The 56,136-nt window shown below is 73.0% G+C and carries 50 protein-coding genes and 1 pseudogene (1 of these 51 only partly in view); 26 read left to right on the top strand and 25 right to left on the bottom strand.

Translation table 11 applies throughout. The features are described 5' to 3' along the window. Positions 1-138, bottom strand: partial view of a metalloregulator ArsR/SmtB family transcription factor gene (locus ACFYUV_RS39820; RefSeq protein ID WP_352327141.1) — the 5' portion only. The gene continues 204 nt to the left of window position 1, outside the view; only the first 138 of its 342 coding nucleotides appear in the window; its start codon is at positions 136-138; the stop codon falls past the left edge of the window. Beyond that, positions 138-353: a hypothetical protein gene (locus ACFYUV_RS39815; RefSeq protein ID WP_387678482.1), complete on the bottom strand. Its 216-nt coding sequence runs from the start codon at positions 351-353 to the stop codon at positions 138-140. Before ACFYUV_RS39815 ends, ACFYUV_RS39820 begins: the two co-directional genes overlap by 1 nt. 97 nt (positions 354-450) lie before the next feature. On the opposite strand from ACFYUV_RS39815, the pseudogene ACFYUV_RS39810 reads away from it, so the two are divergent. Continuing rightward, positions 451-699, top strand: a pseudogene (locus tag ACFYUV_RS39810) (SDR family oxidoreductase); the annotation flags it as partial. A 54-nt stretch (positions 700-753) separates the two neighbouring features. Here the strand turns inward: ACFYUV_RS39810 and ACFYUV_RS39805 are convergent. The 5 genes from ACFYUV_RS39805 to ACFYUV_RS39785 form a co-directional block, all read right to left on the bottom strand. Next, the gene (locus tag ACFYUV_RS39805; protein WP_387678480.1) at positions 754-2,085 is read right to left on the bottom strand and encodes an amino acid permease; all 1,332 of its coding nucleotides are present in this window, start codon (positions 2,083-2,085) and stop codon (positions 754-756) included. A 192-nt stretch (positions 2,086-2,277) separates the two neighbouring features. Then, on the bottom strand, positions 2,278-3,066 hold the full coding sequence (locus ACFYUV_RS39800; RefSeq protein ID WP_387678477.1) for an enoyl-CoA hydratase/isomerase family protein: 789 nt from the start codon (positions 3,064-3,066) through the stop codon (positions 2,278-2,280). Then, positions 3,063-4,685: an AMP-binding protein gene (locus ACFYUV_RS39795; protein ID WP_387678474.1), complete on the bottom strand. Its 1,623-nt coding sequence runs from the start codon at positions 4,683-4,685 to the stop codon at positions 3,063-3,065. The genes ACFYUV_RS39800 and ACFYUV_RS39795 overlap by 4 nt, the downstream gene beginning before the upstream one ends. After that, positions 4,682-5,311 (bottom strand): TetR/AcrR family transcriptional regulator, encoded by a 630-nt coding sequence (locus tag ACFYUV_RS39790; protein ID WP_387678471.1) that lies wholly within the window; start codon positions 5,309-5,311, stop codon positions 4,682-4,684. Before ACFYUV_RS39790 ends, ACFYUV_RS39795 begins: the two co-directional genes overlap by 4 nt. Positions 5,312-5,354: 43 nt before the next feature. Next, the gene (locus tag ACFYUV_RS39785) at positions 5,355-5,642 is read right to left on the bottom strand and encodes a response regulator transcription factor (RefSeq protein ID WP_387678468.1); all 288 of its coding nucleotides are present in this window, start codon (positions 5,640-5,642) and stop codon (positions 5,355-5,357) included. 122 nt (positions 5,643-5,764) lie between these two features. On the opposite strand from ACFYUV_RS39785, the gene ACFYUV_RS39780 reads away from it, so the two are divergent. Further along, positions 5,765-6,958, top strand: a complete 1,194-nt coding sequence (locus ACFYUV_RS39780) for a serine hydrolase domain-containing protein (RefSeq protein WP_387678465.1) — start codon at positions 5,765-5,767, stop codon at positions 6,956-6,958. A 1-nt stretch (position 6,959) separates the two neighbouring features. Here ACFYUV_RS39780 and ACFYUV_RS39775 read toward each other — a convergent pair whose 3' ends face one another. Together ACFYUV_RS39775 and ACFYUV_RS39770 are read right to left on the bottom strand one after the other, a co-directional pair. Continuing rightward, a complete protein-coding gene (locus tag ACFYUV_RS39775) occupies positions 6,960-8,399 on the bottom strand; it encodes an LCP family protein (RefSeq protein ID WP_387678463.1) in 1,440 nt (479 codons plus the stop codon). Between the two features lie 102 nt (positions 8,400-8,501). Continuing rightward, complete coding sequence (locus ACFYUV_RS39770) at positions 8,502-8,753, bottom strand: hypothetical protein (protein WP_387678462.1); 252 nt, start codon at positions 8,751-8,753, stop codon at positions 8,502-8,504. A gap of 366 nt (positions 8,754-9,119) precedes the next feature. On the opposite strand from ACFYUV_RS39770, the gene ACFYUV_RS39765 reads away from it, so the two are divergent. The 10 genes from ACFYUV_RS39765 (at position 9,120) to ACFYUV_RS39720 (ending at position 15,361) form a co-directional block, all read left to right on the top strand. Beyond that, positions 9,120-9,884 carry an ATP-binding cassette domain-containing protein gene (locus ACFYUV_RS39765; RefSeq protein WP_358301232.1) on the top strand — a complete coding sequence of 255 codons (765 nt, stop codon included), beginning with the start codon at positions 9,120-9,122 and terminating at the stop codon, positions 9,882-9,884. Positions 9,885-9,895: 11 nt separating this feature from the next. Then, complete coding sequence (locus ACFYUV_RS39760; protein WP_364336704.1) at positions 9,896-10,657, top strand: ABC transporter permease; 762 nt, start codon at positions 9,896-9,898, stop codon at positions 10,655-10,657. 10 nt (positions 10,658-10,667) lie between these two features. After that, positions 10,668-11,876, top strand: a complete 1,209-nt coding sequence (locus ACFYUV_RS39755) for a cytochrome P450 (protein WP_387678458.1) — start codon at positions 10,668-10,670, stop codon at positions 11,874-11,876. A gap of 47 nt (positions 11,877-11,923) precedes the next feature. Then, the gene (locus ACFYUV_RS39750) at positions 11,924-12,535 is read left to right on the top strand and encodes a DUF1707 domain-containing protein (protein WP_387678455.1); all 612 of its coding nucleotides are present in this window, start codon (positions 11,924-11,926) and stop codon (positions 12,533-12,535) included. A 103-nt stretch (positions 12,536-12,638) separates the two neighbouring features. Continuing rightward, positions 12,639-12,956, top strand: a complete 318-nt coding sequence (locus tag ACFYUV_RS39745; protein ID WP_387678452.1) for a hypothetical protein — start codon at positions 12,639-12,641, stop codon at positions 12,954-12,956. Then, positions 12,953-13,825: a hypothetical protein gene (locus ACFYUV_RS39740; protein ID WP_387678449.1), complete on the top strand. Its 873-nt coding sequence runs from the start codon at positions 12,953-12,955 to the stop codon at positions 13,823-13,825. The genes ACFYUV_RS39745 and ACFYUV_RS39740 overlap by 4 nt, the downstream gene beginning before the upstream one ends. Positions 13,826-13,830: 5 nt before the next feature. Beyond that, positions 13,831-14,259 carry a YbaB/EbfC family nucleoid-associated protein gene (locus ACFYUV_RS39735; protein ID WP_387678446.1) on the top strand — a complete coding sequence of 143 codons (429 nt, stop codon included), beginning with the start codon at positions 13,831-13,833 and terminating at the stop codon, positions 14,257-14,259. An 82-nt stretch (positions 14,260-14,341) separates the two neighbouring features. Then, on the top strand, positions 14,342-14,668 hold the full coding sequence (locus ACFYUV_RS39730) for a PadR family transcriptional regulator (RefSeq protein WP_387678443.1): 327 nt from the start codon (positions 14,342-14,344) through the stop codon (positions 14,666-14,668). Next, complete coding sequence (locus ACFYUV_RS39725; protein ID WP_387678440.1) at positions 14,665-15,021, top strand: DUF1048 domain-containing protein; 357 nt, start codon at positions 14,665-14,667, stop codon at positions 15,019-15,021. Before ACFYUV_RS39730 ends, ACFYUV_RS39725 begins: the two co-directional genes overlap by 4 nt. Position 15,022: 1 nt before the next feature. Then, complete coding sequence (locus ACFYUV_RS39720; protein ID WP_387678437.1) at positions 15,023-15,361, top strand: DUF1048 domain-containing protein; 339 nt, start codon at positions 15,023-15,025, stop codon at positions 15,359-15,361. Here ACFYUV_RS39720 and ACFYUV_RS39715 read toward each other — a convergent pair. Both ACFYUV_RS39715 and ACFYUV_RS39710 read right to left on the bottom strand, forming a co-directional pair. Further along, positions 15,349-16,107 carry an ABC transporter permease gene (locus ACFYUV_RS39715; protein ID WP_387678434.1) on the bottom strand — a complete coding sequence of 253 codons (759 nt, stop codon included), beginning with the start codon at positions 16,105-16,107 and terminating at the stop codon, positions 15,349-15,351. The two genes, ACFYUV_RS39720 and ACFYUV_RS39715, sit on opposite strands and share 13 nt — an antisense overlap. Then, complete coding sequence (locus ACFYUV_RS39710) at positions 16,104-17,054, bottom strand: ATP-binding cassette domain-containing protein (protein WP_387678432.1); 951 nt, start codon at positions 17,052-17,054, stop codon at positions 16,104-16,106. Before ACFYUV_RS39710 ends, ACFYUV_RS39715 begins: the two co-directional genes overlap by 4 nt. 149 nt (positions 17,055-17,203) lie before the next feature. Here ACFYUV_RS39710 and ACFYUV_RS39705 point away from each other — a divergent pair, with 149 nt between their 5' ends. The 6 genes from ACFYUV_RS39705 to ACFYUV_RS39680 all read left to right on the top strand — a co-directional run bounded on the left by ACFYUV_RS39705 (position 17,204) and on the right by ACFYUV_RS39680 (position 25,372). Next, on the top strand, positions 17,204-17,881 hold the full coding sequence (locus tag ACFYUV_RS39705) for a helix-turn-helix domain-containing protein (RefSeq protein WP_387678429.1): 678 nt from the start codon (positions 17,204-17,206) through the stop codon (positions 17,879-17,881). A 262-nt stretch (positions 17,882-18,143) separates the two neighbouring features. After that, complete coding sequence (gene kdpF, locus ACFYUV_RS39700) at positions 18,144-18,233, top strand: K(+)-transporting ATPase subunit F (protein WP_352356118.1); 90 nt, start codon at positions 18,144-18,146, stop codon at positions 18,231-18,233. Then, entirely contained in the window at positions 18,233-19,894 is a 1,662-nt protein-coding gene (kdpA, locus tag ACFYUV_RS39695) for a potassium-transporting ATPase subunit KdpA (protein WP_387678425.1), read from the top strand. Before kdpF ends, kdpA begins: the two co-directional genes overlap by 1 nt. A 1-nt stretch (position 19,895) precedes the next feature. Beyond that, entirely contained in the window at positions 19,896-22,001 is a 2,106-nt protein-coding gene (gene kdpB / locus ACFYUV_RS39690) for a potassium-transporting ATPase subunit KdpB (RefSeq protein ID WP_387678422.1), read from the top strand. After that, positions 22,002-22,835, top strand: coding sequence for a potassium-transporting ATPase subunit C (locus tag ACFYUV_RS39685; RefSeq protein ID WP_387678419.1), 834 nt, complete (start codon positions 22,002-22,004; stop codon positions 22,833-22,835). It begins immediately after the preceding gene. Further along, positions 22,832-25,372, top strand: a complete 2,541-nt coding sequence (locus tag ACFYUV_RS39680) for an ATP-binding protein (protein ID WP_387678416.1) — start codon at positions 22,832-22,834, stop codon at positions 25,370-25,372. The genes ACFYUV_RS39685 and ACFYUV_RS39680 overlap by 4 nt, the downstream gene beginning before the upstream one ends. Before the next feature lie 98 nt (positions 25,373-25,470). Here ACFYUV_RS39680 and ACFYUV_RS39675 read toward each other — a convergent pair whose 3' ends face one another. From ACFYUV_RS39675 to ACFYUV_RS39665, 3 genes are all read right to left on the bottom strand, one after another. After that, a complete protein-coding gene (locus ACFYUV_RS39675; RefSeq protein WP_387678413.1) occupies positions 25,471-26,085 on the bottom strand; it encodes a hypothetical protein in 615 nt (204 codons plus the stop codon). Between the two features lie 132 nt (positions 26,086-26,217). After that, a complete protein-coding gene (locus tag ACFYUV_RS39670; RefSeq protein ID WP_387678410.1) occupies positions 26,218-26,856 on the bottom strand; it encodes a response regulator in 639 nt (212 codons plus the stop codon). Further along, positions 26,853-27,902, bottom strand: a complete 1,050-nt coding sequence (locus ACFYUV_RS39665) for a sensor histidine kinase (RefSeq protein ID WP_387678407.1) — start codon at positions 27,900-27,902, stop codon at positions 26,853-26,855. The genes ACFYUV_RS39670 and ACFYUV_RS39665 overlap by 4 nt, the downstream gene beginning before the upstream one ends. An 87-nt stretch (positions 27,903-27,989) precedes the next feature. On the opposite strand from ACFYUV_RS39665, the gene ACFYUV_RS39660 reads away from it, so the two are divergent. Continuing rightward, positions 27,990-28,634 (top strand): hypothetical protein, encoded by a 645-nt coding sequence (locus ACFYUV_RS39660; RefSeq protein WP_387678404.1) that lies wholly within the window; start codon positions 27,990-27,992, stop codon positions 28,632-28,634. On the opposite strand, the gene ACFYUV_RS39655 is transcribed toward ACFYUV_RS39660, so the two are convergent. Further along, entirely contained in the window at positions 28,612-29,736 is a 1,125-nt protein-coding gene (locus tag ACFYUV_RS39655) for an FAD-dependent oxidoreductase (protein WP_387678402.1), read from the bottom strand. The genes ACFYUV_RS39660 and ACFYUV_RS39655 overlap by 23 nt on opposite strands. Before the next feature lie 63 nt (positions 29,737-29,799). Between ACFYUV_RS39655 and ACFYUV_RS39650 the strand changes: the two genes are divergently transcribed. Then, entirely contained in the window at positions 29,800-30,252 is a 453-nt protein-coding gene (locus tag ACFYUV_RS39650) for a MarR family transcriptional regulator (RefSeq protein ID WP_358301292.1), read from the top strand. Between the two features lie 19 nt (positions 30,253-30,271). Here the strand turns inward: ACFYUV_RS39650 and ACFYUV_RS39645 are convergent, their stop codons facing one another. Beyond that, positions 30,272-31,246, bottom strand: a complete 975-nt coding sequence (locus ACFYUV_RS39645; RefSeq protein ID WP_387678399.1) for an alpha/beta fold hydrolase — start codon at positions 31,244-31,246, stop codon at positions 30,272-30,274. An 85-nt stretch (positions 31,247-31,331) separates the two neighbouring features. On the opposite strand from ACFYUV_RS39645, the gene ACFYUV_RS39640 reads away from it, so the two are divergent. Beyond that, positions 31,332-31,919: a TetR/AcrR family transcriptional regulator gene (locus ACFYUV_RS39640; RefSeq protein WP_387678396.1), complete on the top strand. Its 588-nt coding sequence runs from the start codon at positions 31,332-31,334 to the stop codon at positions 31,917-31,919. 54 nt (positions 31,920-31,973) lie between these two features. Here the strand turns inward: ACFYUV_RS39640 and ACFYUV_RS39635 are convergent, their stop codons facing one another. The 5 genes from ACFYUV_RS39635 to ACFYUV_RS39615 all read right to left on the bottom strand — a co-directional run bounded on the left by ACFYUV_RS39635 (position 31,974) and on the right by ACFYUV_RS39615 (position 39,805). After that, positions 31,974-35,762, bottom strand: coding sequence for a type I polyketide synthase (locus ACFYUV_RS39635; protein ID WP_387678393.1), 3,789 nt, complete (start codon positions 35,760-35,762; stop codon positions 31,974-31,976). Positions 35,763-35,811: 49 nt separating this feature from the next. Then, positions 35,812-36,855 carry a ketoacyl-ACP synthase III family protein gene (locus ACFYUV_RS39630; protein WP_364336749.1) on the bottom strand — a complete coding sequence of 348 codons (1,044 nt, stop codon included), beginning with the start codon at positions 36,853-36,855 and terminating at the stop codon, positions 35,812-35,814. A 20-nt stretch (positions 36,856-36,875) separates the two neighbouring features. Continuing rightward, complete coding sequence (locus ACFYUV_RS39625) at positions 36,876-37,130, bottom strand: phosphopantetheine-binding protein (RefSeq protein ID WP_358301306.1); 255 nt, start codon at positions 37,128-37,130, stop codon at positions 36,876-36,878. Continuing rightward, on the bottom strand, positions 37,127-38,137 hold the full coding sequence (locus ACFYUV_RS39620) for a ketoacyl-ACP synthase III family protein (RefSeq protein ID WP_387678389.1): 1,011 nt from the start codon (positions 38,135-38,137) through the stop codon (positions 37,127-37,129). The genes ACFYUV_RS39625 and ACFYUV_RS39620 overlap by 4 nt, the downstream gene beginning before the upstream one ends. 348 nt (positions 38,138-38,485) lie before the next feature. Beyond that, positions 38,486-39,805, bottom strand: coding sequence for a cellulose binding domain-containing protein (locus tag ACFYUV_RS39615; protein ID WP_387678386.1), 1,320 nt, complete (start codon positions 39,803-39,805; stop codon positions 38,486-38,488). 432 nt (positions 39,806-40,237) lie between these two features. Here ACFYUV_RS39615 and ACFYUV_RS39610 point away from each other — a divergent pair, with 432 nt between their 5' ends. Further along, entirely contained in the window at positions 40,238-40,456 is a 219-nt protein-coding gene (locus ACFYUV_RS39610) for a hypothetical protein (protein WP_352356146.1), read from the top strand. Positions 40,457-40,535: 79 nt separating this feature from the next. Here the strand turns inward: ACFYUV_RS39610 and ACFYUV_RS39605 are convergent, their stop codons facing one another. The 3 genes from ACFYUV_RS39605 to ACFYUV_RS39595 are packed head-to-tail and all read right to left on the bottom strand — an operon-like array spanning position 40,536 to position 44,237. After that, entirely contained in the window at positions 40,536-41,750 is a 1,215-nt protein-coding gene (locus ACFYUV_RS39605) for an ROK family protein (protein WP_387678382.1), read from the bottom strand. Between the two features lie 31 nt (positions 41,751-41,781). Next, positions 41,782-43,557 carry a sensor histidine kinase gene (locus ACFYUV_RS39600; RefSeq protein ID WP_387678379.1) on the bottom strand — a complete coding sequence of 592 codons (1,776 nt, stop codon included), beginning with the start codon at positions 43,555-43,557 and terminating at the stop codon, positions 41,782-41,784. Then, the gene (locus tag ACFYUV_RS39595; RefSeq protein WP_358301322.1) at positions 43,554-44,237 is read right to left on the bottom strand and encodes a response regulator transcription factor; all 684 of its coding nucleotides are present in this window, start codon (positions 44,235-44,237) and stop codon (positions 43,554-43,556) included. The genes ACFYUV_RS39600 and ACFYUV_RS39595 overlap by 4 nt, the downstream gene beginning before the upstream one ends. A 90-nt stretch (positions 44,238-44,327) precedes the next feature. Between ACFYUV_RS39595 and ACFYUV_RS39590 the strand changes: the two genes are divergently transcribed. Together ACFYUV_RS39590 and ACFYUV_RS39585 are read left to right on the top strand one after the other, a co-directional pair. Then, entirely contained in the window at positions 44,328-45,107 is a 780-nt protein-coding gene (locus ACFYUV_RS39590) for a L,D-transpeptidase (protein ID WP_387678376.1), read from the top strand. A gap of 29 nt (positions 45,108-45,136) precedes the next feature. After that, positions 45,137-45,388, top strand: a complete 252-nt coding sequence (locus ACFYUV_RS39585; RefSeq protein WP_387678373.1) for a hypothetical protein — start codon at positions 45,137-45,139, stop codon at positions 45,386-45,388. Here ACFYUV_RS39585 and ACFYUV_RS39580 read toward each other — a convergent pair whose 3' ends face one another. Beyond that, positions 45,389-45,559: a hypothetical protein gene (locus ACFYUV_RS39580; RefSeq protein ID WP_387678370.1), complete on the bottom strand. Its 171-nt coding sequence runs from the start codon at positions 45,557-45,559 to the stop codon at positions 45,389-45,391. 751 nt (positions 45,560-46,310) lie between these two features. Here ACFYUV_RS39580 and ACFYUV_RS39575 point away from each other — a divergent pair. Together ACFYUV_RS39575 and ACFYUV_RS39570 are read left to right on the top strand one after the other, a co-directional pair. Beyond that, complete coding sequence (locus ACFYUV_RS39575; protein WP_387678367.1) at positions 46,311-51,056, top strand: amino acid adenylation domain-containing protein; 4,746 nt, start codon at positions 46,311-46,313, stop codon at positions 51,054-51,056. Next, positions 51,053-56,136 (top strand): amino acid adenylation domain-containing protein (locus tag ACFYUV_RS39570; protein WP_387678364.1); only part of this gene is annotated, 5,084 nt, incomplete at its 3' end. The genes ACFYUV_RS39575 and ACFYUV_RS39570, both read left to right, overlap by 4 nt.

The following is a 56,136-nucleotide window of genomic DNA, read 5'->3' as shown; positions in this document are numbered from 1 at the left end:
CGGCTCCACCTCGATCTCGGCCAGCAGGTCGCGCACCGGCATCGGGCCGTCCTGGAGCAGCTCCAGCACGCGGATCCGCACCGGATGTCCGAGCAGCCGGAACAGCTCGGCCTTGGCCTCGTACAGGGGGACGGACATCAGCGCGCCTCCTCTCCCCCGCGGGCCGGGCCGGGGTCCGCGCCGGGGCTCTCGTCGGTGTTCACGCCGTGCGCGCGGGCCATCCGCAGCACCTCGTCCAGCCCGCCGGCGGCGGCCAGCGCGGCGTCGGGGTCGCCGTCCTGTTCGGCCGCGCGCAGCGCGCCGGCCGCCTCATCCACCCGGCGCCGGATCGCCGCAGCGAACGCCTCGCTCACACTGTCCCCTGCCTTCATGCCTGCCTTGACGAGATAAGTGTTAAACGAATTGCGAAAATTCGCAACTCCGATACACCTGTGACGAGGCTCGTCTGTTTGTTGTCCGGCTGCCGGGGCGGACCCGTCCGCCGGCGGCCCGGCCGGCGCCTACGGGATCGCCAAGCGCGCGTTGAACCGCTGGGTGCGCAGAGCCGCCCCCACGCCGGAGTGGGCGGGCGCCGGCATCGCGCTCAACGCCGTCGCCTCCGGCGTCGTGGACACGCCGGCGGCCGCCTGGATCTTCGCAAGCGAGGAGGCGCGGGCCGCGGTGGAGGCGGCGCTGGTCGGCGACCTCCATTGGCGCTGACGGCGCTGAGGGCCGCCGACCGGCCACCGCTCAGGCCACCGCTCAGGCCGTCGTTCAGGCGACCGCGTCGGCGGGCTGTTTGCGGCGGGATCTGATCTCGTAGGCGAGCAGCGTGCCGCCGACGGCCACGGCGACCGCCCCGACCACGGGAAGCGCCTCGGCGGACGAGGCCACGGCGACGAACGCCAGCACAAGCAGCGCCACCACCACCCGGCTCAGCCAGGGGAAACCCCACATGCGCAGCCGCAGCAGCTCGGGCGACTCGGCCTCCATACGCCGGCGCAGCCGGAGCTGGCTGAGCGCCACGAAGACGTAGAGCAGCAGCACCAGCAGCCCGACGGTGTTGATCAGCAGGTCGAAGGCGTCGTCGCCGACCGCGAACGCGCCGGCCATCAGGGCCAGCGCGAGCGCGCCGCCGCCGAGCAGCGCGGGCGCGGGCACCCCGGACGCCCGCACCCGCGCCGCCGCGGCGGGGGCGTCGCCGCGGGCGGCCATCGCGCACAGGACGCGCGAGGCGGCGTACAGCGCGGCGTTCATCACCGACACGACCGCGACCAGGATCACCCAGGTCATCAGGGTCGCCGCGCCGGGGACGCCGAGCTCGGCGATGGCGGCCGCGAACGGGCTGTCCGCGCCGCCCGCCGGGACGCGGTTCCACGGCACGACCGCCACGATGACCAGCACCGAGCCGACGTAGAAGATCAGCACCCGCCAGACCACCCGTAGGGTGGCTCGCGCGACCTCCTTGGCGGGTTCGGCCGACTCGGCGGCCGCGATGGTGACGATCTCCGCCCCGAAGTAGGAGAACAGCACGGTGACGAGCGCGGTGAGGACCGCTCCCCAGCCCTTGGGGGCGAACCCGCCGTGTCCGGTCAGCGCGCTGAGACCGGCGCCGCCGCCGGACGGCCACAGCCCCAGGACGTACAGCGCCCCGGCGGCGAGGAAGGCCACGATCACCACGACCTTGACCGAGGCCAGCCAGAACTCGGTCTCGCCGAACAGCCGTACCGAGACCAGGTTGGCCGCGGTGAGCGCCGCCAGCAGCGCGACGGCCGTCGGCAGCACGGGGACGGCGCCGGACAGGGAGTGCAGCAGCTTGGCCCCCGCCACACCCTCGAACGCGACCGCGACGATCGCGAACAGCCAGTAGCACCAGCCCACCAGGAACCCGGCGCGCGGCCCGAGGGCGGCACGGGCGTAGTCGGCGAACGAGCCCGCAGAGGGCCGGGCGGCGGCCATCTCGCCGAGCATCCGCATCACCAGGACGACGATCAGGCCGCCCAGGGCGTAGGCGACCAGCGCCGCCGGGCCGGTGTCGGCGATCACCTTGCCGCTGCTGACGAACAGGCCGGCGCTGATGACGCCGCCGAGCCCGATCATGGTCATGTGGCGTCGTTTGAGTCCGCGGTGGAGCGATCCCCCGCTGTCGTGCCCGGTCATGGCGTTCGGCTCCCTGCTGTTCTCGGATAGGGGAGATCGGACCCCGGCCCATGGCCGGGCCGGGTCTGGTTGATCGCGGGGGCGGTACGGACGGCGCGGTCAGTGGCCGCAGTCAGTGGTAGCGGTCAGTGGTAGCGGTCAGTGGCCGCGGTAGACGGCGGGGCGCCGTTCGACGAAGGAGCGGACGCCTTCGCGCACGTCCTGGCCGCGCAGGCAGGCCAGCAGCCCTTCGGCCTCCAGGTCGAGCACCTCTTCCAGGTCCAGCTCCCAGACCTGCCGCATGGCCTGCTTGATCAGGCGTACCGGGGTGGGCGCCGCGGCGGCGACGCGTTCGGCCAGCTCCAGCGCCGTGTCGAGCAGGTCGGCGTCGGGGACCAGCCTGCTGACCAGCCCGGCGCGGTACGCCTCGGCGGCGCCGACGGTCTCCCCCGTCAGCAGCAGGTCCACCGCGCGGCCGTGGCCGACCAGGCGGGGCAGCGAGTACAGCACGCCGTTGCTCGGGAACAGGCCGCGGTGCACCTCCTTGAAGGCGAACGAGGCGGCGTGGCCGGCCAGCCGCAGGTCGCTGGCGATGGCCAGCTCCACGCCGACGCCGACCGCGATCCCGTTGACCGCCGAGATGATCACCTTGGGGTGGGTGGTGAAGCGGCGGGTGAGGTCCTGGAGCGCGGCGGTCCGTTCGACCAGGTCGGCGTCGGACCCGGCGGCGAGCTGCGCGCCGGCCTCCTTCAGGTCGGTCCCGGCCGAGAAGGCGCGGCCGGTGCCGGTGAGCACCAGCGCGCCCACCGCGTCGTCGCGGGCGGCCTCGTCCAGGACGGCGACCAGCTCGCCGTAGGTGCGCTGCCGGAAGGCGTTCAGCACCTCGGGCCGGTCGAAGGCGACCACCAGGGCCGAGCCGGCGCGGCGCACCCGCAGATCGGTGCTCATCGGTTTGCCTCCCGGGCGTCGTAGGCGCCGTCCCGTCCGGGCGGCAGCAGGTGTTTGGCGATGCGTTCGGACGGCGTCATCGGGAACGCCTCGACGAACTCCACGAACCGCGGCGTCTTGAAGTCGGCCAGCCGGGCCCGGACGTAGTCGACCAGCTCGTGCGGCTCGACGGGCTCGGCGACCTGCACGAACGCCTTGACCTCCTCGCCGAACAGCTCGTCGGGCACCGGGATCACGGCGGCGGCGCGCACGGCCGGATGGCCGGTCAGCACCGCCTCCACCTCGGCGGCGGCGACGTTCTCGCTGCCGCGCCGGATCATCTCCTTGAGCCGTCCGACCAGGTGGTAGTGGCCGCGGGCGTCCCGGCTGCCGAGGTCGCCCATGGGGTACCAGCCGTCGCGCAGCAGCGGCTCGTCCCGGTTCCAGTAGCCGGTCAGCATCGGCCGGCCGCGGACCATGATCTCGCCGACCTCGCCGTCCGGGGCGTCGGATCCGTCCGGTAAGACGATCTTGACCTCCTTGCCGGGGACGGGCCGGCCCATGGCGCCGGTGCCGACGCACGCGGTGTCCTCCGGCCGGACGGCCAGCACGACCCCGGCCTCGGTGCTGCCGTACGCCTCCCGCCAGGGCGCGCCCCAGCGCTCCTCGATCGCGGCGTGCAGAGCGGGCGCGATGCCCGAGCACAGGACGAGCCGGACGCGGTGGGCCCGGTCCCGTTCGGGGTCGGGCGGCTGCTTGAGCAGCAGCAGCGGCATCGTGCCGAGGACGTAGAAGAAGGTGGCGCCGTGCTCACGCACCGAGGGCCAGAAGCCGGAGGCGGAGAAGCGCGGCAGGATCACCAGCGGGATGCCGGTCAGCAGGCACAGCACCGTGTTCCACTGCGGGTCCATGTAGTAGAACGGCTGGGCGGTGAGGTCCACGTCGTCCGGGGTGACGGCGGCGACGTCGGCCGCCAGCTCGGCCAGGTGCAGCCAGTAGCGGTGGGTGAGCATGCAGCCCTTGGGGAACCCGGTGGTGCCCGAGGTGTACTGGAGGTTGAGCAGGTCGTCCCAGCCGACGTCGGGCAGGTCGGGGGCGCCGGGCGCGGCGGCGCTCTCGGCCCCCGCGTCGAAGGCGCCCGGGGGGACGGGCTCGGGCGCGGGCCCTGCGTCGGCGGCGTCGAGCAGCCCGACCTCGCCCAGGCCCAGCGCCAGCAGCGCACCGGCCACGGCGGCCGAGCCGGCCAGGGCCAGCACCGGCGCGGAGTCCTTGACGACGTGGGCCAGGTCGGCGCTGCGATAACCGGGGTTCAGCGGGACGATCACCGCGCCCAGCTTGGCGATCGCCAGCCAGGCGACCGGGAAGCCGACGCCGTTGGCGAGCATCACCGCGACCCGGTCGCCGCGGCGGACGCCGTGCCCGGCCAGCACGCCCGCCAGCCGGTCGGTCCGCCGCTCCACCTGCGCGACGGTGGTCTCGACGCCGCCGAAGCGGAACAGCACCCGGTCGCCGTGCGCGGCGGCCCGGTCCCTGAGCAACCCGCCGAGGCCCCCGGCGATCCGCCGGGCCGCTTCCCCGCCGAGGCCGTCCGCGATCGGCCCGGCCGCTCCCCCGCCGTACGACGGCGGTGCGGCCGTCACGCCCGCCGCCGGGTGGCCATGTCGAACATCGTCGTCAGCTCGGCGGCGCAGTCGGCCAGGTCGACGGCCTCCTCGTCGAAGACCCACTGGAGCATGACGCCGTCGATCGCGCCCTGGACGGTGGCGGCCAGCGTGCGCGGCGAGAAGTCGCGGAAGTCGCCGCTGTCCTGGCCGCGCCGCAGGATGCCCTCCAGGTGGTGGCGGCACGGGTCGTACATGTCGGCGTTGAACCGGCGCTTGGCCTCGGGCGATCCGAAGCTGCCCCAGATGTCCACCAGCGCGACGAAGTTGGCGCGGTTGGCCGCCATGAACTCGAAGCTCGCCTCGATGAAGGCGCGCAGCCGGTGCGGGGCGTCCGGCGCCCGGTCCACCCGAGCCTTGATGAACCGGTTGCTCTCGGTGAACAGGGCGTTGACGACCTGCTGGATCAGTTCGTCCCGGCCGGCGAAGTGGTAGGAGATCACGCCCCTGCTGACGCCGACGTCCTGGGCGATCCGGGCCAGCGACGCCTGGGGCAGCCCGGCGCTGGCGATGGTGGAGATGGCTCCCTCCACGATCTGCCGCCGCCGGGCCTCCTCGATGAACGAGGCCTTCTTCTGGCCGTCCTGATCGATTTTTGACCGCATGGCCAGGATTCAAGCCCGGCGGACGGCGTCCGGCAAGCCCCGCTCACCGACTGTGCGGTTTCCCCCACCCCTCGCCCGGCCGTTCCCCGGGCCGCCTCCCGGGCCGGCCGGTCGCCGCGAGGTAGTGCAGCACCGCCAGCACCCGGCGGTTGCCGGCCGCCGACGCGGGCAGGCCGAGTTTGGCGAACACCGCGGTGACGTGCTTCTCCACCGCGCTCAGCGACAGGTACAGCTGGTCGGCGATGCCGGTGTTGGACCAGCCCTCGGCCATCAGGGCGAGCACCTCGCGCTCCCGGGGCAGCAGGGACTCGTCCCAGCCGGGGTCGGGCATGGCGGCACCTCCTCGGTGCGGGAAACCGCAAGATCCGGGCGAACCTCTTGTCTCACTCATACCATCTGGATTAAATCCTGGCCATGCGGTCAAAAAATCATCATCATGCCCAGAAAACCTGCGTGCTCGGCGCCGTCCTGGCCGGCGTGGTGCTCGGCGGCGGCCTCGCCGTCCCGGCCCACGCCCGGACGGCGCACGTCCCCGCCGCCGCGGCCCGGAGCGCCACGGACGCCACCGCCACCGACGCCACCGACGCCACCGACGCCACCGACGCCACCGACGAGCAGCTCCGCTGCCTGCTGGACGACGTCGTCAAGCCGCCCGTGCCCGGCGCGATCCTCACCGTGACCGGCCCCGGCCGGGCCTTCGACTTCGCGGCCGGCGTGTACGAGCTGGGCGGACGCGCCCTGCGCAGCTCCGACGCCTTCCGCACGGCCAGCGTCACGAAGACGATGACCGCGGCCGTCGCGCTCCGCCTGGCCGAACGCGGCGACCTGCGCCTGGACGCTCCCATCAGCGCATACCTGGACCGAAAGCTGGTCGCGCGCATCCCGTACGGGTCGCGGATCACCGTCCGGCAGCTCCTCGACCACACCGCCGGCCTGTACGACTACGTGGGCGACGAGAAGTGGTTCCAGTACGTGCTCGACCACCCGGACAAGACCTGGAAGCCGCTGGAGCTGGTCGACTGGGCGCTTCGGTCGGGCAAGCCCTACTTCGCCCCCGCCAAGGGCTACCACTACTCCGACACGGGCTACGTCCTGGCCGGGATGGTCATCGAGAGGGCCGGCCGCGAGCCGCTGCACCGGCTGTACCGGTCGTTGCTGCTGGAGCCGCTGAAGATGGACCGCACGTACCTGGAGTGGTGGGAGCCGCACCGCGGCTCGCGCGCCCACAACTACCTCGGCGAGCGCGACACCTACGACCACAACCCGACGTTCGACACCTTCGGCGGCGGCGGCCTGGTCTCCACCGGGGCCGACCTCAACCGGTTCATGCGCGGCCTGTTCGAGGGCAAGGTCTTCAAGCACCCGGCGACGCTGCGGGCGATGTTGCGCAGCACTCCGCAGAGCGTCAAGGCCGGGTCGCCGTACGGGCTGGGCATCGCCCGGCTGACCGCGACGGGCGATGCCGCCTACGGGCACAGCGGCTTCTTCGGCGCGTTCCAGATCTACGTGCCGAAGCAGCGGCTCGCGATGACCGGCACCCTCACCCAGGCGGAGACCGTGTCCAAGAAGCAGAGCAGCGCGTTCATCGAGAACGCCCTGCGGGTGAGCCTCGGCAAGCCGCCCACCGGTCCCTGCGCGCGCCCGTAGCTCAGGCCACGCAGGAGTCGGCCAGCTTCCCCGACGACGCCATCGCCGTCCTGGTGGGCGTGCCCGACGGCCGGGCGGACGGTGTGCTCGACGGTGTGCCCGACGGCGTGCCCGCGGCGACGGTGGCGGGCGCGCGGTGCGAGCGGAGAATGGCCCTGCGGACGTCGGCCCGGATGCGTGGGAAGTCCGGGTAGGCCGGGTTGTAGCGCGGCGGGACGATCGACAACGTCCCCACCCGGGCGCCCTTGACCTTGTCGGCCAGCGGCACCAGGTCCTGCAGCAGCCCGCGCGGGATGTCGGTCCGGAACGTCTGCCGGGCCGCGCCGGCCAGCTGCTTGAACTTCAGCAGCACGTTGGCCGGGTCGAGCTGGTCGAGCATGGCGGAGATGACGCAGTGCTGGCGGCGCATCCGGGTGTGGTTGTCGCCTCCGGCGCAGCTGGAGCCGTCGTGGTCGCGGGCCCTGCCGTACCAGAGCGCGTCGTTGCCGTTCAGCCGGCGGGTGCCCGCCTTGATCACGCCGCCGTCGCTGCGGCCCACGCCGTAGCAGATGTCCTGCTCGACGTGGATGCGCACGCCGCCGAGGGCGTCGATCAGCCGGGCCACGCCCCACATGTTGACCAGCACGTAGTAGTCGATCTTGAGGCCGAGGATCTCGCCGACCGCGCCCTTGACGGCGTCCGGGGCCCGGGTGGGCGAGTTGCGGAACAGCGCGGGATGGGTGTCGGCGTAGGCCCAGACGCCGTTCAGCAGGTCCTCCGACTCCCGCCCGGCCCCGGCGATGTAGAAGCCCTTGGGCGGCGGGAACAGCCGGCCCATCACGCTCCCCTTGGGGAAGGGCGCGTTCTCCATCTCCCTGGGCAGCGCGAACAGCACGGTGTCGCCGGTCCTGACGTCGATGCTGGCGACGTTGACGCTGTCGGTGCGGATGCTCGTCCCGTTGCGGCCGCGCGCGCCGTCGCCGCCGAGCAGCAGGATGTTCACCCTCGTCCGGCCGGCCCACGGGTCGGCGTGGTTGATGGGCGTGGGCTCGGGGGCGTTGAACACGTCGGTCAGCGTGGCGTCGAACTGCGACACCGTCTGCGAGGCCACCACGAACGGCGACACGACGGCCGCGACCAGCAGCAGCGCCACGCCGTCCGACCAGACCAGCCGCCGCCGCGGCCGCAGCACGGTGTAGGAGGCGACCACCAGCAGCCCCCACGCGACGCCGACGCCGATGGCGCCACCGGTGATCGCCGAGGCCCAGGCGGCCTGGGTCGCCATGGCCCACCCGCCCGCCGAGGCCACGACGAGGGCCACCGCCACGCCCGCGGCCAGGAACAGCCCCAGCAGGCCGAACCCGAGCAGGCGGTACCCGGCCCGCAGATGGGCCGCGCCCGGAATGACGATCGACAGCGCTGCCCAGCCGATGGCTGCCCCCGCGCCCCGTTTGGTGCCCATCCGCCCTCATGATCTCTATGTGGTACGTCCCCCGAGATCATAGGTTCGGGGCTGATTGCCCATGTACGCAACTTATCCAGCGGAATATGCGGAAGAACGGCGTCAGTCCACGTACGCCCACAGGTCGTAGGTGGTGGAGCCCGGGTAGCTCTGCGGATAGTGCGTGCTGCACCACCAGGTCTGCCAGCGCCCGTTCTGCCGGCCCGACTGGCCGAAGGAGACGCAGATGTCGTACGGCAGGCCGGTGTAGACGACCTGGAGCGTGGACGTGGCGTCCGCCGGCGTGCTCATGGCCAGGACGGGCGCCAGGGTGGTGACCGCGGCAAGCGCCAGGGCGGTGATTGCGCGACGCATCGGCTCTCCCCTCGTCAAGGGTCGGATTGTGTGAGAAGCGATCACCGTGAATTGCACGACAGAGCTCGTCCCCACCGCAGGATCGGCCCTCGCGCGGCCCCGGCGACCAGCGCGAACGTCCCGCGGGCGATGAAAGGTTCATCCCGCCGCCCCTGACGGCGTCAGGACGGGGTCGTGCCGTGTCAGCACGGCGTCGGCGCGGTGTCAGCGCGGCCCGCGAAGGTGAACGCCATGAACACCTCGGCGATCACGGCTATTCGGTGTTGCTAGGTACCAGTACTTCGTGCCACTATATAGCCGGTAGTCAGCACCACTAAGTAGCCGCGCCGACGGCGAGACCCCCGGAAGAGAAGACAGGGCCAAGTGATGACGACACGACAAGCTCCGGCGATCCAGGTGCACGGCCTGGAGAAGTCGTACAAGGAACTGCACGTGCTGCGCGGCGTGGACTTCGAGGTGGCGCGGGGCAGCATCTTCGCCCTGCTCGGCTCGAACGGCGCGGGCAAGACCACGCTGGTGAAGATCCTGGCCACGCTGCTCAAGGCCGACGCCGGCACGGCCAGGGTCAACGGCCTCGACGTCGCCGGGCAGGCCGCCCAGGTGCGCGAGTCCATCAGCCTCACCGGCCAGTTCGCCGCCGTGGACGAGATCCTCAGCGGGCGCGAGAACCTCGTGCTGGTCGCCCGGCTGCGGCACCTGAAGAACCCCGGCAAGATCGCCGACGACCTGCTCGAACGCTTCTCGCTGACCGAGGCGGGCGGCCGGAAGGCGGCGACGTACTCGGGCGGCATGCGCCGCCGCCTCGACATCGCGATGAGCCTCATCGGCGACCCGCCGGTCATCTTCCTCGACGAGCCGACCACCGGCCTCGACCCCCAGGCGCGCATCGAGGTGTGGCAGGCCGTCAAGGAGCTCGCCGCCCAGGGCACCACCGTGCTGCTCACCACCCAGTACCTGGACGAGGCCGAGCAGCTCGCGGACCGGATCGCGATCCTGCACGAGGGCCGGATCATCGTCAACGGCACCCTCGCCGAGCTCAAGCAACTCCTCCCGCCCGCCAAGGTCGAGTACGTCGAGAAGCAGCCGACCCTGGAGGACGTCTTCCTCACCCTCGTCGGCACGAAAGCCTAAGGACCCCCACCATGAGCAAGCACTTCTTCGGTGACACCACCGTCCTGCTGGGACGGTCCCTTCGCCACATCTCCCGCAGCCCGGACACCATCGTCACGACCGCGATCATGCCGATCGCCATGATGCTGATGTTCGTCTACGTGTTCGGCGGCGCGATCAGGACGGGGTCGGACTCGTATGTGAACTACATGCTGCCCGGCATCCTGCTCATCACGGTCGCCTCCGGCATCGCCTACACCGCCTACCGGCTGTTCATGGACATGAAGGGCGGCATCTTCGAACGGTTCCAGTCCATGCCGACCGCGCGCTCGTCGGTGTTGTGGGCGCACGTGCTGACCTCGCTGGTCGCCAACCTGGTCTCGCTGGTGGTCGTGATGCTCGTCGCCCTGCTCATGGGCTTCCGCTCAAGCGCGGGCCTGTCGGCCTGGCTGTCGGTCGCGGGCATCCTGATCCTGTTCACCCTGGCGCTGACCTGGATCGCCGTCATCCCCGGCCTGTCGGCCAAGACCATGGAAGGCGCGAGCGCGTTCTCCTACCCGCTCATCTTCCTGCCGTTCCTCAGCTCGGCGTTCGTGCCCACCGACACCATGCCCACCGTGGTGCGCGTCTTCGCCGAGAACCAGCCGGTGACCTCCATCGTCAACGCCGTCCGCGCCCTGTTCGCCGAGCAGCCCGTCGGCAACGACATCTGGATCGCCCTCGCCTGGTGCGTCGGCATCCTGGTCGTCGCCTACGTCTTCGCCATGAACACCTACCGCCGCAAGATCTCCTGAAAGGACGATCATGACCGACTCCGTGCACACCGTCACGCCGATGCCCGCCGAGCGCCGTCCCGGCTGCCCGTTCGACCCGCCGAAGGAACTCGTCGAGGCCCGCGAGCACGGCCCCATCAGCCGCTTCCCCTTCGCCGACGGGCACCAGGGCTGGCTGGTCACCGGCTACGACCTGGCCCGCTCGATCCTGGCCGACCCCCGCTTCAGCTCCCGCAAGGAGCTCATGAGCCACCACCCGACCATCGACTACGGCGACATCGAGGTGCCCCCGGCCCCGCCCGGCGAGTTCCTGCTCATGGACGACCCGCAGCACAGCCGCTACCGCAAGCCGCTCGTCGGCAAGTTCACCGTCCGCCGGATGCGGCTGCTGACCGAGCGCGTCGAGCAGATCACCGCCGAACACCTGGACGCCATGGAGCAGGCCGGCCCCACCGCCGACCTGGTGACCGCGTTCGCCAAGCCCATCCCCGCCATCGTCATCTGCGAGCTGCTGGGCGTGCCGTACGAGGACCGGGACCGCTTCCAGGAGAACATCGACAAGTTCCTCGGCGGCGAGGCCAGTGACGAGGAACTGATCGCCGCCTACCTCGCCACCCAGCAGTACCTGGCCGAACTCGTGGCCGCCAAGCGCGCCCACCCGACCGACGACGTGCTCAGCGACCTGCTCGACAGCGACCTGACCGACGAGGAGCTGCAGGGCATGGCCCTGATCCTGCTGTCGGCCGGGTTCGACACCACCGCCAACATGCTGGCCCTCGGCACCTTCGCCCTGCTGCAGAACCCGGACCAGCTCGCCGCGCTGCGCGCCGACCCCACGCTCGCCGACCAGGCCGTCGAAGAACTGTTGCGCTACCTGTCCGTCGCCAAGCAGTTCTACCGGGTCGCCCTGGAGGACGTCGAGCTGGCCGGCCAGACCGTCAAGGCCGGCACGATGGTCCTGCTGTCGCTCAACACCGCCAACCGCGACCCCGAACGTTTCCCCGACCCCCACACCCTCGACCTGCGCCGGAAGGACGGCGGCCACCTGGCCTTCAGCCACGGCATCCACCAGTGCCTGGGCCAGCAGCTCGCCCGCGTCGAGATGCGCGTCGCCTTCCCCGCGCTGCTCGGCCGCTTCCCCACCCTGCGCCTGGCCGTACCGGCCGACCAGGTCGCCCTGCGCCCGGAGCTCGCCGACATCTACGGCGTCAAGAGCCTCCCCGTCACCTGGGACGCCTGACCCCGCCCCGGTAGCGCCGACCCCTGAGCTCCAGAGAGGAACCACCCATGGCAGACCTCCCGGCGGGTCCCGTGAAGCCCTCCTCACCGGCGCTGCGGGCCTCCGACGCGGACCGCGACCGCGTCACCGAACTGCTGCGGACGGCCGTCGCCGACGGCCGGCTCGACCTGGCCGAATTCGAGGAGCGGCTGGAGGTGGCGTTGTCCGCCCGCACCGTGAACGCGCTGGCCCCGCTCGTCACCGACCTGGTCGCGGGACCGGGCAGCCACGGTGCGCTCGCGCTGCCGCCGGCCGGGGCTCCGGCCGCCGAACTGCTCACCATCAAGGAGAAGCACGGCTCGGTGCGCCGCGACGGCCGCTGGACGTTGCCGCACCGGCTGGCGGTGCGCACCGCGTGGAGCGACGTGCTGCTGGACCTGACCAGCGCGGTGCGCGGCGCGCCCGAGCTGATCATCGAGCTGCGGGTGAGCGGCGGCAGCGTGGAGCTGGTCCTCGCGCCGGGCATGGTGCTGGAGAGCGACGAGCTCTCGGTACGGCACGGCACGCTGGCGATCGGCAGGGCACCCGACGACGACACGCCGGAGGTGTTGCGGGTCCGCCTGACCGGCCGCATGCGGCACGGCCGGCTCGACGTCCGTCGGCGGACGCCGCGGCGGTGACGCGGCGCGGCGCGTAGGGATTTCGTCAGGATTGCGGCGGTTCACGCCCCGGCGGGACAGGCTGGACAGATCATTCCCGCACGGACGAGAGCCACGTATGCCGATGAATCCATGGACACCTTCCGGCCCCCACGAGATCGAGATCGACCGGTCCCGGCTCAGGGAGCTGCGATCGCGCCTGCCCGAGGCGGCCAGGCGGCTGGACGAGGTGGTGCCCAAGCTGGTGTCGCTGACCGTGGCCGAGTCGGCGTTCACGTCGTTCACCTACTCGCTGGCGCTGGCCTACAACGAGGTCGAGGCCCTCACGATGGCCGAGGTGCGCCGCCGCCTCGACGACACCGCACGCGTCCAGGACGACCTGGACACCTCGGTCACTACCTGGCAGGACGCCGAGACCGCCGCCACCGTGAGGATGCGGTGAACGCCGCCGAGCTGGCCCGCGACGCCCTCATGGCGGGCGCGGGCGCGGCGGTGACGCTGTCCGCGCTCGGCATGCCCGCCGCCTGGCCGTTCGTCGGCAGGATGTACGTCCACCAGTACGACCCGCAGGCGTTCTTCGACGGCGCGGACACCTGGCTGGCCGTGCACGACGACGTGGCGGCCACCCGGCTGAACGTCGAGGCGCTGGTCGGCGAGGTGGCCACGACGAGCTGGCGGAGCGAGGACGGCCGGGCCTTCGACCGTCGCATGGACGCCTACCTGGCCGGCCTGCGCTCGATCGAGATCCGCGCGGTCGTCACCGCCCTCGTCCTCCGCACCGTCGGCGCCGCGCTCGTCGCGATGATCCTGTACCAGTTCCTGGTGGCGGCGGCCATGGCCGCGCTGGCGCTCTGGGTGCTGACCGCCGCGCTCACACCGCTCAGCCTGATCACCGCCCGGACCGCGGCCATCCGCTGCCTGACCGGCCTGTACGAGAACTACCGGGCAGTGGAGTCGCTGCTCGACACGCTGCTGCACGGCTGCGCCGCCGCCCTGTCCGCGGCGGTGGCCGTGGACGTGGGCGCCAAGGCGGCCCGCGGCGACGGCGGCGGGCTGCGCGACCTCGCCGCCGCCACCTTCGCCCAGGGCCCGCTGCTGGTCTGGGGCACCGCGAACCGGATCGAACGGGACCTGACCGCGCACGGCCTCACCGGCCGCCGGAAGGGCGCCGGCGGGCCACTCCCCCAGGGCGTCCCGCAGGCGGCGGGCGCCAAGGCGCTCAACGACGTCACGAGCGGCAGCCAGACGATCACCGGCCGGTACGTGCCGGCGCAGGCCGCCGACGGCTCCTACTCGTTCCCCTGGGAGTGACCGCCATGGACTTCGAGCAGGCACTCGGCCTCGACCCCGAACGGCTCGCGGCCGACGCCGACCACCTTTTCAGCAGACTGAGCCGGCTCCCCGGCGAGACCGCCACGGCCCGGGCCGAATCCCCGGACGGCTGGGTGAGCGTCGAGTACAGCTGCGCGTCCGGCGTCCAGGACCTGCGTCTGGACCCGCGGGCGATGCGCATGGAGTCGGCGCGCCTGGCCGAGACCGTCCTCGGCCTGATCCACCAGGCCAGGCGCCAGGCCGAGGCCGAGGAGCGCGCCAGGCTGGAGGAGTTCCTGGGCGCGGGCGACGCGCTCCTGACCGGCCGCGGGCTCGTCGCCGCCCGGCTGCGCGACTCGACCGGCGCCCTGCTGGCGAACCTGGAGCAGGCCGAGGCGACGATCGACCGGGTACGCGGCCTGCTGCGCCCCTGACCCGAAGGCTCTACTCTGTGGTACTGTATAGCAGTACTCGGTATCACCGAGTACTTCGGAAGGCGGCGGAAGAAGAGCCACCATGGACAATCTGACGGAGATGCTGAAGGGCACGCTTGAGGGCTGCGTGCTCCAGATCATCGGCAGCGAGGAGACCTACGGGTACGCCATCACACGCCGACTGAACGACCTGGGCTTCGCCGACGTCGTCGAGGGGACGGTTTACACCATCCTGCTGCGACTGGAGAAGAACGGGCTCGTCCAGGTGACGAAACGACCGTCCGAGCAGGGGCCGCCGCGCAAGTTCTACGCGCTCAACGACGCGGGACGCGCGGAACTGGCGACTTTCTGGGCGAAATGGGCGTACATCACATCCCGGATCGACAAGCTCAAGGAGGGCGGGAAATGAGCTTCTGGGAGACCATCACAGGCAGCGATCTCACCAGGGACTACAAGGCGTTCGAAGCCCGGGCCGCGGCACTGCCGGCCGACCACCGGGCGGCCTGGGACCAGATCAAAGGTCATCTCTTTCTCTACGGGGACTTCACCGGCCGGAACCTGATGCCGATCTTCGACGGCGTTCTGGGGCTGCTGGAGGAGACGGCGGCCGACGGGCAGGACATCCACGAGGTGCTGGGCGACGACATCGCGGGATTCTGCGCGGCCCTGGCCGGCGAGGCCGGGGGCCGCAACTTCCGCGACCGGTGGCGCGAGCAGCTGAACAGGAACGTCGCGAAGAAGCTGGGCCGGCTGGGAGGCTGACGTGGGCATCCAGGACATCATCGAGGGCAAGAAGCAGTGGCGGGCGCACCTGGCGCGGGTCAAGGCGCTGCCGCCCGACTACCAGATCGTCTACAAGGAGATGCAGCGGTACTTCTTCAAGGTCGGGCCGGTGGGGCTGACCGACGGGTCCCTGCTGCCGGGCATCGTCGACTTCTTCGAGGAGGGCGTCGCGGCCGGCAAGGGAGTCCTCGAACTCATCGGCGAGGACGTCGCCGCCTTCGCCGACGGCCTGATCAAGGACTCCCGCACCTACGCCGACCTCTACCAGGAGTCCGTCAGCGAGAAGACCGGCGCCAAGGGGAAACCTCACCGATTGTAGAGCCTGCGGGCCCACAGGTACCCGCCCAGCGCGATGGCCGCGCTCCACAGTGCCGCCGCCGCGAGGCTGGGCCCCGCCGGCCGCCCGGCCAGCAGCGCGCGCAGGGTTTCGATGACCGGCGTGAACGGCTGGTGTTCGGCGAACCAGCGCAACGGGCCCGGCATCGACTCCGGCGGCACCACGCCGCTGCCCAGGAACGGCAGCAGCATCAGCGGCATCGGCAGGTTGCTGGCCGTGGCCACGTTCTTGGTGACCATGCCCAGCGCCGCCGACAGCCAGGTGATGGCGAAGGTGAACATGGCCAGCACGCCCACCATCCCGATCCAGTCCAGCGCCGAGGCGGCGGGGCGGAAGCCGATCAGCAGGGCCGTCAGCGTCACGGCGGCGATCGCGGTGAAGTTCTGCACGAGCGCGCCGAGCACGTGCCCGGTCAGGACCGAGACGCGGGCGATGGCCATGGTCTTGAACCGGGCGACGATGCCCTCGGTCATGTCCATCGCCACCGCGATCGCGGTCCCCTGCGCGGCGCCGGCGATCGTCATGATCAGGATGCCGGGAGTGATGTAGGCGACGTAGGCGGCGCGGTCGCCGCCGATCCCGGCGCCCATGATGCCGCCGAGGACGTAGACGAACAGCAGCAGGAACACCACCGGGACGCCCGCGTAGGTGAGGATCAGCGTGGGGTAGCGCCACATGTGCCTGATCTGGCGGCGCAGCATCGTCGCCGAGTCGGTGATCGCTCTCATCGTGCGGACTCCTCGGTCAGGGCCAGGAAGACGTCGTCCAGGCCGGGCGTGTGCATCGACAGTTCGGCGACGTCGACGGCGTGCGCGTCGAGCAGTTCAAGGAGCTCGCGTAACGCGCCGACGCCGGTGTCGGGGATCTGCACCGTCAGGGACTCCTCGTCGTGCGAGCTCGCCCCCACCAGCGAGACCGCCCTGCGGTAGCCGTCGGGGTCGGCGAGGCGCACGACAACGTGGCCGCCGGGGACCATGCGCTTGAGCTCCTCGGGGGTGCCCTCGGCCACCAGCCGGCCCTGGCTGAGCAGCGCGATGCGGTCGGCGAGCTCGTCGGCCTCCTCCAGGTACTGGGTGGTCAGGAAGATGGTCACGCCGTCCTGCCGGACGAGGTCCCGGACGATCTGCCACATCGTGCGGCGGCTGCGCGGGTCCAGGCCCGTGGTGGGCTCGTCGAGGAAGATGAGCCTGGGCGTGCCGACCATGGTCATGGCGAGGTCGAGCCGGCGGCGCATGCCGCCCGAGTAGGCGGCCGCGAGCTTGCCCGCGGCGTCGGTGAGGTCGAAGCGCTCCAGCAGTTCGGCGGCTCGGCGGCGGCCCTCGGCGCGGCCGAGGTGGAGCAGGTCGGCCATGAGCCGCAGGTTCTCCTCGCCGGTGAGGAGGCCGTCGACCGCGGAGAACTGGCCGGTGACGCCGATCGCGGCCCGCACCTTGTCGGGTTCCCTGGACAGGTCGTGCCCGGCGACCCGGAGCTCGCCGGCGTCGGCCTTGATCAGGGTGGACAGGATCTGCACCGTGGTGGTCTTGCCCGCGCCGTTGGGGCCGAGCAGCGAGAAGACGGTGCCCTGGGGGATGGACAGGTCGATGCCGTCCAGGACGCGGTGGGCGCCGTAGGACTTGCGCAGCCCCGTCACCGAGACGAAGGCTCGTGACTCGTCGCGATAGTACGTGTTCATCACGATTGAAAGCTACGTTGCTTTGAGAAAATATGTCAATCAACAGCAACATATAAGCCCAGCTCAAAGGCGATAAATTGGTACATTGACGCTGAAGCTGAATGCAATGAAACGTTGCATTGTGTGCGGCCGAACGCAATAGTGAGGTCGTGGCAGAAGGAAGATTGACCCTGCACGACCGCAGGCGCATCGCGACCGGCCTCGCCGAAGGCCGCTCCTACGCCGAGATCGCCAGGCGGCTCGACCGGCCGACCTCGACGATCAGCCGCGAGGTCGGCCGCAACGGCGGCCCCGGCGACTATCGTCCAGAGCGGGCGCACCAGGCGACGGCACGGCGGGCGCGGCGCGGCGCCCCGGCGCGTCCGGCCGAGCCCCGGGACCGCCAGGTCTTCGAGGCGGAAGAGGGAGCCGTCGAGATGGCGGTCGCGATGGGCCTGCCGAAGATGGTGGCGCGCGTGCTCATCGGCCTGTGGCTGAGCGAGGACGGCCGGCTCACCGCGGCCGAGCTGGCGCGCGGCCTGAAGGTGAGCCCCGCCTCGATCTCCACGGCGGTGGGCTACCTGACCCAGCAGGGCCTGATCAGGCGCGAACGCGATCCGCAACGACGGCGCGACGTCTACGTGGTCGACGACGACGCCTGGTACCACTCGACGATGATCAGCGCCCGGCAGACGCTCGCGGCGGCGGAGGTCGCCAAGGCGGCGGGGCAGACGCTCGGGCTCGACACGCCCGCGGGCCGGCGCCTGGCCAGGGGCGGCGCGTTCCTGGAGCGGATCAGCCTGGACGCCCTGGCGTCGGCCGAACGCTGGCGCGACCTCCTGCCGTGACCGAAGCGCGCGCGAGACTCCCTGACGCGGACCGGCCCGCGTAGGGAGGCCGTCAAGATTCGGGCGGCGGCCGTATGGAAACCGTCAAGAACGGCAAAACACCCCATTTTCCGGCGTTTGCTGGAGCTGCGGCCGCCCGTCGAGGGGCGGCAGTGATCTCATCATCGAACTGAGGAGTGGGGATGGCCGACGTCATCTTCGTCGCCCTGACGATCGCGATCTTCGTGGTCTTCGGGCTGGTCGTGCGGGCGGTGGAGCGGCTGTGAGCGCCGTCAACGCCACTGGTCTCATCGTGGTCGCCGGCCTGGTGATCTTCATGATCGCGGCCCTGCTGTTCCCGGAGCGGTTCTGATGAGTACGACCCTGGCCGGAATGATCTTCGTCGTCTCCCTGATCGCGGCGCTGGCCCTGGTGCACAAGCCGTTCGGCGACTACATGCACCGCGTCTACTCCACGACGAAGCACAACGTCGTCGAGCGCGGCATCTACCGCCTGCTGGGAGTGCGGGCCGACACCGAGCAGAGCTGGCCGGTCTACGCCCGCAGCGTGCTGGCCTTCTCGGTGGTCTCGGTCCTGGTCGTGTACGGCCTCCAGCGCCTGCAGGACAAGCTGCCGCTGAGCCTCGGCATGGAGCCGGTCACCGGCCACATCGCCTGGAACACCGCGATCAGCTTCGTCACCAACACCAACTGGCAGGCGTACTCGGGCGAGTCCACGATGGGCCACCTGACCCAGATGGCCGCCCTGGCCGTGCAGAACTTCGTCTCCGCGGCCGTCGGCATGGCGGTCGCGGTGGCCCTGGTCCGCGGGTTCGCCCGGCGCAGGTCCGGCACGATCGGCAACTTCTGGGTGGACCTGGTCCGCGGCACCCTGCGCATCCTGCTGCCGATCGCCTTCGTCGGCGCGCTGGTGCTGGTGGCGGGCGGCCTGGTGCAGAACTTCTCCGGCGTGCACGAGGTGACCACGCTGACCGGCGGCACGCAGGGCGTCACCGGCGGCCCGGTCGCCTCCCAGGAGGTCATCAAGGAGCTGGGCACCAACGGCGGCGGCTTCTACAACGCCAACTCGGCCCACCCGTTCGAGAACGCCACGAGCTGGACGAACTGGTTCGAGATCTTCCTGATCCTGGTGATCCCGTTCTCGCTCACCCGCACCTTCGGCCGGCTGGTCGGCCAGGTCCGGCAGGGGTACGCGATCCTCGCGGTGATGGGCGTGCTGGCCCTGGCGAGCGTCCTGCTCACCAACGTCTTCGAGCTGTCCGGGAACGCCACCGTGCCGCAGGCGGCCGGCGCGGCGCTGGAGGGCAAGGAGCTGCGCTTCGGCGTCTCGAACTCGGCCACCTTCGCCGCCTCGACCACCCTCACGAGCACCGGGGCGGTGAACTCCTTCCACGACTCCTACACGCCGTTCGGCGGCATGATGACGATGGTCGACATGATGCTCGGCGAGGTCGCGCCCGGCGGCGTCGGCTCGGGCCTGTACGGCATGCTGATCCTCGCCGTGATCACGGTGTTCGTGGCGGGCCTGATGGTCGGCCGCACCCCCGAGTACCTGGGCAAGCGCATCGGCGCCCGGGAGATCAAGCTCGCCTCCCTGTACTTCCTGGTCACCCCCGCCCTGGTGCTGGTCGGCACCGCGTTCGCGATGGGCTCGGCGGAGCGGCGCGCGAGCATGCTGAACGGCGGCCCGCACGGCCTGTCGGAGGTCCTGTACGCCTTCACCAGCGCCTCCAACAACAACGGCTCGGCCTTCGCCGGCCTCACCGTCAACACCCCCTGGTACGACGTGGCGCTCGGCCTGTGCATGGCCTTCGGCCGGTTCCTGCCGATCATCCTGGTGCTGGCCCTGGCCGGTTCGCTGGCGGCGCAGTCGCCCGTCCCCGAGGGCGCCGGCACGCTGCCCACACACCGGCCGCAGTTCGTCGGCCTGGTCGTCGGCGTGACGGTGATCCTCGTCGCCCTCACCTTCCTCCCGGCACTCGCGCTCGGCCCGATCGCAGAAGGACTGTCCTGACATGTCAACCCCCGTACTGGACAAACCCTCCCCCGCACGGCGGGACGGCCGCGTGGGCGGCGGCCTGCTGGATCCCCGGCAGCTCGTCAGGTCCCTTCCCGACGCGGTCAGGAAGCTGAACCCGGCCACGCTGTGGCGCAACCCCGTCATGCTGATCGTCGAGGTCGGCGCGGTGTTCACCACCGTCCTGGCGATCGTCGATCCGTCGTTCTTCGCCTGGGCGACCGTCGTGTGGCTGTGGCTGACCGTGATCTTCGCCAACCTGGCCGAGGCCGTCGCGGAAGGGCGCGGCAAGGCGCAGGCGGCGACGCTGCGCAAGGCCAAGACCGACACCCGGGCCCGCCGCCTGCGCGGCGACGCGGAAGGCGGGTGGGACACGGTCGGCGCGCCCGAGCTGCGGCAGGGCGACCTGGTGGTGGTCGAGGCCGGCGAGGTCATCCCCGGCGACGGCGACGTGGTCGAGGGCATCGCCTCGGTGGACGAGTCGGCCATCACCGGCGAGTCCGCGCCCGTCATCCGCGAGTCGGGCGGCGACCGCTCGGCGGTGACCGGCGGCACGAAGGTGCTCTCCGACCGGATCGTCGTCAGGATCACCCAGAAGCCCGGCGAGAGCTTCGTCGACCGCATGATCGCCCTGGTCGAGGGCGCCAACCGGCAGAAGACGCCCAACGAGATCGCGCTCAACATCCTGCTGTCCGCCCTGACGATCGTCTTCCTGGTCGCCACCGTCACCATGCAGCCGCTGGCCGTCTACTCCAAGCAGATCAACCCCGGCGTCCCCGACTCGCTCGCGCTCGACGCGAACGGCGTCACCGGCATCGTGCTGGTCTCGCTGCTGGTCTGCCTGATCCCCACCACGATCGGGGCGCTGCTGTCGGCCATCGGCATCGCCGGCATGGACCGTCTGGTGCAGCGCAACGTCCTGGCCATGTCCGGCCGCGCGGTCGAGGCGGCCGGTGACGTGTCCACGCTGCTGCTGGACAAGACCGGCACGATCACGCTGGGCAACCGGCAGGCGGCCGAGTTCGTGCCGGTGGACGGGGTCGGCGAGCGGGAGCTCGCCGAGGCCGCCCAGCTCTCCAGCCTCGCCGACGAGACCCCCGAGGGCCGCTCGGTCGTGGTGTTCGCCAAGGAGCGGTACGGCCTGCGCGAGCGCGAGATCCACGGCGCCGAATGGGTGCAGTTCACCGCCCAGACCCGCATGTCCGGCGTCAACCTGGACGGCCGCGAGGTCCGCAAGGGCGCGGCCACCGCGGTCATGAAGTGGGTGCGCGACAACGGCGGCCACCCCACCGACGACGTCGGCCACATCGTGGACGGCATCTCCGCCTCCGGCGGCACCCCGCTGGTCGTGGCCGAGCGGGGCCGCGTGCTCGGCGTCATCCACCTCAAGGACGTCGTCAAGCAGGGCATGCGCGAACGCTTCGACGAGATGCGCCGCATGGGCATCCGCACCGTCATGATCACCGGCGACAACCCGCTCACCGCCAAGGCCATCGCCGACGAGGCCGGCGTGGACGACTTCCTGGCCGAGGCCACCCCCGAGGACAAGCTGGCCCTGATCAGGAAGGAGCAGGAGGGCGGCCGCCTGGTCGCGATGACCGGCGACGGCACCAACGACGCCCCCGCCCTGGCCCAGTCGGACGTCGGCGTGGCCATGAACACCGGCACCTCGGCCGCCAAGGAGGCCGGGAACATGGTCGACCTGGACTCCAACCCGACCAAGCTCATCGAGATCGTCGAGATCGGCAAGCAGTTGCTGATCACGCGGGGCGCGCTGACCACGTTCTCGATCGCCAACGACATCGCGAAGTACTTCGCGATCATCCCGGCCATGTTCGCGGCCGTCTATCCGGGCCTGGACGCGCTCAACGTCATGCGCCTGTCCAGCCCCCAGTCCGCCATCCTGGCCGCGGTGATCTTCAACGCGCTGGTCATCGTCGCGCTGATCCCGCTGGCGCTCAGAGGCGTCCGGTACCGGCCGTCCAGCGCGTCCAAGCTGCTCTCGCGCAACCTGTACGTCTACGGCCTGGGCGGCATCGTCGCCCCCTTCATCGGCATCAAGCTCATCGACCTGCTGATCCAGTTCCTTCCGGGGATGTCATAAATGGAACGCCTGCCAAGCTGGGTCCGCCAGCACCTCGCCGCCCTGCGCGCCGTCGCCGTCCTGACCGCGCTGCTCGGCATCGTCTATCCGCTGGTCACCACCGGGGTCGCCCAGGCCCTGTTCAACGGGCGCGCCAACGGCTCGCTCGTCGAGAAGGACGGCAGGGCCGTGGGCAGCGCGCTCATCGGCCAGTCCTTCACCGACGCCGACGGCAGGCCGATCAGGAAGTACTTCCAGTCCCGTCCGTCGGCGGCGGGCGACGGCTACGACCCGACCTCGTCCGGCGCGAGCAACCTCGGCCCCGAGGACGTCGTGGACACGCTGCCGGTCGCCGGCCAGGAGGGCCGGCAGTCGCTGCTCACCCAGGTCTGCGCCCGTTCCAGGGCGGCCGGCGAGCTGGAGGGCGTCAGCGGCGCCCGCCCGTACTGCACCCCGGACGGGGTCGGCGCGGTGCTCAAGGTCTTCCCCGACCGGGCCGTCAGCGTCAACCAGGCGTGCCCGGCCACCCCGTTCGTCGTGACCTATCAGGGCAGGCGGGTGGAGTGCGCCGAGCCGGGTGAGGACTACGCGGCCGGGCGCACCGTCCCGGTCCGGGGGGAGGCCGAGGCGAAGGTCCCGGCCGACGCGGTCACCGCCAGCGGCTCCGGGCTCGACCCGCACATCTCCGTGGCCTACGCCGAGCTCCAGGCGCGGCGGGTGGCCAGGGAGCGCGGCCTCGGCCAGGCCGAGGTCGAGCGGCTCATCAAGGAGCACACCACCGGCCGGGCCGTCGGCTTCATGGGCGAACCGGCCGTCAACGTGCTCGAACTCAACCTGGCGCTCGACCGCTCATGAGCAGGGGCCGCCTTCGGGTCTACCTCGGGGCGGCGCCCGGGGTCGGCAAGACGTACGCGATGCTCGGCGAGGGCCGCCGCGCGCGGGAACGCGGCCGGGACGTGGTCGTGGGCCTGGTCGAGACGCACGGCCGTCCCCGCACCGCCGCCCTCCTGGAGGGCCTGGAGATCATCCCGCGCCGGACCGTCGTCCACCGCGGGGCCACCTTCACCGAGCTGGACGTGGACGCCGTCATCGCCCGCCGGCCGAAGGTGGCGCTGATCGACGAGCTGGCCCACACCAACGTGCCCGGCTCGAAGAACGTCAAGCGCTGGCAGGACGTGGACGAGATCCTGGACGCCGGCATCGACGTCGTCTCCACGGTGAACATCCAGCACCTGGAGTCGGTCAACGACGTCGTCCAGGAGATCACCGGCGTGCCGCAGCGCGAGACCGTGCCCGACGAGGTGGTGCGCCGCGCCGACCAGATCGAGCTGGTGGACATGTCGCCGGAGGCGCTGCGCCGCCGCATGGCGCACGGCAACGTGTACGCGCCGGAGAAGGTCAGCGCCGCCATGTCCAACTACTTCCGCGTCGGCAACCTCACCGCGCTGCGCGAGCTCGCGCTGCTGTGGGTGGCCGGCAAGGTGGACGACCAGCTCGACCGCTACCGCGCCGACCACGGCATCGCCACCACCTGGGAGACCCGCGAGCGGGTGGTGGTCGCCCTGACCGGCGGCCCCGAGGGCGACACACTGGTCCGCCGGGCCGCCCGCATCGCCGCCCGCACCAAGGGCGCCGACCTGCTCGCGGTGCACGTCACCAGCGCCGACGGGCTGGCCGGCGCCGACCCGGCCAGCCTGGCCCGCCAGCGCACGCTGGTGGAGGACATGGGCGGCAGCTACCACCAGGTCGTCGGCGACGACGTCCCGCGGGCGCTGCTCGACTTCGCGCGCGGCGTCAACGCCACCCAGCTCGTCCTCGGCGCCTCGCGCAGGGGGCGGTTCGCGCAGATCTTCTCCCGGGGCGTCGGCGTGGAGACCACCGCCCGGTCCGGCTCGATCGACGTCCACATGATCACGCACGAGGAGGCCAAGCAGGGACGCCGCCGGCCCGCCCGCACGCGGGCCGCGCTCACCCGCACCCGGCGGGCGAGCGGCTGGGCCCTGGCGGTGGCCGGGATGCCGCTGCTGACGGCCGCGCTGGCGCCGTTCCGGGACATGTTGTCGCTGCCCAGCGAGATCCTGTTCTTCCTGTGCCTGACCGTCGGGGTGGCCCTGGTGGGCGGCATGTGGCCGGCCATCACCGCGGCCGTCGGCGGTTCGCTGCTGCTCAACTGGTTCTTCACCGCGCCGGTCGGCGAGTTCACCATCGCCGCCCCGGAGAACCTGTTCGCGCTGGTCGTGTTCGTGCTGGTGGCGGCGGCGGTGAGCACGATCGTGGACATCGCCGCCCGCCGGACGAGGGAGGCCGCGCGGGCCGGCGCCGACGCCGAGCTGCTGTCCACCATGGCCGGTCACGTGCTGCGCGGCGAGGCCGCGGTGTCCTCGCTGCTGGAACGCATGCGCGAGACCTTCGGCCTGACCTCCGTCACCCTGCTGGAACGGCGGCCCGAGGCCGCGCGCGCGCCCGACCAGCACTCCGACCCGGACGCCTGGCGGATCGTCGCGACCTCCGGCGGCGCCCCCGCCACCTGCCCGGGACGGTCCGACACCGACGTCGTCATCGACGAGGAACTGGTCCTGGCCGCCCGGGGCGAGCCGCTGGAGGCCGCCGACCGCACGGTGCTGGAGGCGTTCGCCGCCGAGACCGCCGTCGCGCTGCGCCAGGAACGCCTCCAGCAGGAGGCCGAGCTCGCCCGCCCGCTCGCCGAGGCCGACCGGATGCGCACCGCGCTGCTGGCCGCCGTCAGCCACGACCTGCGCACGCCGCTCGCCTCCGCCAAGGCCGCCGTCGAGAGCCTGGGCAGCACCGAGGTCGCCTGGTCGGAACAGGACCGGTCCGAGCTGCTCGCCACCGCGAAGGAGTCGCTGGACAAGCTGGACCGGCTGGTGGCGAACCTGCTGGACATGAGCCGCCTGCAGGCCGGCGTGCTCGGGGTGAGCGCGCAGCCGCTGGCGCTCGAAGAGATCGTGCCGCGCGCCATCGACGATCTCGGCCCGCTGCGGGACCGCGTCGAAGGCGACGTCTCCGTCGAGCTGCCCGACGTGCTGGCCGATCCCGCGTTGCTGGAACGCGTCCTGGTCAACCTCATGGCCAACGCCGTGCGCTTCAGCCCGCCCGGCCGGACCGTGCTGGTCACCGCCAGCGGGCACGGCGACCACGTCGAGATCCGGGTGATGGATCGCGGCCCCGGCATCCCGCCGGAGGCGCACGACCGCGTCTTCCAGCCGTTCCAGCGGCTCGGCGATCGCGACAACCACTCCGGCGTCGGGCTCGGGCTCGCCCTGTCCCGCGGACTCGCCGAGGCCATGGGCGGCACGCTCGTGCCCGACGAGACCCCCGGGGGCGGTCTCACCATGATCCTCACCCTGCCCGTCGCCGCCCCCGGACGGTGAGCGCCCGGCCCGGCGCTCGCCACGACTCCCCGCTGCCCGCGCTGTTCCAGCTCCTGAACCATCTGCCCGTCGTGCGCCGGCGGGCGCAACGCCAGGCGTCACACGGCGGCCGGTACGGTGGGCTCGGCCACGCGGTGCCGGCCGTCGGCCGCCCGGGACGCCCGCGACACCCGGGCCATCGCCAGGAAGGAGACCATCAGGCAGGCGGCGCCCAGCGGCATGAGGTCCTTCTCCACGAACGGCACCATGACGTCGGCGACCACCAGGACGGGCGTCCACGGCTTGACGCGACGCTGGACGGCGAGCTGGAGGACCAGGCCGATCTGGGCGACGAAGAACAACATCGGCCCGAAGTCGTAGACCACCTGCTGCACCCCGGGAACCGACTGGACCTGGTCGAAGAGCACGCCCATCGCGGCGTGGTCGGCCGAGCGGAATCCCACGACGATGTCGATGGAGAACTGGGCGATCAGCGTGGTGATGCCGACATATCCAGCTACGGCCAGCCCGGTCGCCAGACGGCCGCGGCCGGCCAGCCTGCGCATCTCGTGGAAGGTCACGGCGAAGAACGCCAGGGCGCCGATGAAGGCCAGGTGCCCGGTCGTCCAGGCCAGGCCGGGACCGCGGCTGCCGTCGAGGCCGTCCAGGATGCGGAGGACGCCGTAGGTGAAGGTGAGCACGGGGGCGGCGACGAAGGCGATGCGGGGGTTCATCTCGTTGACTCCTTAGCGGTGATGACCTCCCCAATCCTGGTTTTCCGCGGCCTGCCGGACATCGCCGGAGCGGGCGAAGTCCCGTCTCGCTCTTGAGCGGGATGCGGTACCCCACCTCCCTCCTGAGAGGGATCATTCCCCGACCGGGCCGACGAGGCCGAGCTCGTAGGCGAGCACCGCCGCCTGGGTGCGGTCGCGGGCGCCGAGCTTGTCCAGGAGGTTGCCGACGTGCGTCTTGACCGTCTCCCTGGTGACGTGCAGCGCGGCGGCGATCTCCGCGTTGCTTCGTCCGAGCGCGATGTGCCGCAGGACGTCCAGCTCGCGCGGCGTCGGCTCGACGGGCAGGCGCCGGCGGGCGCTGCCCACGTGCGGCGCGGCGATGCGGCGCAGCGCGTCGGGGAAGAGCACCGCGTCGCGCCCGTGCACCAGGCGGACCGCCTCCACCAGCTCGCCGGCGGGCGAGCGTTTGAGCACGTAACCGGCGGCTCCCGCGCGCAGGGCGCCCCAGACGAGCTGGTCGCTCTCGAACGTGGTGACCATGACGACGCGCGTCCTTGGCGAGCGGCGGGCCAGCTCCCGGGTCGCGGCCAGGCCGTCCATGACCGGCATGCGGATGTCCATGAGCACGACGTCCGCGCCGGCGCCGGCCGTGACCGCCGCTCGTCCGTCGGCGGCCTCGGCCGTCACCTCGATGTCGTCGTGCAGGGAGAGCATGGTCGCCCAGCCCGAGCGGATGAGCTGCTCGTCGTCGGCCAGGACGACCCGGATCACAGCGGCAGGCTCGCCCGGACGCGCCACGTTCCGCCCACCTCCTCCCAGGTGCACGTCCCGCCGGCGAGCCGGGCCCGCATGCGCATGCCGGTCAGGCCGCGCCCCGGCTCCCCCGGCCTGCTCAGGGTCGCGTTGTCCATGGTCAGGGTCAGTTCGGCGGCGGCGGCGACGGCGAGCGTGACCGGGCCGTGCCCGTGCCGCAGGGCGTTGGTGAGCGCCTCCCTGGCGATCGCGAACGCGGCCCGCGAGGTCGCGGGCGACACCTTGCCGAGGTGGCCGGCGCTGACCCGGACGTCGAGGCCGCGGGTGAGCGTGCCGAGCGCCTCCAGGGTGGGCGTCCGGTCGGCCGCGCCGTCGTCGAGCACGCCGAGCAGCACGTCGAGCTGCTGCTGGGCGTTGCGGGCGGTGGTCGTCAGGTGGCCGAGCGACTGGGCGGCGAGCTCGGGGGCGGCGCGGCGCAGCGCCGCCTCGGCCGCCATGGCCTGCACCAGGACGACGCTGAGTGCGTGGCCGACGGAGTCGTGCAGCTCCAGGGCGAGCGACTGGCGGCGGTCCAGCTCGTCGATCAGCCGGGACGGCTCGGAACGCAGCAGCCGCCGCGCGACCCAGCGCTGGCCGAGCCCGGCGGCGACCATCGCGGCCAGCACGACGGCGGTGAGCAGCAGCACCTCGGCCACCTGGCCGGGCGCCGCCTGCCAGGCCCGCGGCAGCAGCCCGGGGGACAACGCCAGGACGGCCGCGCTGAGCGTCCCGCCGACGTACAGGTGCAGGCTGGTCAGGGCCACCAGGTAGAGGCGGTCACCGCGTTCGGGCACGTCCACGTCGAGCAGGTCCGACAGCGCGATCACCTCCAGGCGGCGGGTCAGCGGCAGCAGCGCGAGCAGCACCGAGGCGGGCAGGCACGCCGCCCACAGCGCCAGCAGGCGGCCCGGCGTCAGCTCGGCCAGGATCGGCAGGCCGAGCCCGGCGGCGACCGGAGCCAGCAGCGCTGCGCCCAGGAGCTGGTAGACCCCGGCCCGCGCGGCCTGGGCGAGAGGGCGTTTCACGTGGACCGACGCTAGCCGACGCCGCCGGGGCCGCACTCCCCCGCCGGGGGGAGGCAGGGCGGCCCGGTCGTTCCTAGCGTGAGCGCCATGACGAGAACTGATCGTTCGCGCGGCGCCGCGGCGCCGCTCCCCGTGGCCGCCGCAGTCGCGGGATCGCCGGTGACCGGCGGGCGGCTGCGCACGGTGTGGCGGGCCGCCCACGCGCCGGTGGCCGGGGTGCCCCGCTGGGCGCGGATCGCCGCCTACGCCGTGCCGTTCACCGTGCTGCCGTCCAGCCTCTGGCGGTTGCCCGCGGCGTTCGACCGCGGGATCGGGCTCGGTGAACGGCTGTACGTCGTGTTCCTGTCGATCGTGTCGGAGCTGACGGCGTTCACCGCCGTCGGGCTGGTGGCCGCGTGGGGTGAGCGGTTTCCCCGCTGGGTCCCCGGGTTGCGTGGCCGCAGGGTGCCGACGCCGGCCGCCGTCGTTCCGGCGGCGTCGGGCGCCGTGCTCCTGACGGTCCTGTGGACGTCCGCCTTCGTGACCGAGCTCGCCGGGGTGACCATGCGCGGCGAGCCGATCCCGCCCGACTTCCCCAGCCGGGCGGGCGGCTGGGAGGCCGCGATCTTCGCCGTCTGCTACCTTCCGCTCCTGCTGTGGGGGCCGCTGCTCGCCGCCGTCACCTACGCCTACCACCGGCGCCGGAGCCTGCGACCCGGCGTGCCCGCGCTCAGTGGGCGAGGGCGGCGGTGAGGCGGTTGCTGAAGCGGGCGAGCAACCCGCTCTGGGACGTCTCTGAGACCATCCGGCCGACGAACGGGGGGATGCGCCAGTTGGCCGGGCTGCGCCGGGCCAGCCTGGACACCAGGTTGACGTGCGGGTAGCGGGCCCGTTCGTAGGCGCGCAGCCGTTGCGCCGGGTCGCCGCCCTTGGCCAGCTCGCGGCCGAGCACCCACACGTCCTCCAGGGTCTGGTTGGCGCCCTGTCCGAGGGTGGGGGGCATGAGGTGGGCGGCGTCGCCGAGCAGGGTGACGCGGCCCTTGCCCCACTCCCGGCGCACCTTCTGCCAGTGGTGGCCGAAGAAGTCGAGGTCGGCCTCCGACGCCTGGGCGAGCAGCTCGGGGACGGGCGACGCCCAGTGGCCGAAGCGGCGCCGCAGCTCGGCCAAAGGCGCGGCCGGACGCGACTCGCCGGGAGCCCAGCGCACGTCGAACCACCACTGGAGCTTGCCGTCACCGGCGGGGATGATCCCGCAGGCGCCCTCCTTACCGGTGATCATGAGGTGCAGATGGGTGCGGGCGAGGTCGATGTCGATCCGGCTCAATGCCTGCCAGGTGCCGAACGTGGCCGTCCGGATGGGGACGTCGCCCCACAACTCGCGCCGGACGACCGAGTGGTGGCCGTCGGCGCCGATCAGCAGGTCGCCGGTGGCCGTCGAGCCGTCCTCGAAGGTCGCGGTCACCCGGTCGCCGTCCTGGGTCACGGTCCGGCAGGCCGTGCCGTAGCGGATCAGGTCGCCGGGCAGCCCGTCGGCCAGCCGTTCCAGCAGGAGACGGCGGGAGACCGACTTGTTGGGGAAACCGTAGAGCGTGGCCGCGTGGGCCATGTCGGAGGTGAGCCGCAGCCGGCCGTCCGCGGTCAGCGCGTCGATCCGGTCGAACCGGCCGCCGACGCCGTCAAGGGTGACACCGAGGTCGTGCAGCACCGCGGCACCGTTGCTGAAGATGCTCAGCCCGGCGCCGCCCGTGCGCATGGCGGTGGCCTGTTCGTAGATCCGCACCTGGTGACCGGCGGCGAGCAGGCTGCGCGCGACGGCCAGGCCGCCCACGCCGGCGCCGATGACAACAACGTCCATTTTATCTCCAAAACGAAGTTACTTCGATTCAAAGATACATCGCTGTGAAGTACATTGGGGCGAGTGACCGACAACCACCCAGAAGCGGACGTCTACCGCGAGTTCCTGATCGCGGTCATGCTGCACATCGAGGCGATCGCCGACCGGCTCGGCGTGCACCACGTGGACGTGGCCGCGCTCATCCTGCTGGAGATGCGCGGCCCCCTCCCGGTGGGGGCGATCTCCGAGGAGCTGGGGCTCCCGTCCGCGTCCGCGACCCGGCTCATCGACCGTCTGGAGAAGGCCGGCTACGTGCGGCGGGTACGCGGCGAGCGCGACCGGCGCATGGTCACGGTGGAGCTGCTGGAGGGCGGCATGGCCGAGTACCACGCCACCCGCGTCACCTCCGAGCGGCACCTGGAGCAGATCCGCGGGCAGTTCACGCAGGAGCAGGTGCCGCTGATGCTGGGCCTGCTCGCCGGGGTCGCCCGCGCCTACCGCTCGGCCACCAGGGAGATCCGCGAGCAGCCCGGCTGAAAAGCCCCGGCCCGTGGCGTCAGGGCGTGCCGCCGGCAGTGTCTCCGGCAGTGTCTCCGGCAGTGTCGTCAGCGCGGTCGACCTCGTCGGCGAAGGCGAGGACCCGGGGGTTGACGCGGTCGGGGAACTCGCCGTTGAGTGCGTGGGAGGCGTCCGGCCACAGCTCGACGACGCCCCGGGCGAGCAGGCGGCGGGCCCGCAGGGCGGCCTTGCGCGGGTTGTGGATGATGCTGCGCCCGGCGATCAGCGCGAGCACCGGCACGTCCAGCCCGGCCACCTGGTCGTCCGTGGGGTACGCGGGCGGCGGCAGGAACGCGGTGAAGTCCCGCATCCCGGCCGAGATCAGGTTGGCGACGGGCTCGTCGGCCGAGGCGTCGGCCCCGCCGGAGATCCAGCTCAGCAGCTTCCTGCGCCACGACTCGGGGAAGAACGGCACCACCGAGCCCAGCGAGAAGACGACGACCTTCCAGGTGATCCGGCCGAACAGGTTGGCGGGGTCGAGCACGCTCACCGAGGCGATCCGCTCCGGCACGCGCAGGGCCAGGTGGAAGGCGCTCCACCCGCCGATGGACACCCCGAGGAGGTGCACCCGGGCGAGGCCGAGCCGGTCCAGCAGTTCGGCCAGCCAGGTCGCCTGGTCCTCCGCGCCGTCGAACGCCCGGGTCTGCACCGACAGGCCGGGCTCGCCGAGCAGGTCGACGGTGTAGACCGGCCGCCGGGCGACGAGGCCGGCCAGGTTCGCCTCCCACATCGGGGTGGCCGAGGTGCGCCCCGGCAGCAGGAGCAGCGGCACGCCGTCGCCGCCGCCGAAACGGTAGACCCGGACGGATCCGAAGCCGGTCGCCACGTCGTGGATCTCGGCAGGTTCGGGGAGCCGGGCCATGGCGTGGTCGTAGGCGTTGCGGTAGCGCGCGAAGGCGGGGGCGTCGCGGAAGTGGCCGAGCCGCCGCGCGCGGAACGCGGCTCCGATGTTGGGTTCCACCAGATCGTTCACGTGCGGGATCCTTCGTTCGCCCTTCGCGATACGATCGTATCGCAACAACGTCACGATACACTCGTATCGCAAAGAGAGGGGGGCCGTGCCGAAGCAGGTGGACCACGCGGCGCGGCGGGCCGAGATCGCCCATGCCGCGCTCAGGCTGTGCGCCCGTGACGGCCTGGCCGGGGTGAGCATCGGCGGGGTCGCCCAGGAGGCCGGCGTCTCCAAGGGGCTCGTGCAACACTATTTCGGGGCGAAGGCCGACCTGATGCGCGCCAGTGCGCAGCTGCTCAGGCAGGAGATCGAAGGCCATGTCCGGGAGGCGCTGCGGGAGGCCGCCGGGCCGGCCGACACGCTGCGGCGCACGCTGCTCGCCGTCGTCGAGCTGGGCTCGCGCGCTCCCGTGCTGCTGCTCGCCGGGCACGCGTTCCTGGCCAGGGCCGTCGACGATCCCGACGTGCGCGAGCTGTACCGCGCGGGCGGCGACGCGGTGCACCGCGAGATCGCCGCGCTCGTGGCCGCCACCGCCGCGGACCCCGGCGTCGAGGCGGGCGCCGAGGCGCACGTGCTGCTCGCGCTCGCGCGCGGGCTGGCCGACGGGGTGCTGGTCGGGGAACTGGGCATCGCCGAGGCGATCGCCGTCCTCGACCACCAGCTCCGCCGGCTCGGCCGGCCGGCGGGCTCCTGACCGGACGCCGCGGGCGGCCCGGGGAGATCCTCCGCCGGGCCGCCCGCGCCGCTCTCACCCGCCGATCGCGGGCATGCCCTCCGGTACGGCCTCCGCCGCCGCCTCCGGCCTGGCCGCCGCGAGCAGCTCCACCAGCCGGTCCGCGATCGCGGCGATGGTGGGCTGCTGCCACAGCAGGGTCGCGGGAAGACGGCAGCCGAAGCGCTTGTCCAGCCGCCGTCGGACCATGACCGTCATCACCGAGTCCAGCCCCTGCTCGACCAGGGGACGACGGACCGCCAGGTCCTCGGGGGCCAGCCGCATCACGGCCGCGATCTCCGCGCGCACCTCGGGCAGGACGCGCTCGCGCAGACCCTCCGCCGTCAGCCCGGCGAACGACTCCGCGGGCCCGCCCAGCTCCTCCTCGGCCGGGACGGGCGCGTCGATCACCGGGTAGCGCAGCCCCGCGAGGTGTCCCACCACCCGGCCGTCCGGGTCGGCCAGCAGCGCCCGCACGGTGTCGTCGGCGGCCCGGTCCACGGCCGCGTCGATGACCACCGTCGCGGGCGGGGCGCCGGTCAGCACGACCTCGTCGATGCGCACGACCATGCGCAGCACCGGGTCGCCGGGGAACACGCAGGGCGCCACGGACATCGCCGCGTCCAGCGCCGGGGCCCAGCTCTCGGCGTCCCCGGTGCGGACGGTGGCGCGCAGCGCGCCGTCGCCGCCCAGCAGCGTCTCGATCGTCCAGTCGAAGCCCGTCGAGGGCACGCCGACGGCGGCCAGCCGCCGGTGCACGAACGTGGGGTCGATCGGGGTCAGAGCGCCGGCGTCGGGCAGCACGTCGGGCTTGACCTGGCCAGGAGCGGCCACGTCGGCGGTGACGTGCACCAGCCAGGCCGGTTCGGGCTCGCCGGGGGCGGCCGGCGTACGGGCCGCGAGCCGTATCGCCGGAGGTTCGTGCACGACCTGGACCTGCCGGCGTTCCGCGGTCATCAGCGGATGCGTCATCTCCACGCCGGTGAGCGTGACGTCCTCGTCCTCGGCGGCGTGCAGGAACGTGTTGACCAGCACGGCGGCGGGCACGATCTCGATCCCGTTGAGGGTGTGGCTGCCCGGATAGGGCCGGTTGGCGTCCTCCAGGCCGGTCCGCCACACGCGGGTCCGGCTGCCGGCGAGGCGGGTCCCGGCGCCGAGCAGGGTGTGGGAGCGCACGTCGTGCCCGCGGTTGCCGTCGTCGCCGGAGTCCTCGCGCCAGTGGCGGCGGTGCTGCCAGGCGTACGGCGGCAGGTCGGTGAGGCCGCCGTACGGCTGCAGCCGGTTCCAGTCCACCTCGACGCCGTGACAGTGCGCCGTGCCCACCGCGGCCAGGAAGCCGGGCAGCTCCGGCTGGTTCCTGCGCAGCGAGGTGCCGACGAACACGTCCTCGAACCCGTTCTCCGACAGCGTCTCGGTGACGGAGTGCGCGACCACCGGGTGGGGGGAGATCTCCAGGAACACGCGGTGGCCGTCCTGCGCCGCGGCCGTCGTCGCCGCGGTCAGCCGCACGGGGTCACGGAGGTTCGCCGCCCAGTACGCGCCGTCCGGCACGGGCGTCGCGCGGGGGTCGGCCAGCGCGGTCGTGTACATGGGGATGCGCGGCGGGCCGAACGACAGATCGGCGACGGCGGCGGCCAGCTCGACGGCCAGCGCTTCCATGTGCGGGCTGTGGAAGGCGACGTCCGAGGCCACCCGCCGCACCACGATGCCCTCGGCCGGCCAGTCCTCGACCACCGCCTCGACCGCGGCGACGTCGCCGGACAGCACGGTGGAGCCCGGCGACGACGAGATCGCGGCCACCAGGTCGGTACGCCCGGCCAGCCGCTCGGCCGCCTCCTCGAAGGACAGGCCGACCATCACCATGGCCCCCTTGCCCTCGGCCTGCCGCAGCAGCCGCGAGCGGCGGCAGATCAGGCGGGCGCCGTCGGCGACGGACATCGCGCCGGCCGTCACCGCCGCCGCGATCTCACCGACGGAGTGGCCGATGACGGCCCGCGGCGCGACCCCGTACGCGTTCCAGAGCCGGGCGAGGCCCAGCTGCATCACGAAGATCATGGTCTGCACGCGGTCGATCGTGTCGAGGTCGCCGTCGGCCAGGACCTGCCGCGGCGAGAAGCCGATCTCCTCGGCGAAGATCGGCTCCACCTCGTCGACCAGGGACGCGAAGTCCGGCACGGCCAGCAGCTCCCGCCCCATGCCGCGCCACTGGCAGCCCTGCCCGGAGAACACCCAGACCGGCCCGGGGCCGAGGTCGGGCAGCACGTCGCCGGTGAGCACCGCCTCGGCCGGCACGTCGTCGGCGAGCCTGCGCAGGTGGGCCGCGAGCTCGTCGCCGTCCGTCCCGACGACGACGGCGCGGCGGGCCAGATGGGTGCGCCGCAGCGCCAGCGTGTGCCCCGCCGACGCCGGGTCGACGCCCGTCCCGAGGTGATCGGCGAGCCGGCCCACGTACTGCCGCAGTGCCTGCTCCGACGCGGCCGACAGCGGGAACAGCCGCTCCGCGCGGGGAGGCGCCTCCTCCTGCGCGGGCGCGTGCCGGGCCGGCGGGGCCTGTTCGAGCACGATGTGCGCGACCGTGCCCCCGTACCCGAAGCTGGAGACGCCCGCCCGGCGCGGGTGGTCGCGCTCCGGCCAGGACGATCGCCGCGTCACCACGCGCAGGCCCGAGGACTCCCACGGGACGGCCGGGTTGAGGGCGGACAGCACGCTCGGCGGGATCTCCCCGCGGTCGAGGGCGAGCACCGCCTTGATGACGCCGGCGATGCCGGCGGCGCCTTCGAGGTGGCCGATGTTGGACTTGACCGAGCCGATCAGGCACGGGTCGCCGGCGGGCCGCCCCGCGCCGTACACCGAGGACAGCGCGCCCGCCTCCAGCGGGTCGCCGAGCCGGGTGCCGGTGCCGTGCGCCTCGACGTAGTCGACGGTGGACGGCGCGACGCCCGCCTGCCTGCAGGCCCGGGCCATCACGTGCTCCTGGGCCTCGCCGCACGGCGCCATGATGCCGTTGGTGTGGCCGTCCTGGTTCACGGCGCTGCCGATGACCAGCGCGAGCACGCGGTCACCGTCGCGCTGGGCGTCCGACAGGCGCTTGAGCACGACCACGCCGCAGCCCTCGCCGCGGCCGTAGCCGTCGGCCGCCGCGTCGAACGACTTCGACCGCCCGTCGGGCGCCAGGGCGCCGGCGGTGCCCAGCGTGAGCGTCTGGCCGGGGGTGACCAGCAGGTTGACGCCGCCGGCGAGGGCGACGTCGCTCTCGCCGAGCCGCAGGCTCTGCGCGGCCAGGTGCAGCGCGACCAGCGACGCCGAGCAGGCGGTGTCGATCGCCATGCTGGGGCCGCGCAGGTCGAGGGAGTAGGAGATGCGGTTGGCCACGGCGCAGGTCGCGGCGCCGATCCCGGTCCATGCCTCGATCTGGGGCAGGTCCTCCAGCAGCCGGCCGCCGTAGTCGGCCGTGCAGACGCCGACGAACACCCCGGCGTCGGTCCCGGCCAGCTCGTGCGGCGGCAGCCCGGCGTGCTCCAGGGCCTCCCAGGCGGTCTCCATGAGGATGCGCTGCTGCGGGTCCATCAGCTCGGCCTCGCGCGGCGACAGGCCGAAGAACTCCGCGTCGAAGCCCTCGATGTCGCTCAGGAAACTGCCGTGCCGTACGGCGTCGCGCAGCGCGGCGGCGTGTTCGGGGCTCCGGGTCTCGTAGTTGCGCCAGCGTTCGGCGGGCAGCGGCCCGGTCGTGTTGCGGCCGGCGCACAGCAGGTCCCAGAACTCGTCCGGTGAGTGGACGTCGCCGGGGAGACGGCATCCGATCCCGACCACCGCGACTGGTTCCACCCGGGCTCCGCGCGGAGTGTCGACCATCTGCGTTCGTTTCCCTTCGATGTCAGGCCCAATGAGGAGTTTCGAGAATTTCGAGCACGGCCCCGGAGACGGTCACCCCTGGCCCGGTGCCGAGCATGAGCAGGTGGTCGCCGGGGCCCAGCTGCCCGGTCGTGAGCAGGTGGTCGAGGGAGAGGACCTGGTCGCCGGCCCCGCAGTGGCCGATGGTGCGGCCGTAGTCCCAGGTGGAGCGGGACATGGGCAGGTCGACCACGGCCATGCACCGCTGTTCGACGATCTCCTCGGAGTAGTTCATGAACGCCACGCGGGTCAGGTCGCGGGCCTCGATCCCGCTCTCGTCCAGCACGCGCTCGACGATCTCCATCAGCGCCCGCTGGATGTTGAACAACGCCGCGCCGGCCTCGCCCTTGGGCATGACCTGCTGCCGGAACTGCTCGTTGCGGGCCGCGAAGCTCATCCGGCGCCCGACCGTGACGCCCGGCGGGAACAGCGGTTCGCTGCCCCGGTGCAGCTCCTCGGCCTCGGCCACCGTCGTCGTGCAGACCGACGCCAGGCGGGCGAACCCGCGGTCCTTGGTGAGGACGAGCGCGGCGGCGGCGTCCCCGCCGATGTAGCCGGGGCCCATCCGCCACCGGTCCATCAGCGGGGTGCCGTAGTTGTCGGCGGCGACCAGCAGGGCGGCCTGCCTGCCGGGCGCGGCGGCCAGATGACCGGCCGCCAGTTCCAGGGCGATGAACATGCCGTTGCAGCCCTGCCGGATCTCGGTGGCCAGCACGTCCCCGCCGACGAGATGACGTTGCAGGTAGGAGTGCGGGGGCCAGCCGTCCGGGCCCTGGTGCCAGGTCGAGGCGTACAGGAGGAGATCGAGGTCGCCCGGCGCCCGGCCGCTGCGCTTGATCGCGCTGCGCGCCGCGTGCAGGGCCATCTCCGGAGCCGGCACGTCGCCGGCGACCACCGTCCCCGCCAGGTTGTGCAGCTCGGCGTCCTCCGCCGGGTACCAGCCCTTGGCGACGGCCTTCTCGACGCTGACGACGGTCCTGGGCAGGTAGGTTCCCACGCCGCCGATGTAGGTGTCCGCGTACCGCATGACTTCCGTCCTCGTCCCGGCTAAGCGGATCGGAGTTCTCTGACCATCGTCACGATGGTCGCGACGTCCCTGAAGTTCTCGGGGTCGAGCATGGCGGCGGTGACCCGGACGCCGACGTCCTTCCTGAGGAAGTTCAGCAGCCGCGCCGTGCGCAGGGAGTCCAGGAGGCCCGACACCAGGAGCGGGGTCGTCTCGTCGACCTTGACGTCGTCGCCGTCCAGGACGAGGTTGTCCTGGACGAACTCGACCAGCCGCCGGGTGAGGTCGTCGCTCACGCGCGTGCTCCTCTCGTGACGGGAGCGGTGGACAGGATCCGGAACGCCGCCGCGGCGACCGACGTGCCGGAGCCGAAGCCGACCATGAGCAGGTGGTCGCCGGGCACGAGCCCGCCGGTCGCGATCAGGTGCTCGAAGGCGATGAACTGGTCGACCGCGCCGCAGTGGCCGACGCGCCGGCCGTAGTCCCAGGTCGTCTGGTCCTCGTCGATGCCCAGCCAGGACATCTGCCCGTCCAGGTCCTCGCGGCGGCCGTGCGGGAAGGCCACCCGGGTGATGTCGGCGAAGCCGATCCCCGCCTCGTCCAGGGTCTGCTCGACCTGCTGCATCATCGTCTTCTGGATCGTCAGGTGGATGCCGGTGCCCTGCGCCTTGAGCAGCCGCTGCCGGAACTCCTCGTGCCGGTCCCCGAAGCTCAGCCCCCTGCCGACGGTGGCGTCCGGGGGGAAGAGCGGGTAGGCGCCGTCGTTGACCGCGTCGGCCTCGGGGATCACCGTCATGTTCACCGACAGCAGCTCGGCCATGCCGTAGTCCTTGCCGAGGACGAGCGCGGCCGCGGCGTCGCCGATCAGCGCCCCGGGGGTCATCCGCCAGCGGTCCACCAGCGGAGTGCCGTGGTTGTCGGCGGAGACCACCATGGCCGTCTCCCGGTCCGCGGCGGCCTGGAGGTAGCTCGCCGCCAGCTCCAGCGAGCTGATCATCCCGACGCAGCCGCTGCGGATCTCGTGCGCCGGCACGCCGCCGCCGAGGAGGTGCATCTGCAGGTAGTGCTGGGGCTGCCAGCCGTTGGGGCCCTGGTGCCAGACCGACGGGTAGAGCAGCAGGTCCAGATCGCGCGGGGAGGACTCGCCCCACCGCTCGTAGGCGTCCAGGACCGCGAGCCGCGCCATCTCCGGCGCCGGCATGTCGCCGGCCACCGCCGCGCCGATCTGCCGGTACCTCTCGGCGTCCGCGGCCGGGTACCAGCCTTCGCGGACGGCCTGCTCGACGCTCACGCTGTCAGGCACGTAAACGCCCAGGCTCCTGACGAACATGTTGGGTGTACGCACACGCCCCCTAACTCATCGACGAATCCCGGACAACGGCCCGCGACAGGGAAAAGCGCTTATCCGATTTATTTCCGAGGAGTCACATGGCCCCCGGCCGGTCGGTGAATACGACGGTAAATGAGCCGGCGGGCCGTCCCGGGTAAGGATAGGGGCGGCCCGTCGAATAACGCAATAAGGTGATCCGCGACCTTCCGTGACCGAGGTTCGACGGAACGTGGCGCAATAAGGGAGAGCCGCTATTCAGCTCCCCGCCGCGGATTCGCCGAATAAAATTCGGGAATCCGCGGCGGCGGAACCCGGGTCGTCTCAGGCGGGCACTCTCGTGCAGACGAGGTTGTTGAGCTTGAACTGGGCGGGAATGTCGTTCGTCCCGGTGACGGACGCCGAGAAGCCGAGGCTCTGGCTGGAGCCGGGGCCGATGTAGGTGTTGGTGCCGGCGTCGCGGGCGGTCACCTGCGTGCCGGTCTGGGTCACCGTGGCGTTCCAGGCGTTGGTGATCAACTGGTTGCCCGACCAGGCCCACGTGGCGGTCCAGCCGTAGATGGGGGTCGTGCCGGTGTTCCTGATGGTCAGGCTGCCGTTGAAGGCGCCGTTCCAGACCTCGGTGGCGTAGGTGACCTCGCAGGAGGTGCCCATCTTGAGCCCGCCGCGCAGGAAGGTCGTGAAGTTGGGCCAGGTGGGGTCGAGGGTGCCGGTGCCGACGGTCTCGCCGCAGTTCTTGGTGGTGCGGACGGTCTGCGTGCCGTAATGGGCGGGGTCCATGACCTGCGGCATCATGTGGTCGGCGCCGGGCACCGAGACGAAGGTGGCCGACCCGCACTGAGCCTTGATCTTGTTGTAGAGCAGCACGCTCTGGCCGTGCGGCACCAGGAAGTCGGCCTGGCCGTGCAGGAACATCAGCGGCGGGTCGTTGGCGTCGACGTACGTCATCGGGTTGGCCTGGGCCACCGTGGCCGGGCAGGTCTGGATGGGGCAGCCGACCAGCAGGGACTCCGGCGAGGCGGGCGAGTTGTGGTCCAGCCCGCCGGTCGGCAGGTTCTGCGCGTTCATCTGCAGGAAGTCGGTGGGGCTGTAGAAGGCGAGCCCCGTCTGGACGGCGCTGGAGACGCCGGTCGTGCCGATGGCGCCCTCCAGCGCCGAGACGCCGCCGGACAGCGTGGCCATCTCCGTCAGCCAGCCGCCCGAGGAGTCGCCCATGATCGCGAATCGGTTGGGGTCGAGCTGGTACGTGGCGGCGTTCGCGCGCAGCCAGCGGATCGCCGCCTTGATGTCGTGCACCTGGGCCGGGAAGATCGCCTGGGCGCTGGAGCGGACGCTGACGCCGGCCACCGCGAAGCCCAGCGGGTTGAAGATCGCGGCAATGGCGTCCGCGCCGGCTTTGCCGTCGTCGCTGCTCCACGCCGAGCCGGTGTGCCAGATGATCAGGGGCCGGGGCGTGATGCCGGTGGCGGGCAGGTAGAGATCCAGCAGATGCCCTCTGCTGCCGGCCGGTTGCGCGGGCGCGTAGGCGATGTCGGTGATCGTCTGCGTCGCGTGTGCCGGCGGCGCGAAGGCCGCCGGCACACCGACGGCGGCCAGCACGGTCATCGCCAAGCCGACGGCGGCCGTGCGGATTCGAGCTTGCATGGTGCGACTCCGGTTGGTCGGATGGTCGCCGCTTCCCGGGTGGCCGTCCGTGTCTCGTTCGATGGCAGGGCGGCCGTGATGAGCACGCCGACCTGTAGCGCCTGTGAGAACAACGTCCTGTTCGAGTGTCGCGGCTCACATCGATATGGGCGGGGAGACGATATGACACCTACGCGACAATGGTCAAAGTTTTCGAAGTTTCGTTTCCCTTAGAACGGGAAAGCGGCATAAATCGTACTTTGGGGCCGTAAGGCACGGAGACGGCCCCAGATCATCCATGGCATGCACAGCCGGTCGGATACACCCCCACGGCGTCTTTCACGCCGATGAAAGTTTCATGACCCGGCGGCCGGTGATTCCGCCGCGACAATCCCACCGGAGCCGTGAGTGATAATGTCCACCGACATGATCTCCCCAGTCGCAGGAGGACGAATGCGAAAGGCACGCGCTGTTCTCGTCTCGGCCGTCATGGTCCTTGGAGTGTCGCTGACGATCGGCGCCGCCCCGGCGAACGCCGAGAGACTGGCGGGCGTCTTCAGGGAGCACGCGGAGTGCGAGCGGATCGGCACCCAGGGCGTCGACCAGAACTGGTGGGACGACTATTCATGCCAGTGGGAGAGCAAGTACAGCTACTACTTCCTCTACGCCTGACCCCGTGAGACGCACGCCCCCCGGGCCCGCGGATCGAACCGGGGGCGCGTGCGCCCGCCGCGATCGACGGACGGCCGGCTCAGCGAAGGGCGGCCAAGGTGGTGAGGGGGTTGTCCAGGAGACCGGCGAAGGCGAGTTCGGCGGCTCCGGCGAGCGTGGTGTCGTCGCCCAGGGCCGTCACGGCCAGGCGGACCCGTTCCCGCGACACCGGCAGCACGTGCGCGTCGATCCGGGCACGGACGCGCGACTCGGCGCCCGGATAGACGTCGCGCAGCATCCCGCCGAAGACCACGAGCGCCGGGTTGAACAGGTTGATGAGGTTGACGACGCCGACGCCGAGCCAGTCGCCGACGCGGTCGAGGGCGTCCCGCGCCCTGGCGTCACCGGCGCGGGCGAGGGCGACGACGGACCGGATGCCGTCGCGGCCGACGAGGTCGCCGGACCGTCCCGCGTAGTCGAGCAGCGCCTCCTCCCCCACCTCGGCCTCCAGGCAGCCGCGCGACCCGCACAGGCACGGCCGGCCGTCGAACGGGTTGACCAGCATGTGCCCGAGTTCGCAGCCGTAGCCCGTGTCGCCGTCCAGGAGTTCGCCGCCGACGATGATCCCGCCGCCGACGCCGACGTCCCCGTGCAGGTAGACGAGGTTGTCGGCGTCACGTCCCGCGCCGCGCACGTGCTCGGCGATCGCCCCCATGTGCGCCTCGTTGCCCACCTCGACGGGCAGCCCGAGGCCGAGCCCGGCGCCGAGTTCCGCGCCGAACGCCTGGTCCACCCAGCCGAGGTGCGGCCCGTACCGCACGGTGCCGTCGGTCCGCCTGATCAGCCCGCAGTACGAGGCGCCCACCCCCACGCACAACGAGCCCGGCCCGGCCCCGGCGACCAGCTCGCGGCCGAACGCGGCCAGGACCCCGACGACGTCCTCCAGGTCGACCCCGGCGCGGGCGCGGACGGCCTCCCTGCGGTCGAGGACCCGGCCGCCCAGCCCGACGCGGGCCGCGACCAGCCGGTCCACGGCGACGTCGAACGCCAGCCCGTACACCGTGCCCGGCTCGGGCATGACGACGATGGACGGCCGCCCCGCCCGCCCCCGCCCGGCCGGCACGCCCTCGCGGACGAGCCCGGCCGCGGCGAGTTCGGCGGTCAGGTCCATGATGGTGCTGCGGTTGAGACCCATCCGGCGGCCGAGCGCGGCGCGTGACACCGCCCCCTCGTTGTGGACGCGCCGCAGCACCTCGCTCAGGTTCCGCTGCCGCATCTGCTCCTGCGTGCGCACGCCCACCGCCGATCCCGTCATCCCCGTCACCCTAGGACGTTTCCTCACAGGATCACGGTCGTGCCGGAAGGCGCAAGGTGAAGGTGGTGCGGACGCCCGGGGTGCTGGCGGCCGTGGCGGTGCCGCCGTGCGCCTCGGCCAGGTCGCGGACGATCGCGAGGCCGAGGCCGCTGCCGCCGGTGCGGCGGTTGCGGGACTTCTCCGCCCGCCAGAACCGGTCGAAGACGTGCGGCAGGTGCTCGGCGCGGATGCCGATCCCCGTGTCGGTCACCTCGATGACCACGTGGTCGCCGTCCTGGCGGGCGGCCAGCGTGATGTGCCCGCCGGCCGGCGTGTAGCGCAGGGAGTTGGTGACGAGGTTGCCGATGGCCTGGCGGAGTCGTACGGGGTCGGCGGTCAGGGTGGGGGCGCCGGTGATGCCGGTGGTCAGGGTGAGCCCGGCGGCCTCGGCGCGGCCTCGGTGGGCGGTGGCCACCTGGTCGAGGAGGTCGCCGAGGTGCACGGGTTCGAGGTGCAGGCGCAGCTTGCCCGCGTCGGCGAGGGCGAGGTCCTGGAGGTCGTCCACGATGTGCTGCAGCAGCAGGAGCTCCTCGACCAGGGAGGCGATCAGCGCGGGGTCCAGCTCGGCGACGCCGTCCTGTGCCGCCTCCAGCCAGCCCCTGAGGTTGCTCAGCGGGGTGCGCAGCTCGTGGGAGACGTCGCTGACCATGGCCTTGCGCTGCTCCTCCATGCGCTGGAGGTGCTCGGACATCTCGTTGAACGCCGTGGCCAGCTCGCTGATCTCGCCGGTCGTCCTGACCTGGACGCGGGCGGAGCTGTCCCCGTCGCGCATCCGCCGGGCGGCGTGGGTGAGCGCGTTGACCGGGCCGACCAGGCGCCTGGCCGCCATGACGCTGACGCCGACGGTCAGCACGAGCACGAGGAGGGCGGCGCCGGCGATCGAGGGCAGCGGGATGCGCGGGCCGGTGGCCTCTGCCGGGGATCCGATGTACAGGTAGGCGGCGGGGGCGACGTAGGGGTCGAGCTGTTCCTTGCGGGCGGCGACGATGCAGGACGAGATCGTCTGGCCGGGCTCGGCCTCCGAGGACGCCGGCCGCTTCTCCTTGGGAACCCAGGTGAGGTCGATGCCGACCGAGCCGCGTTCCGCGCCCTTGCCCTTCAGGCATCTGCCGACCAGCACGTTGAGCTGCTTCAACGCGGCCCTCTCGGTGCGCGTCGGCGTGTTGAAGGTGACCGCGTCGCAGGGGGCCGTCACCGCCGGGGCCGGGCTCGGCTCCTGCGGGACGCCCTCGCCGGTCGTCGTCACGGAGGGCCGGCCGGTGTGGGAGACGCTCGTCCGGACGGGCTGCCCGGTGCGTCTCATGCAGGCGGCGTAGGCGTCGGCGGCCTTCCCCAGCCGGGCCCGGTCACGGTCGGGCAGCAGGAAGGGGCCCACCGCGCGCGGATCGATGCGGTCCTCGGCCGCCCCCGGCACCAGGGTCACGTCCACGGCCAGCGGATCGACGACGGCCGACACCCGGGCGGGCAGCGGGGTCCCGGCGGCCGCCGAGTCCGCGATGAGGGCGCCCTTCTCGGTGGTCAGCGCGACGCGGCGACTGTTGGCGGCGGCGAGGTCGCGTACGGTGGCGGCGACGCCGGACCAGTCGGGATGGCGGGAGGCGTAACCGAGCAGGCTGTTGTTGATCTGGGCGTCGCTGGCCAGCGTCTGGCCCTGCTCGCGCTGGATCGCGCCGGAGGTGCTGTTGGCGGCCAGCCACGCCGTCGCCGTGATCGAGCAGACCGCCACGACGGCCGAGCTGGTGAGCAGCCGGACGAACAGCGACCTCATGCCTGGGTCAGCTTGTAGCCGACGCCGTACACGGTCAGCAGCCGGGACGGGCGGCGCGGGTCGGGCTCGATCTTCTTGCGCAGGTTCATCACGTGCACGTCGACCGTGCGCTCGGTGATGAACCGGTCGAAGCCGTGGACGCGCTCCAGCAGCTGCTTCCTGGTGAACACCCGTTCCGGCTCGGCGGCCAGCGTCTCGACGATCCGGAACTCCGCGAGCGTGCAGTCGACCGGCGTGCCCGCCACGGTGACGGTGTGCCTGACCGGGTCGACGACCAGGTCGCCCGCCCGGAACAGCCGGCCGGTCTCGGGCGCCCTGCCGGTGCGGCGCAGCAGCGTGCGCACGCGGGCCATCAGCTCGCGCGGGCTGTACGGCTTGGTCATGTAGTCGTCGGCGCCGAGGTCGAGCCCGAGCAGCAGGTCGTCCTCGGTGGACCGGGCGGTCAGCATCAGGATCGGCAGGTCGGACTCGGCGCGCAGCACCCGGCAGACGTCCAGGCCGTCGACCTTCGGCATCATCACGTCGAGCAGCACGAGGGCGGGGTCCCCCTGCCGGGCCTCGTCGATCGCCGAACGTCCGTCGTGCACGACGCGGACCTCGTGGCCCTCGCGCTCCAGGTAGCGCCTGAGCAGTTCGGCCTGCTTGGGGTCGTCCTCGGCGACCAGCACGTACGCGCACATGGCCCGAGGTTATGCGCACTGCGCGAGTGCATACGGGATCCGCATGACAGGCAAACAGGTTCCACACATTCTGCCGCCAGGCTGCGCCGGGTGAGAACCAACCTGCTTCGTACGGCCGCGGCGACGGCACTCGCCCTCCTGCTGGCGGGCTGCGCGGGCAGCGCAGGCAGTGCCGTACGACCCGACCCCGCGCGCACCACGGCGGGCACCACGGCGAGCACCGCGGCGGGTACCGCGGCGGGCACCATCGCGCGCACCGAGCCGGCGGGCGGCGCCGGATCGAAGATCGCGAGCGTCAAGGGGGCCCGGATCACGATCTACCGGGACAGACAGCGCGCGGCCCAGAGGACGATCACCAGCCCCAACGACTACGGCGCGACGCGCGTCTTCCTGGTGGAACGCGACGAGGGCGACTGGCTCCAGGTGCTGCTGCCGATCCGGCCCAACGGCAGCAAGGGCTGGATCAAGGCCGCCGACGTGACGCTCGCGGAGACCTCCCACCGCGTGGAGATCGACCGCGCGGCGTTCCGCTTCACCGTCTACGACGGCGACCGGCCGGTCAGGACGGGCAAGGTCGCGACCGGCGAGGCCGGGACGCCGACGCCGCCGGGCCGCTACTTCTTCACCGAGCTGGTGAGGCCCACCGGCGACGGCGGGGCCTACGGCGCGTACGCCTTCGGGCTGAGCGGCTTCTCGCCGGTGCTGAAGAGCTTCGCCGGCGGCCCCGGCCAGCTGGCGATCCACGGGACGAACAAGCCGTCCGCCATCGGCACGCGGGCCAGCCACGGCTGCGTCCGGGTCAGCAACGACGACATCACCTGGATGGCGAAGAACCTGGCGATCGGCACTCCGGTCGTCGTCAAGGGCTGAGGCCCTGTTCGAAGGATGAGAGGAACCCTATGAAGATCAGAACCATGCTGGTCGGCGGCGTCGCGGCGCTGGCGCTCGCGGCGGGCCTCGCCGGGCTCTCGGGGACGGCCTCGGCCGAGCCCAAGAAGCCCGCCGCAGTGCCCGCAGCAGTGCCCGCAGCAGTGCCCGCGGCGGGCCCCTCCGCGGCGCCCTCCCCGGTGCCCGCCGAAGGCCGGCCCACGGTGGAGCAGACGGCGGGGCCGAGGGAGCCGGTCGCCGTCAAGCCGCGGTACACCGGCTGATCACGACCCGTCGCCGCCGCGTGACGTCCGTCCTCTCCTGCCCGTCGGCCGCGTCGGCGGCCTGGCCATCACGGGCAGGAGCAGGGCCCGGACGCCACGGCGCCGCGTGCGGGCGGCCACGCCGTCCTTGACCACGCACACCACGGCGTCCGTGACGCCGCCCCTGAGCACGCACGCCACGACGTCCGTGACGTCGCCCCTCCCCCGCCGGGGCCCGACCCCGGCGGGGGCCTCTTTTTCCGAGCCCTCCTCTGCGCCAGCACCCCAGGGCCTTTCCCGTCGCGGCTCCCGACCTCACCGTCCCGTGAGGTCCCGCGACGGATGTGCTTGCCCGTCCGCGCCTTCTGTTGCGCGGGGTTGACGAGAACCCTTCTCCGGATGTCAACAGGACCCTTACATTTCGCCCTCTTTCGCGCCTTTCGACCCCGTTTGCGGGACCGCCCCGGCGAAGAGGATCATGTCGGTGTGGCGTTCCGGAGCAGTGGCGAGAAGGCCGCACTCCTCGCCCATGTCCGGAGCCGGGGGTCTGCCTGTCGCCGGTCCAGGAGGTTCGCGCGCTCCGGCCGACGCCGGGCGCCGGGACGTCGCTGACCGCCTGCCGAGCCATCCCGCGCCCACCGGCCGACGACGCGCCCTCCTGCAAGCAAGATCATGGCAGGTTCCAAGTCAGCGGCAAGCCGGGTCACCGATGCTGTTGCGCGGACGACCATGGGCGAAAGGAGCGGTAACCGCAGAACACGACATTTGCCGCGAATGCCCCCCGCCGCACCCGCCGACCGCGCGACACTGAACCGCCCGCACGACCCCGCACGACCCCACGCGCCCAGCGACGACCTCGCCCGGGCCCGCGTGCCGTCCCGAGGAACGGGCTGTTCCATACCGCCCACCCGGGCACGTTTGACCTTTGCTGGAAAGAGGACACATGACTACGGATGTGACGGGCGCGAACCGCCCTCCCACCGACTCGCCGGGACGCCTCCACGAGGCCCTGGAGGCGCAGTGCCGGCGGACACCCGATCGCCTCGCCGTCGTCGCGGGCACGAGCCGGATGACCTACGCCGAACTCGACCGCAGGGCCAACGGGATCGCCAACGCCCTGGCCGCGCGAGGTGTGGGACGCGGCGACCTGGTGGGCATCTGCCTCGACCGCGACGAGTGGCTGGTGCCCGCGCTGATCGGGGTGCTCAAGGCGGGCGCGGCCTACGTGCCGCTGGACCCGGCCTACCCGGCCGAGCGCTTACGTTTCATGGCCGAGGACGCCGCCATGACCGCGGTGGTCACCTCGGCGGCGCGGCGCGAGACCGCGGCGCCGACCGGCGCGGACACCGTGCTCGTCGACGACGTGACGCCCGCCGCGCACGGGCCGCGGGTGCCCGGCGAGCCGGGCGACGCCGCGTACGTGATCTACACCTCCGGCTCCACCGGCCGTCCCAAGGGCGTGGTCGTGGAGCACCGCAACACCCTGAACCTGGTGCGCTGGGAGGCGTCCGCCTACACCGCCGAGGAGCTGAGCGGCATGCTCGCCGGCTCCTCCATCTGCTTCGACGCCTCGATCACCCAGATCTTCACGCCGCTCTTCGCCGGCGGGACCGTGATCATGGCGGACAACGTCCTGGCGCTGCCGACGCTGCCGGCCCGCGACGAGGTGCGCACGGTCTTCGGCGTCCCGTCCGCGCTGTCGGTGCTGCTGCGCGAGCCGCTGCCGGACGGCGTGCGCATGGTGCTGTCCGGCGGCGAGCGGCTGACCGCCGCGCTGGTCGCGCGCGTGTACGCCAACCCCGGTGTGCGCCGCGTGCTCAACATGTACGGCCCCACCGAGTGCACCACCGGCTCCACCCTGTTCGAGGTGAGCCGCGACCACCAGGGCGACCCGCCGCTGGGCGGGCCGATGGCGAACGCGCTGCTCAGCGTGCGCGACGCCGCCGGCAACCCGGTCCCCGAGGGAGAGGTCGGCGAGCTGTGGATCGGCGGCCCGAACGTGACCCGCGGCTACCTGGGCCACGACTCGCAGGCGTTCGGCACCGACCCGGACGGCACCCGCGTCTACCGCACCGGCGACCTGGTCCGGCGGGTGGATGGCGAGCTGCGCTACGTGGGCCGCGCCGACGACCAGGTCAAGATCCGCGGCTACCGGGTGGAGCTGGGCGAGGTCGAGTCGGCGCTGGACCGCCATCCCGCGGTGCGCCGCGCCGTCGTCCTGGCGCACACCGACGACGACGGCATCGCCTACCTCGTCGCGCACGTGGCCGCCTCCGGCGTGACCGAGCCCGAGCTGCGCGACTGGCTGCGTGACCGGCTGCCCGACCACCTGGTCCCGGCCAGGATCGGCGTGACCGGCGACCTGCCGATCGCCCCCACCGGCAAGGTGGACCGCGCGGCCCTGCCCAAGCTGGGCGCCGCCCGGACGGGGAGCGCGGCGCCGGTCGCGCCCCGGACGGACGACGAGCGCCAGGTCGCCGAGGTGATCGCGGACGTGCTGGGCCTGCCGGAGGTGGGCGTGCACGACCGGTTCGCCGACCTGGGCGGGCACTCGCTGGCCGCCGCCCGGGTGGTGACCGAGCTGTCCCGGCGGCTCGGGCACACCGTGCCGCTGGCGACGTTCCTGACCGAGCCGACCGCGGCCGGGCTGGCGGCGCGCCTGCGCGAGCCGGGATCGGCTCCGGTGCGGCGGACCGGCCGGACCCGGCACCCGCTCACCGCCGCGCAACGCGAGTTCTGGACCTTGCGCCAGCTCCATCCGCACAGCCCGGTCACCACCGTGTCGATCCGGCTGCGCGTGCGCGACCTGAGCGGGAGCGCGCCGCTGCGCCGGGCGCTGGACGCGGTCCTGCGCCGGCACGAGGCCCTGCGCAGCACGATCTCCGTCGGCGGGGACGGCGTCCCGTACGCGGTCGTGCACCCGCCCGTCGCCGTTCCCCTGGTCGAGCATCCGGCGGGCGCGGACCCGGTGAAGGTGGCCCGGGCGGCGGTGGAGCACGTGTTCGACGTGACGACCGAGGTGCCGTTGCTGCGCGCGAGCCTGTGCCCCGTCGGAGAGGGCGTGGCCGAGCTGGTGCTCGTGACGGACCACATCGCCTTCGACGGCGGTTCGACCGGCGTGCTGATGGACGAGCTGGCCGCCGAGCTGGCGGGTGAGCCCGTCCCCGAGCCGGCGGTGCAGCTCGGCGACGTGGCGGTGCGCGAGCAGGAGGACCGGCCCGACCTCGCGCGGCTGCGGGAGTTCTGGCGCGACGAGCTGGCGGGGGCGCCGGTGGCGGGGCCGCCGCCCGGCGACCTGACGACATGCCGGGTGATCAGGCCGCTCACCGAGGAGTTCACGGACGGCGTGGCCGCGCTGGCCCGCGCGTGCGGCGCGACCCCGTACGCCGTGTACCTGGCCGCGCTCGCCCTGGCCGCCGGGGAGCCGGACACGCTGGTCGGCATGGTCGCGGCGCGGCGCGCCCGGCCGGAGCTGGCCCGGGTCGTCGGGCCGCTGATCGACACGGTGCCGGTGCGGCTGCGGCCGGACGCCGCGCCGACCTTCCGCGACCTGGTCCGGCAGGCCGGGCAGGCCGCCACGCGGGCGCTGGTCCACCAGGAGGTCCCGCCCGCCGACGTGCCCCGCGCCCCGGTGCTGCTGGCCATGCAGCACGCCGAGGTGCCGGTGCGCGCCGGATGCCTGGAACTGCTGACCGAGGTCGGCCCGGGCGCGGCGGTGCACGAGTTCAGCGTGCTCGTCAACCGCACGGCCGCCGGCGCCGAGCTGCACCTGGAGTACGCGGTCGCGCTGCTCGGCCGGGAGGCGGCCGGGGCGTACCTGGACCGGCTGCTGTGGCTGCTGCGGCGCGTGGTGGCCGAGCCGGACCTGACGATCGCCACGTTCGAGCCGGTCACCCCGGACGAACGCGCCGCGCTGCTGGCCCGCGCGGCCGGCCCCCGGCTGCCGGACGACCTGCCTCCGGTGCCGCTGTCGCTCGCGGCGAACGCGGGTGGCGCGGCGGGCACGGCGGTGGTCGGCCCGGACGGCGTCGCCCTGAGCCACGCCGAGCTGAACGACCGCGCCGACCGGATCGCGGCCGGGCTGCTGGCGCACGGCGTGTCGCGCGGCGACGTGGTCGGCGTGCACGTGCCGCGGGACGAGATGTTGCCCGCGGCGCTGCTGGGCGTGTGGCGGGCGGGGGCGGCGTACCTGCCGCTGGACCCGGAACACCCGGCCGAGCGGCTGCGCCTGCTGGCCGCGGACGCCGGCGCCCGCGTGGTCCTCACCCGCAGTGGGACGCCCCTGGAGACGGCGCCCGGCGAGGACGGGCCGGTGACGCTCGACGTGGACCGGCTCGCGGCGGGCTCCCGCGCGGACCTTCCCGAGGTGCGCGCCGAGGACCTGGCGTACGTCACCTACACCTCCGGCTCCACCGGCGCCCCCAAGGGGGTCGAGGTCGCCCACGGCGCCCTGGCCGCCCTCGTGGCCGGGATGATCTCGACGCTCCGCCTCGGCCCGGCCGACGTGCAGCCCGCGGTCGCGCCGCTGAGCTTCGACGTCTCCGCCTCCGAGCTGTGGAGCGTCCTGGCCGCCGGCGGCACGTCGGTGGTGGTGGACAGGGCCACGGCCACCGACGGGCACGCGCTGGCGGAGCTGATCACCACCAGCGCGGCCACGGTGATCGACCTGGTGCCGACCGCGTACCGGATGCTGATCGCGGCGGGCTGGGCGGGTGACCCCGCGCTGCGCGCCGTCGCCGGCGGGGAGGCGCTGGACCCGGCGCTGGCCGAGCAGATCCTGCTGCGCGTCGGCGAGTTGTGGAACGCCTACGGGCCCACCGAGACCACCGTCACCTCCATGCTGCACCGGGTGCGCGCGCACGAGGGCGACCGGGTGCCGATCGGGTCGCCGATGCCGGGCGAGCGGGCGTACGTGGTCGACGCGCGGCTGCGGCTGGTGCCGCCGGGCGCGGTCGGCGAGCTGCTGCTGGGCGGCGCCGGGGTGGCCCGCGGCTACCGGGGCCGTCCGGACCTGACCGCGGCCGCCTTCGTGGCCGACCCGTTCACGCCGGACGGTCGCTGCTACCGCACCGGCGACCTGGCCCGCCGGCGGCCGGACGGGACTCTGGAGTTCCACGGCCGCCGCGACCACCAGGTGAAGGTCCGCGGCTACCGGATCGAGCTGGGCGAGGTCGAGGCCGTGCTGCGCGAGGTCGCCGAGGCCGCGGTGACCGTCGCGGGCACGGACGCGCAGGCCCACCTGGTCGGCTACGTCGCGCCGGAGACGGCGGACCTGGCCGCGGTCGAGCGGCACGCCCGGTCCCGGCTGCCCGGCCACATGGTGCCGCGCCGCTGGGTCGCGCTGCCGGCCCTGCCCACGCTGCCCAGCGGCAAGGTGGACCGCCACGCGCTGCCCGAGCCGGACGCCGGCCCGGCCCCGGCGCGGGTCGAGCCGGCCACCGAGGCCGAGCTCCTGGTGGCCGCCGTCTGGGCCGAGGTGCTCGAACGGCCCGAGGTCTGGGCCGGCGACGACTTCTTCGCCCTCGGCGGAGCCTCGTTCGCCGCGACCAGGGTGGCCGCCCGCCTGCGCGAGATGTTGCAGGTCACCGTGCCCGTGCGGTTGGTGTTCGACCGGCCGGTGCTGGCCGACTTCGCCGCCGCGCTGGAGGAACTGCTGGCCGCCGACCTGATGGAGGGGAACGAGGGATGACCGAGGTACGTGAGGACCGGATCGCCGAACTCGTCCGGTCCAGGCTCGCCGCCGCCCTGAAGCAGAAGGAGCAGGCCGCCGTCCCCCGGATCCCGGCGACGTCGGCCGCGGACATGCCGCTGTCGCCGGCGCAGGAGCGGCTGTGGTTCCTGGCCCAGCTCGAACCGGGCACGCCCGCCTACAATGTGCCGCTGACGCTGCGGCTGCGCGGCCCGGTGGACGTCGCCGCCCTCACCGGCGCGGTGGCGGACCTGGCCGAGCGGCACTGGATCCTGCGCGGCGTCATCGAGGACGGGCGCGTGCGGCCCGTCGCCGCCGTGCCGGTGCCCGTGGTCGACATGGTGGCCGCCGGCCCGGCGGAGCTGGAGCGGGAGCTGGCCGACCACGCCTGGCGGCCGTTCCGGCTGGACGCCGAGCCGCCCTTGCGGGCCACGCTCTACCGGCTCGGCGACGAGGAGTGCGTGCTCGCGCTCACCCTGCACCACATCGCCACCGACGCCTGGTCGGAACGCGTCCTGCTGGACGATCTCGCCCACCTGTACGCCGCCCGCCTCGGCCTGGAGCCGCCCCCCGCTCCCCCGGCCCTGCAGTACGCGGACGTGGCCGCGTGGGAGGCCGGGCGGCCCGACGCCGACCTCGACTGGTGGGCCGCCCACCTGGCGGGCCTGCCGCCGGTGCTCGACCTGCCGCTCGCCCGCCCGCGCCCGGCCGTCCCCACGTGGGAGGGGGCGGCGGTCGCGGTGGAGGTGCCCGAGGCGTTGTCGGCGAAGGTGCGCGCGGTGGCCGGGACGTCGCCGTTCATGGTGTTCCTGGCCGGGTTGCAGGCGTTGCTGAGCCGCCTGTCCGGCGTGGACGACATCGCCGTCGGCGTGCCGCACGCGGGCCGCCACCACCCCGACGCCGAGCGGGTCGTCGGCTGTTTCATCAACACGCTGGTGGTGCGCGGCGACACCGCGGGCGACCCGACGGGCGCCGAGCTGCTGGCACGGGCGCGCACGGCGGCGCTGGACGCGTTCGCGCACGCCGGCACGCCGTTCGAGCGGGTCGTGGAGCGCCTGCAGCCGGAGCGGAACCTCGCGGTCACGCCGCTGTTCCAGGTGATGCTCAACGTCTACGACACCGGCGCGCCGCTGTCGCTGCCGGGGCTGACGGTCGAGGCCGGGACGCCGCCCGCGCCCACCGCCAAGTTCGACCTGAACCTGGAGCTCGGCGACGACGGCACCCGTTTCTCGGGCGAGTTACGCTTCCGCACGGACCTGTTCGACGAGGCCACCGTGCACCGCCTGGCCGGCTGGTACCTGGAGCTGCTGGACGGCATGCTCACCGACCCCGACGCGCCGGTACGGCTGCCGGCCGGCGACGACCTGCGCGGCCGGGACGCCGGCCTGCCCGTGGACGTGCCGCTGCACACGCTGGTCGAGCGGATGGCCGACGCGCGCCCCGACGCGGTCGCGGTCGGCTCGCTCAGCTACGCGGAGCTGGACCGCCGCGCCAACCAGGTGGCCCACTGGCTGCTGGAGAGCGGCGTACGGCCGCAGGAGCCGGTCGGCGTGCTGCTGGAGCGGCGGCCCGAGCTGGTGGTCGCCGTGCTCGGCGTGCTCAAGGCGGGCGCCGCCTACCTGCCGCTCGACCCGGTCTACCCGGAGCGGCGCAACCAGGCGGTGGTGGCCGACGCCGGAGCGCGGATCGTGCTCACCGGCGCCGAGCTCGCCGCCGCGGCGGAGGCGTCCGGCGAGCGTCCCGGCGTGGCGGTGCGGCCGGAGCACCTGGCGTACGTGATCTACACCTCGGGCTCGACCGGACGGCCGAAGGGCGTCGCGGTCGAGCACCGGCACATCACGCACTACCTCGGCGCGGTGGCCGAGGTCGTCCCGGCGGGGATGACGTCGTTCGCGCTGGTCTCCACCGCCGCCGCCGACCTGGGCATGACGAACCTGTGGTGCGCGCTGACCACGGGCGCCACCCTCCACCTGATCGACCACGAGACGGCCACCGACCCGGCCGCGTTCGCCGCCCGCCTGGCGGCGCACCCGGTGGACGCGATCAAGATGGTGCCCAGCCAGCTCGAACTCCTCGGCACGGCCGCCCTGCCCGCCAAGCTGCTGATCCTGGCCGGCGAGGCGGTGCCGGCGGACCTGGTCGCGCGGGTCCGGGCGGCGCGGCCGGACCTGGAGGTGCAGATCCACTACGGCCCCACCGAGACCACGGTGTCGGTGCTGGCCTGCGACGCCGGCCAGGCCCTGGCCGAGCTGGGGCCGGGCCGGGCGCCGCTGGGCCGGCCGCTGGCCGACGTGGTGTGCCGGGTGGCCGACCCGTCCGGGCGGGCGTTGCCGCCCGGTGTGCCCGGTGAGCTGTGGATCGGCGGGCCGAGCGTGGCCCGCGGCTACCTGGGCCGCCCCGACCTCACCGCGGAGCGTTTCACCGGCGGCTGGTACCGCACCGGCGACCGGGTCCGGGTGACCGGGAACGGGCTGATCGAGTTCCTGGGGCGGATCGACGACCAGGTGAAGGTGCGCGGCTTCCGCGTCGAGCTGGGCGAGGTCGCCGCGGCGTTGCGGGCCCTGCCGCAGGTCGCCGAGGCGTACGTGCAGCCGGTCGGCGACGGCCTGGAGCGCCGCCTGGCCGCCTGGGTGACGCCCGCGACGGTGGACGTGGCACAGGTACGCTCGGCGCTGCGCGAGCGGCTGCCCGACTACATGGTGCCGGCCGCGATCGGCGTGCTGGAGGCGTTGCCGCTCACCCCGAACGGCAAGGTGGACCGGGCGGCGCTGCCCGTGCCCGAGGCGGGGCCCGCGGTGCGGGTGCCGCTGGGCACGCCCGCCGAGCGCCTGGCCGGCGAGGTCTGGGCCGACGTGCTCGAACTCGCCGAGGTGTGGGCGGACGACGACTTCTTCGCCCTCGGCGGGCACTCGTTCGCGGCGACCCGGGTGGCCGGGCGGCTGCGGGAGCGGCTGGGCGCGGCGGTGCCGGTGCGGCTGCTGTTCGAGCACCCGGTGCTGGCCGACCTGGCCGCCGCGCTGCCCCGTCCGGCCACTGCGGCGCGCGTGCGGCGCGCGCCGGCGGACGGGCCGGTGCCGCTGTCCGGGGTGCAGGCCAGGCTGTGGTTCCTGGCCCAGCTCGAACCGGACAGCAGCGCCTACAACGTGCCGGTGGCGCTGCGGCTGCGCGGCCCGCTGCGCGCGGAGGCGCTGCTGGACGCGGTGCGTGACCTGGCCGAGCGGCACCACGTGCTGCGCGGCGTGGTCGACGACGCCGGCCCCGAGCCGGTGATGGTGATCCGGGACGCCGCCGAGGTGCCCGTCTCCACCGCGCGCGTGGACCGGTCCGAGGTCGAGGACGTGCTGGCCGGGCACCTGGCGACGCCGTTCGCACTGGACCGGGAGCCGCCCATGCGGGCGGTGCTGCTCACCGTCGGCGATCCTGGGGACGACGACGAGCACGTGCTCTCGCTCACCTTCCACCACATCGCCACCGACGCGTGGACGCGCGGGCTGCTGCTGTCGGAGCTGTCCGGCCTGTACGCCGCCCGCCTCGGCCTGCGCCCGCCGCTCGACCCGCCCCCGGCGCAGTACGCCGAGGTGTCGCCGGTCCCCGACCCGGCCGACCTGGACTGGTGGGCCGGGCACCTGGACGGCCTGCCGCCGGTGCTCGACCTGCCCACCGACCGGCCGCGCCCCGCGGTGCCCGACCCGGGCGGAGCCGCGCTGGACCTGGAGCTCCCGGCGGAGCTGAGCGAGCGGATCAGGGCGGTGGCCGCCGCCTACCGGTCCACGCCGTTCATCGTGCTGCTGGCCGGGTTGCAGGCGCTGCTGGCCCGGCTGTCGGCGAGCGCGGACATCGCGGTCGGCGTGCCGGTCTCCGGCCGCGACCACCCGGACACCGAAGGCGTGGTGGGCTGCTTCCTCAACACCGTGGTCGTGCGGACCGACGTGGGCGGCGACCCGACCGGGCGCGACCTGCTGGCCCGCGCGCGGGAGTCCGCGCTGGGCGCGCTCGCGCACGCGGGCACGCCGTTCGACCGGGTGGTGGACCGGCTGCGGCCGGAGCGGAACCTGGCGGCCACGCCGCTGTTCCAGGTGATGCTCAACTACGTCCCCGGCGTGGCCGGGGCGGAGCTGCCCGGCCTGGAGGCGTCCGAGATCCACCTGCCGGAGCTGACCACCAAGTTCGACCTGAGCTGGCACGTCGTGGACGACGGGCCGGGTGCGCCGCTGCGCGGCGGGCTCGCCTACCGGACGGACCTGTTCGAACCGGGCACCGCGGCCAAACTGACCCGCTGGTACGCCGCCCTGCTCGACGGGCTGCTCGCCGACCTGGACACGCCGGTGGGCGCGGTGCCGCTGGAGCCGGTGACCGGCCCGGCGCTGGCCGGCGGGCCGCCGCCGGAGCCGCCCGCCGGGGCGGTGCACCACCTGATCGAACGCTGGGTGGACGAGACCCCCGGCGCGCCGGCCGTGGTGGGGGCCGACCGCGCCCTGACCTACGCGGAGCTGGAAGCGGCCGCGAACCGGATCGCCCACTGGCTGCTGGAAGCCGGGGTGAGCGCCGACGAGCCGGTCGGCGTGCTGCTGGAGCCGGGCGCGGACCTGGCGTGCGCGTTGTTCGGCATCCAGAAGTCGGGCGGCGGCTATCTGCCGATGGACCCGGCGTACCCGGCGGCGCGGATCTCCGCGATGCTGGAGGCCGCCGGGGTGCGCGCCGTGGTGACGGTGAGCGAGTTCGCGCCCCTGATCGGGGACGGCAGGCAGGTGCTGACGCTGGACCGGCCGCCGTCCCTGCCGGACACCCGGCCCCGGGTGGACGTGCTGCCGGAGCACCTGCACCACGTGATCTTCACGTCGGGGTCCACCGGCACCCCCAAGGCGGTGGCCGCCGAGCACGGCGGCGTCCTGAACTACCTGGGCGGCATGCTGCCGCGCATCGGCGTGCCCGGCGGGTCGTTCGCCGTGGTCTCCACGCCCGCCGCCGACTTCGGTCTGACCTGTGTGTTCGGCGCGCTGACCACCGGCGGGACGGTGCACCTGGTGCCGCGCGAGACCGCGATGGACCCGGCCGCGTTCGCCGGTTACCTGGCCGAGCA

Source organism: Nonomuraea sp. NPDC003560, assembly GCF_042878785.1.
Lineage (GTDB): Bacteria > Actinomycetota > Actinomycetes > Streptosporangiales > Streptosporangiaceae > Nonomuraea.
This window is presented reverse-complemented; position numbering and strand designations above follow the sequence as displayed.

What these genes read in the sequence shown, in the direction of transcription:
- ACFYUV_RS39605 (WP_387678382.1), bottom strand. Translation starts at nt 41,750, where the DNA reads ATGACGGGATCGGCGGTGGGCGTGCGCACGCAGGAGCAGATGCGGCAG.
- ACFYUV_RS39750 (WP_387678455.1), top strand. Translation starts at nt 11,924, where the DNA reads ATGGCAGACCTCCCGGCGGGTCCCGTGAAGCCCTCCTCACCGGCGCTG.
- ACFYUV_RS39660 (WP_387678404.1), top strand. Translation starts at nt 27,990, where the DNA reads ATGACGAGAACTGATCGTTCGCGCGGCGCCGCGGCGCCGCTCCCCGTG.
- ACFYUV_RS39735 (WP_387678446.1), top strand. Translation starts at nt 13,831, where the DNA reads ATGGACTTCGAGCAGGCACTCGGCCTCGACCCCGAACGGCTCGCGGCC.
- kdpB (WP_387678422.1), top strand. Translation starts at nt 19,896, where the DNA reads ATGTCAACCCCCGTACTGGACAAACCCTCCCCCGCACGGCGGGACGGC.
- ACFYUV_RS39675 (WP_387678413.1), bottom strand. Translation starts at nt 26,085, where the DNA reads ATGAACCCCCGCATCGCCTTCGTCGCCGCCCCCGTGCTCACCTTCACC.
- ACFYUV_RS39775 (WP_387678463.1), bottom strand. Translation starts at nt 8,399, where the DNA reads ATGGGCACCAAACGGGGCGCGGGGGCAGCCATCGGCTGGGCAGCGCTG.
- ACFYUV_RS39725 (WP_387678440.1), top strand. Translation starts at nt 14,665, where the DNA reads ATGAGCTTCTGGGAGACCATCACAGGCAGCGATCTCACCAGGGACTAC.
- ACFYUV_RS39760 (WP_364336704.1), top strand. Translation starts at nt 9,896, where the DNA reads ATGAGCAAGCACTTCTTCGGTGACACCACCGTCCTGCTGGGACGGTCC.
- ACFYUV_RS39800 (WP_387678477.1), bottom strand. Translation starts at nt 3,066, where the DNA reads ATGAGCACCGATCTGCGGGTGCGCCGCGCCGGCTCGGCCCTGGTGGTC.
- ACFYUV_RS39685 (WP_387678419.1), top strand. Translation starts at nt 22,002, where the DNA reads ATGGAACGCCTGCCAAGCTGGGTCCGCCAGCACCTCGCCGCCCTGCGC.
- ACFYUV_RS39755 (WP_387678458.1), top strand. Translation starts at nt 10,668, where the DNA reads ATGACCGACTCCGTGCACACCGTCACGCCGATGCCCGCCGAGCGCCGT.
- ACFYUV_RS39655 (WP_387678402.1), bottom strand. Translation starts at nt 29,736, where the DNA reads ATGGACGTTGTTGTCATCGGCGCCGGCGTGGGCGGCCTGGCCGTCGCG.
- ACFYUV_RS39585 (WP_387678373.1), top strand. Translation starts at nt 45,137, where the DNA reads ATGAAGATCAGAACCATGCTGGTCGGCGGCGTCGCGGCGCTGGCGCTC.
- ACFYUV_RS39615 (WP_387678386.1), bottom strand. Translation starts at nt 39,805, where the DNA reads ATGCAAGCTCGAATCCGCACGGCCGCCGTCGGCTTGGCGATGACCGTG.
- ACFYUV_RS39785 (WP_387678468.1), bottom strand. Translation starts at nt 5,642, where the DNA reads ATGCCCGACCCCGGCTGGGACGAGTCCCTGCTGCCCCGGGAGCGCGAG.
- ACFYUV_RS39710 (WP_387678432.1), bottom strand. Translation starts at nt 17,054, where the DNA reads ATGAACACGTACTATCGCGACGAGTCACGAGCCTTCGTCTCGGTGACG.
- ACFYUV_RS39730 (WP_387678443.1), top strand. Translation starts at nt 14,342, where the DNA reads ATGGACAATCTGACGGAGATGCTGAAGGGCACGCTTGAGGGCTGCGTG.
- ACFYUV_RS39595 (WP_358301322.1), bottom strand. Translation starts at nt 44,237, where the DNA reads ATGTGCGCGTACGTGCTGGTCGCCGAGGACGACCCCAAGCAGGCCGAA.
- ACFYUV_RS39805 (WP_387678480.1), bottom strand. Translation starts at nt 2,085, where the DNA reads ATGACCATGATCGGGCTCGGCGGCGTCATCAGCGCCGGCCTGTTCGTC.
- ACFYUV_RS39610 (WP_352356146.1), top strand. Translation starts at nt 40,238, where the DNA reads ATGCGAAAGGCACGCGCTGTTCTCGTCTCGGCCGTCATGGTCCTTGGA.
- ACFYUV_RS39680 (WP_387678416.1), top strand. Translation starts at nt 22,832, where the DNA reads ATGAGCAGGGGCCGCCTTCGGGTCTACCTCGGGGCGGCGCCCGGGGTC.
- ACFYUV_RS39575 (WP_387678367.1), top strand. Translation starts at nt 46,311, where the DNA reads ATGACTACGGATGTGACGGGCGCGAACCGCCCTCCCACCGACTCGCCG.
- ACFYUV_RS39770 (WP_387678462.1), bottom strand. Translation starts at nt 8,753, where the DNA reads ATGCGTCGCGCAATCACCGCCCTGGCGCTTGCCGCGGTCACCACCCTG.
- ACFYUV_RS39790 (WP_387678471.1), bottom strand. Translation starts at nt 5,311, where the DNA reads ATGCGGTCAAAAATCGATCAGGACGGCCAGAAGAAGGCCTCGTTCATC.
- ACFYUV_RS39600 (WP_387678379.1), bottom strand. Translation starts at nt 43,557, where the DNA reads ATGAGGTCGCTGTTCGTCCGGCTGCTCACCAGCTCGGCCGTCGTGGCG.
- ACFYUV_RS39715 (WP_387678434.1), bottom strand. Translation starts at nt 16,107, where the DNA reads ATGAGAGCGATCACCGACTCGGCGACGATGCTGCGCCGCCAGATCAGG.
- ACFYUV_RS39630 (WP_364336749.1), bottom strand. Translation starts at nt 36,855, where the DNA reads ATGCGGTACGCGGACACCTACATCGGCGGCGTGGGAACCTACCTGCCC.
- ACFYUV_RS39745 (WP_387678452.1), top strand. Translation starts at nt 12,639, where the DNA reads ATGAATCCATGGACACCTTCCGGCCCCCACGAGATCGAGATCGACCGG.
- ACFYUV_RS39765 (WP_358301232.1), top strand. Translation starts at nt 9,120, where the DNA reads ATGACGACACGACAAGCTCCGGCGATCCAGGTGCACGGCCTGGAGAAG.
- kdpA (WP_387678425.1), top strand. Translation starts at nt 18,233, where the DNA reads ATGAGTACGACCCTGGCCGGAATGATCTTCGTCGTCTCCCTGATCGCG.